The sequence below is a fragment of the Campylobacter helveticus genome, assembly GCF_002080395.1.
Taxonomy (GTDB): domain Bacteria; phylum Campylobacterota; class Campylobacteria; order Campylobacterales; family Campylobacteraceae; genus Campylobacter_D; species Campylobacter_D helveticus.
Window position 1 is genome coordinate 509,485 of the sequence record NZ_CP020478.1, and the last position, 56,580, is coordinate 566,064.

The window sequence follows — 56,580 nt, forward strand, 5'->3', positions numbered from 1 at the left end:
ATATTTCCCTACTATACTTCTTACGCGTATATTTTTGCTGTATTCTGTGTTAGGACGCAAACAGCAAATTCCACGCACGATTAAATCGATTTGCACCCCCTTACAAGATGCTTCGTATAAAGCACTAATCACATCAGAATCAACCAAAGAATTCATTTTAGCGATGATAACACCCTCATTTCCCTTTGTGCTTTCAAGTTTTATCATTTTCAAAATTCTTTCTTTGATTTGATTTGGACTCATTGCGAGGCTTTCTAAGCGGCGATTTTTACTAAAGCCTGAGAGGATATGAAAAAAGCTTGTCGTGTCTTTAGCAAATTCTGCCTTTGAGGTGAAATAGCTCACATCTGTATAAATTTTTGCACTGGAAGCATTGTAATTTCCTGTGCTAAGATGCATATAAAATTTGAGTTTATCCCCACTTTTTCTAATGACCTGAGAGACTTTTGCATGCACTTTAAAACCAGCGATTCCATAAATGACATGTGCGCCTGCATTTTCTAAGGCTTTAGCCCAGTGTAAATTATTCTCTTCATCAAACCTAGCCTTTAATTCCACCATTACGGTAACTTGCTTGCCCTCATTGGCAGCGTCGATGAGAGCTTGGACGATGTTGGAATTTTTTTCAACTCTATAAAGCGTGATTCTTATGGAAATCACCTCAGGGTCATCGCTGGCTTCTTTGATGAATTTATAAACAGGGTCAAAGCTCTCAAAAGGCTGTATGATTAAAATATCTTCTTTATCAATCGCCTCAAAAATAGATAAATTTTCATCAAAAGGCGGTAAAGTTTTTGGCGTATAAAGCGGACTTAAAAGATGTGTGAAAGCCTTATTTCCTACGATTTGCCAAAGTGAGGGGAGATTAAGTAAAGTGGAGTATTCATACACATCTTTATGGAAAATTTTTGTGTGGGCGTGAAGAAATTCTAAAATTTGCGCGTCGGCGTTTTCTTCGATTTGAAGACGCACAAAAGCACCTTTTCTACGCAATTTAAGCCCTTGTTCAAGGATTAGCATAAAATCATCTGCTTCTTCTTCCTCTATGACAATGTCAGCATTTCTTGTAACTCTAAATGCGGTTGAAGCTAATAGCTTAAAGCCCGGAAAAATTTCTTCTGCGTGTTGTTTAACTATGCTTTCTATGGGGACATAGGTGTTAGAATTAACCTCATAAAAGCGTGGCAAAATTCTAGGAATGCGTATCATACCAAATTTAGTAAGCTCAGGATTGAGACTATCGCAAATTTTAACCGCCAAAGAGAAAGAAAGATTATTAAGATGCGGAAAAGGGTGCGTTGCGTCTATGGCGATAGGCACGATGACGGGGAAAATATTGGAGAAAAAATACTCATCGCATTTTGCTTTAAGTTCCGCGCTTAATTCCTCGTAAGATTTGATAAATAAATTTTCATTTGAAAGCTCATTGATAATTTGATGAAAATATTTTTCCAAAAGCTTTTTTTCTTCGTGTAGGTATTTACGAATTTCTTTAAGCTGAGTAAGAGGAGGCATTTCATCACTGCTGCTCGCATTAACCCCAGCGCTAAAAAGCTGCTTAAGTCCTGCAACCCTTATCATATAAAACTCATCTAAATTAGTGCAATAAATCGCTATAAATTTCAATCTTTCAAGCACGGGCAGGTCCCTACTGCACTGGTCTAAAACGCGAGAATTAAAACGAAGCCAAGAAAGCTCTCTGTTTAAAAACATATTAGGTTGAGTTTGCATAGGCAGTCCTTTTTTCTTTGCATTTTAGCATTTTTCTTTAAATTTTTAACCCCTTAGCTTGACTTAAAATTTTCGCAGATTTTTTCAAATTCCTTATAATAATGCCAAGTTTCCACCAAATTTGGGTGGTGCTGTTTAAAATATCTTAATTCTTCATCAAAAATTTGCTTTAATTTTAAGCTAATGTCTTTGTGTTTTTTAAGATATTCTAAAACATCTTTTTCTTTTAAAATTTTTTCCTCAGCTTCTTTTGTAACTCTAACGATTTCAGTGATAAATTCGCTCAAATATGTCTTAATTTTTGCATAAAATTCTTTACTAATGCGTTTTAAATCCTCCTTTTTGATAAAAACTGCCAAATCATCACAAAGGCACTTGGTTAGTTCCTTGCTGATATTTTCATATTCTTCGTAGTGGTCTGCAAAGCGGTTGATGATGAAGATGAGGCTATTTTCTCTATCAAGCGGCGTTTCTTTCACGCTTTGTTTGAGGCTAAAAACAGGGTCATTTTCATTTGCGTAAAGCACTAAAGGCAAAAGATAGCGGATGTAGCCTTTAAATTCATAATTTTGAAAATATGCTTCATTTTTAGGTGGGTTAAAATGAAATTTCAAGGCTAAGTTTTGCATTGTTTTAAAGGCTTTATCTGGCAAAATTTCTGCACAATCTACCGGCGTGATATTTTTAAAAAAAGGCAAAATTTTTGCACTCGTAAAAGAGTTTTCAAGGTCGTTAAAATCGACCTTTGTTTCCATATCTTTATGCGTGATATAATCAATATAATCTCTAAAATCGTGGCTAAGATTAAATTCCCTATTAATAGGCATTTGGACTTTGTCCCAGTTGCGTCCTATGCAGTGTTTTAAAATCCCTATGCTATCTCTTGTGCCAATAATTACTGGCGTATCCTCGCCTAATAAATACAGAAATTTTTCCATATCCTTTACATTAAATTCGCTAATATTCACTCCATAATAGGGGTATTTTCCCTCACTTAAATATGTAAAATATCGTATATAGCGTTCTTTTGAATCAAGTGGCATATTCCAAGAGGGCGGACAAAAGACATCGCAAAAGAAAAGATAATTGATAAAAGCTGCTGCACCACAGCCGTGAGGCGAGATATAGATGAGCTTAAGGCGTCCCCCCCCCCCCCCCCGAAACATCAAGAGGCAAATTTAAATTCCACGCTAAATTTGCACAATATCTCGAAGAATCAAGTTCTAAAAATTTAGGATTTAAAAGCGGAGGAAAGGGCTTTCTAAGATGCTTTTTTTCGAATTCTTCGCTGTGAAGCCAAGCTTTAATAGCGTTGATATTGTTTAAAACGAAAGAGGAAAATTCCTCATCGTTAGCATTTTTAATGGCACTTAGTAGAATTTCGGCTTGTTTTGGCTTGAAATTTGAAAGTAAGCTTTGCATTTTAAGCCTTGAAATTTAACGCTTTGAGTATGGTATCTACCTTTTCATTGACGCCATTAAGCTCTGTATTGTCTATGATTAAATGTGCTTTTGGCTCGTCAAATTGTATATCCACGCCTACGACATTTTTGATTTGTCCGCTTAAAGCTCCGCTGTAAAGTCCTTTTTTATCGCGTCTTTTAAGCTCGTCAAAATCACACTTGATATAAATTTCAAAATAATTTTTTAAACTTTGGCGATTAAACTCATAAATTTCTTTCCACATCGAAATGGCACTAACCACAACTAGCATATTTTGAGAACTTAAAAAGTGAGCAAATTTAGAACGCTTAAAAGAAACTTCAAGGCGTGAAGCCTTATCGTAGCCAAAATGCCCCAAGAGTTCTCTTAGCTCATCTCCGTCTAGATAAATGACATTATTTAACCTTGTGCGTAGTTTTTCGCAAAGTGCTTCAGCGATGAAACTTTTGCCACTCCCCGCTAAACCACTAAACCAAATCACCCCACCTTTTTCTAAATCACACATTTTATTCCTTTAAATTTGTTATGCTTTTTTTAAAGCACTCTCCTCTTTCTAAATAGGAGCTAAACTGGTCTAAACTCGCACAAGCTGGGCTTAAAAGTGCAACTTCTCCAAGTTTAAGCTTTTTTGAAATTTCTTCTACGGCTTTTGGTAGAAATTCGCATTTTGTAGCGTTTAGTCCAAATTTTTTCGCATAAGCCATCATTTTTTCACTGCTTACGCCTATGGCATAAAGCTCAATGTCAAATTCTCTCATAAATGAAAATAAAGCACTCAAATCCACACCCTTATCATCTCCACCTACGATAAGATGAATTTTTTTATCTTTGTAGCGTTTGAGTGCCTCTATCACGGCAGATTCGTTTGTGGCTTTTGTGTCATTGACCCAAAGTCTATTTTGTGTATCAAAAAGCTCTTCAAGCTTATTTTTTTCCATTATAAAGCTATTTAAAAGCTCGTAGCTAAGGCTATCAAGTAGAATTTTTTCTATGCTTAAAGCCATTATGGCATCGAGTAAAAAGGGAGGGGTGAAAGAGATTTTGTTAGCGTCAATTTCCATTTTTTTTGCTAAGTCAAATTCATCTTCATAGCTTATAATATGAGCTTTTGTAGGAAAATTTTCGTAAGCTTTTGGTAGGATAGCGACATTATTTTCACCCATTCTTTCTAAAACGCTTAGTTTTGCATTTGTATAAGCTTTAAAACTTCCGTGCCAAGATAAGTGGTCAGCACTTATAGGCAAGAGTGCGTAAATTTCAGGCTTTGCCGTATGTGTGTGGTGCAAGGTAAAAGAAGAAGTTTCTAAAATCCAAAGTTTAGCAAAAGGCTCAAGCAGTGCTAGGGGTGTGCCGACATTACCACCTATTTGAGCGCCTATTTTAGCTAGAAGATGTCCTGTCATTTGCGTGGTGGTGGTTTTGCCATTAGTTCCGCTTATCCATACGCTTTTTGGCATTACATCGTAGAAAAAATCATACTCGCTTTGCAAATTTTTTGCTTGTTTGATGAGTTTATGTGTAGGGGGAAAACCCGGACTTGGGATTTCAAGCTCACTATTTTCAGGCTCAAATGCACTCACGGGTAAAAGCCAATTTCCAAATTCATCACAACTTTTTTCTTTAAATTTATCATCATAAATGGCAAAATTTCCCATTTTGTGAGCTAAAGTTTGGGCGATTGCCTTAGTTGTTTTTCCGTATCCAAAAAGCGATTTTTTCATCATCATATCTTTAATTTTATAAACTTAAAAACATAAATTTTAATCAAAATTTTTAAATCAATTATAAAAAGCCTTGAAATTTGCTAACTTTTTAAATACAATTTGAAAATTTGAATTTTGAAAAGGATAAGAGATGATGAAAAATTGCTTATTGGCTTTGTTTGCACTTTTGATATTTGCAGGTTGTTCGACAAAGCAAAATACTTTCGCTCAGGTCAATCAAGTCGCCAAAGACTCCAGATGCTACCCTTGTGATAGCGCTCAAGGATTTGAAGCTAAGATTAAAGGACTTTTGTATATTAGTGATGTGGGGATTAATTGCTGTGCCGATAAAAGGACACTTGACACAGGTGTGGCTTTAAAAAAGGTCTATTTGCATCGTTTTTATGACTTAAGAGAAGAGCAAAAAGTCATTTATATTAAGAATCAAAAATATTATATTGACTTAAATTTCAATGCGATTTTTTACACTTATCTTAAGAAAGAGCTTGAGGCAAGGGGTATTGTGGTGCTTGATAGCAATAGCAAAAATTCTCCCTATGTAACGAAAGTTAATTTGTCTTTCTTGCAATTTGCTTCTAAGCAAGATACCTTGGGGCTTCATTCAAAATTGGTTGGGGTGATGAGCTTAAGTGATATTAATCGTGATAAAAAATTTACACTAAGAACAAAGCAGGATGTGCAAGGCTTTGAAAATTTGGGAGATTTGTCATTTTATACACATTTGTTAATTAAGCAAATGGCAAATAAAGCAGCGAGTTTAATTTCTTCTCTGTGAGGTGCATTAACTGTCACTCTTTCACTCTCCTAGCTTTTTGTGATGCTTGTTTAGAGGAGTTAGGGGAGCAAAGTTGTGGCGTTAGAGAGCTTGAGGGCGGTTTCAAGGTCTATTATTTCTATAAATACAGCGATATTAAGCATTTACTTCATTCTAAACATAAATTTTATGGTTATTTTGTTTTTAAATTTCTTGCAAAATTAAGTTTCGCAAATTTTCATCAATTTTTTAATCCCCAAACAAAATTAAATGCCATTGCCCTCGATGATAGAGTGGAAAATGGACTTTACTCACACGCGGCTATTTTGGCAAAAGCTTTAAAGTCTCCATTTATTAAGCCTATCTTTGGCGCACTTCACGCACAAAATAAAGTGAGTTATAGTGGTAAAAGCTTAGAATTTAGACGCAAAAATAAAAGAAAATTTAAGCTTTTAAAAGAAATTAAATATCCTGTTATTTTGGTTGATGATATTGTTACCACAGGTTTAAGTTTGCTTGAAGCAAAAGAAATTTTAGAAAAAAATAAAATTTCTGTGCTTTTTGCTTTAGTTTTAGCCGATGCGAAAGATTAATTTGCTAAAATAAATTTTTTGTTACAAAAGGAAAAGTATGGAAAACCTCTTTAATAAAGACTCTGATACTCAAATTATCGACATTGAAGATTCGATTAAAAGTAGTTATTTAGACTATTCTATGAGTGTGATTATCGGGCGTGCTTTGCCTGATGCAAGAGACGGCTTGAAACCCGTGCATAGACGCATACTTTATGCGATGAATGATTTGGGTGTAGGAAGTCGTAGTGCCTATAAAAAATCTGCTCGTATTGTGGGTGATGTCATCGGTAAATACCACCCTCACGGCGATACAGCCGTTTATGATGCACTTGTGAGAATGGCGCAAGATTTTTCTATGCGTTATCCAAGTGTTGATGGGCAAGGAAATTTCGGCTCGATTGACGGAGATGGTGCTGCGGCAATGCGTTACACTGAAGCTAGAATGACAATTTTAGCCGAAGAACTTTTAAGGGATATTGATAAGGACACGGTAGATTTCGTTCCAAACTATGATGATTCTATGCAAGAACCCGATGTTTTGCCAAGTCGTGTGCCAAATTTATTGCTCAATGGTTCAAGCGGAATTGCTGTGGGTATGGCGACTAATATCCCTCCGCATAGTCTTAATGAACTCATTGATGGGCTTTTATATTTGCTTGATAATAAAAATGCAAGTTTAGAAGAAATTATGCAATTTATTAAGGGACCTGATTTTCCAACGGCTGGGATTATTTATGGTAAAAAGGGCATAATTGATGCGTATCGCACGGGGCGAGGTAGGGTTAAAATTCGTGCAAAAACGCATATAGAAAAACGAGCAAATAAAGACATTATCGTCATTGATGAGCTTCCTTATCAAACAAATAAAGCAAGATTAATCGAGCAAATTGCCGAGCTTGTGAAGGAAAAGCAGATTGAGGGTATTGCTGAAGTAAGAGATGAGAGCGATAGGGAGGGAATTCGCGTAGTCATTGAGCTTAAACGCGAGGCGATGAGCGAGATAGTGCTAAATAATCTTTTTAAATCCACCACTATGGAAAGCACTTTTGGTGTGATAATGCTTGCGATTCACAACAAAGAGCCAAAAATCTTTTCTTTAATTGAGCTTTTAAATTTATTTTTAACGCACAGAAAAACGGTTATCATACGCCGCACGATTTATGAGCTTCAAAAAGCAAGGGCAAAGGCGCATATTTTAGAGGGGCTTAAAATCGCCCTAGATAATATAGATGAGGTGATTGCTCTTATTAAAAATAGCCCTGATAATAGTAGCGCAAGAGATGGTTTGGTGGCTAAATTTGGTTTAAGCGAACTTCAAGCAAATGCCATTTTAGATATGAAACTTGGGCGTTTGACAGGGCTTGAAAGAGAAAAGATAGAAAATGAATTGGCTGAGTTATTAAAAGAAATCGCAAGGCTTGATGAAATTTTAAAAAGCGAGAAATTACTTGAGGACTTAATCCGTGAGGAATTAAAAGAGATAAGGGCTAAATTTGATGTGCCGCGTATCACTCAAATCGAGGATGATTATGATGATATTGATGAGGAGGATTTGATTCCAAATGAAAATATGGTCGTTACCATTACGCATAGGGGTTACATCAAAAGAGTGCCAAGTAAGCAATATGAAAAGCAAAAGCGTGGCGGTAAAGGAAAGCTTGCTGTTACGACTTACGATGATGATTTTATCGAAAGCTTTTTTACGGCAAACACTCACGATACGCTGATGTTTGTAACGGATAAGGGGCAGCTCTATTGGCTTAAGGTTTATAGAATTCCTGAAGGCTCACGCACGGCTAAGGGCAAGGCTGTGGTAAATCTTATTAAATTGCAAGCGGAAGAAAAGATTATGGCAATTATCCCTACGACTGATTTTGATGAGAGTAAATCTTTATGCTTCTTTACGAAAAATGGTATCGTTAAACGCACAAATTTAAGTGAGTATCAAAATATAAGAAGCGTAGGCGTTAGGGCGATTAATTTGGACGAAAATGATGAGCTTGTAACGGCTATCATCGTAGAAAGAGATGAAAATGAAATTTTCTCTAAAGATACTGAGGAAGATTTAGAAAACGAAACGCTTACAAATTTAGAAAGTGATGAGAGTGTAAAAGGCAAAATGCTCTTTGCGGTAACCAAAAAGGGGATGTGCATTAAATTCCCACTTGCTAAGGTGCGTGAGATTGGCCGTGTGAGTCGTGGTGTAACGGCGATTAAATTTAAAGAGAAAAATGACGAGTTAGTCGGTGCGGTTGTCATAGAAAATGATGAGCAAGAAATTTTAAGCGTGAGTGCCAAAGGTATAGGCAAACGCACAAATGCTGGGGAGTATAGACTTCAAAGCCGTGGTGGTAAGGGTGTGATTTGTATGAAGCTTACCGATAAAACAAAAGAGCTTATTAGCGTAGTGATTGTCGATGAAAGTATGGATTTAATGGCACTGACAAGTAGTGGCAAAATGATACGCGTAGATATGCATAGCATTAGAAAGGCGGGGCGTAACACGAGCGGCGTTATCGTTGTTAATGTAGAAAATGATGAGGTGGTTAGTATAGCAAAATGTCCTAAAGAAAGCGAAGAAGAGGGCGTTGAAGATGATACTAATCTAAATTTAGAATAATTTGGAACGCTTATTGCTTTCTTGGAGTTATATTACAATATTTTGAAGGTGTAAAATGAAAAATTTGTTTTTTATGCTACTTGTAGCGGCAATTTTTGGTGGCTGTGTCCCAAGTGCAACAAGCACTGCAAAGACTAATAATACTGCAAATGCAGTCGATGGTGGAAGCTCTGATGTGGTGGTGCAAAAAGTCGATAAGGACGATGTGCGTGATATCATTAGAGAAGAAAAAATGCTAGCACCTTATGATGCAAGCGAGAGCGAATTAAGCTTTACGGCGGTTGGTGAGGGGATAGCTCCTTTAAACACTGTTTCTTCTGCTCAAGCTTTAGCTTTAGCTAAAAGAGCGGCGATTACAGATGCTTATAGACAGCTTGCGAGTAAGCTTTATGGTGTGAAAGTCAATGGTAAAGACACAGTTAAAGACGCTATGTTAAGAAGTTCAACTATCACAGCACAGGTTAATGGACTTATCAAAAATGCTAGTATCATTGATGAGAATTTTAATCAAGGGCTTTACAGGGTTAATTTAGAACTTAAAATCGATGCGGACAAGTGGAAAGAATTGTTTGCTTATTAATCTTTTTTAGCTTGAAATGCTTTGCCCTAGAGGAATTTATCTTTTGGGCGGAGCTTTCGAGTAAAAACTTCGTTCTCTTTCATCAAAGTCAAAATATCTCTTTAGCAATGACAAAAAGCGAAAATAGGCTAAGTGAGTATGCTTGTGAAATTCCCTACACCGAAAAAGACTTAAAAACCTTGCCAAGAAATGCACTAGGACTTATAGAAGCACCAAAAATGGCACAACTTGCCTTTCTCAATGTGCATAAAGAAGAGTTGAGTGAGTGCTTTATAGGAGCGAAAATCAGCGTTAAAGATGTGGTAAAAGCGGATTTGCTCAAGGCAAAAAGCGAAACTTATGTGAAAATTTTGCCTTTGCGTTTTAGTGTGGATTTTAGTGAAAATGGCGTGATAATTTATTATCTTAGGAAAAAAGACTAGCAATAAGAATCAAATAAATCTTGCCATTTTTTAAGGATAATTTCCTTTGAAAAGCGTTTCTTTACGATTTGTTTGGCATTTTCTCCCATAGTTTTTCTTAAATTTTCATCACGCATTAAAATTTGAAGCTTATCAGCGTAATCTTTTAAATCATCATCTTCGATTAAAAAACCACTTTTTTCATTTTCTATAATGTCGCTTAATCCAGCAATGTCAAAGGCTACGCTAGGTAAGCCATAAGAGGCGCTTTCTATCAGCACCATACCAAAGCCCTCATTATAACTACTCATCGCATAAATGCTAGCACCCAAATACTCTTTTTCCACATCGTTAGTAAAGCCTTTGATGATGATAGTGTCGTTTAGATTTAGCTTATTGATTTTATCTTGCATCGCTTCTTTTAGCACCCCATCCCCTACAAAAACTAAATTCCACTCTCTAAATTTAGCTTCTTCTTGCACCTTTTTCCAAATATCAATGAGTCTTAAAACCCCTTTTTCCTTAGAAAAACGCCCTAAGTATAAAACGACTTTTTGTTGATGATTTGTTATTACATCCGGAATTTTAGGCAAAAAATTTGGGATATAAATTACATTTTTATGATGTTTTTCTAAAAGAGCTTTTTGCTTCAAATTAATGGCGATGAGTGCGTCATAATGCTTATATTTTGTTCTAAATTTTTTTTGCCTTTCGTGAAGTATATATAAATAATGCGTATTTTTATTTTTAAATAAGGGATAATGAGGGCAGTTATTATAAATGATAATATCTGCTTCTTTGCATTTTTGTTTTAAAAGATAGCTTTCGTAAAATTTATCGATGAGTTTATAAAAAAAGGTTCTTACTCTTTTTCGCTCTTTAAAATGTAAAAAGCTAAGTTTGATTCTATCATCAAGGGCAAAAGTGGGTGTTTCATTTGCTTTATAAATGCTCAAAAGCTCCACTTCGTAAAATTCGCAAAAAGCATTAGCCAGATGACTTACAACTCTCTCAGAACCCCCCCCGGTAGTGATATCGCCTATAAGCAGGACTATCTTTTTTCTTTCCAAGTTATCCTTCTTTCTTTGATAGTTTTTAGATAAAGCTGATGATTTTCATCTAAACAAGCCTTATCATTTTCTTTATGATAAAGATGATACGCTAAAGCCTTAAATTTCACTCTTCTAAATTCTCCGCCCTTAAATAAAAACCTTGCGACAAATTCGCTATCCTCCCTACCCCAGCCACTAAATTTTTCATTAAAGCCTTCAAGTGCTTCAAAATCACTCTTAAAAAAGCTCATATTACACCCACGAATACCCTTAATAAAGTCTTTTTTGTCAAAAAAATCAGCCCTAATCTTAGAAAAATGAAAATAAATTTTTGATAAAATGAAGCTTCTTTTAAGCCTATCATAATGCCCCCCCCTTAGTATGTTTTGACTCTTAGTTGCATCTAAAATCACTCTTGAGCCTTGTAAAAACACGCCTTTTTTCGCAAAATCTAAGTGGTCTTTGATGAAATTTTCTTCTAAAACCATATCCCCGTCTATGATGATGATGTATTCGCTCATCGCCTTTTTAGCGGCATTATTACGGCTTTTAGCAAGGCGGTAGCCCTTATCTTCTTGCCAAATGTGTTTTAGGGGTATGCTAAATTTGTTTTGAAATTCTTTAATTAAATTTGCCGTTTCCTCCGTGCTTCCATCATCGGCGATTAAAATTTCATTTGGCATAGTGTTTTGTTTCATCACGCTTTCAAGCACGACTTTTAGGTAGGTGGGGCTATTATAGGTCGTGATGATTAAAGCAATGCTAGGTTTTTTATTTTGAAACTCATAAAGTTTAGCATATTTAAAAAAGGCTCCAAGCCCATTACAAAGGCTAATGATAAAGCCCTTATAGCCATAAAAAATGCCTTTTTTGAAAAAATAATCCCTATGAAATTTCCACAATCCGTGCGTGAGTGCTTTAAATATAGAGCTTTTTTTGTGTAAGTTTTGCTCGGCGTAAAGTTGAGAGTAGCGTTGGCATTTTTCAAGTAAGTCATAAATTCCGCTAAAAGCATAATGCCTAAGGGCATTTTTAAGATAAATTTTTTCTGCATTTGGAGGCAAAATAAGGCTTTCATGGACTAAATTATCATTAAATTTTGTAAAGCTTTTATGAAATAAACGCAAAACAAAATCAGGATGCCAACCACAAGCCTTAATCCACTCCCCACGGTATAAATTTTTCCTAGCAAAGGCTACGATGTGATGCGTTTTTAAATCAAGCTTTTCAAGCTCTTTTAAGGCTTCATATTCTAGCACTTCATCAGCATCAATACTGAAAATCCACTCCTTTGTTACATAGCTAATCGCCTTATTTTTAAGCGCTCCAAAGCCTATAAATTCGCTTTGTTCTATGCGTATATTAGGGAAATCTTTTGCGAAGTCTTTTGCGATTTGAAGTGTATCATCATCACTTTGATTATCCAAAAGCACAATCTCACCAAATTCTTTTAGGGAATTTAAGCATTCTTTTAGCGTTTTGGTGGCATTTTTGACGATTAAAACCGCACTAATTTCTTTAAGATTCATTTTTATCCTTTGTAAATTTGAGCATCAAAGCTACGGAAGCGTTTGTGAAAGAAAAAATACTCATCAGGCTTAAATTTTATCATTTCTTCCACGCTTTTAGCTTGGTATTTTGTCAGCTCTTCTACGCTATGTGTCGCTGCGTCCATCGCTTTGAAATTTTTAATGTGAAAAAGTCCGTCTTTTTGGTAGATAAAGGAGGGGAGAATAAGGGCGTTTGTTTTTTTTGCTATGACACTTGCTCCCATTTGATAATTGACCTCCTTACCAAAAAACTCAAGCCTTAAGCTTTCATTTGTGGCACAATCTTGGTCTGTAAGTATGCCTAAAGTGCGGCGATTTTTGAGGGCTTTAAGCATTTTTTTAAGTCCGCCTTTTTTGTCGATAAGCTCGATGTCAAATTGCGTTCTATTTTGACTTAAAATAATATCCATAGCCTTGCTATCAAGCTCCCGTCCTACGATAGACATTTTTCCAAATTTCGCCGCATAAGCCAAAGAAGCGAGTTCCCAGTTACCATAATGTGCTGTTGTTAATATGAGCGGTCTTTGACTTTTAAGAGCGTTGATTAAAATTTCTTCATTGTCAAAATGCACTTTTTTGAGGATTTTTTCTTTTGTGGTGTTGCGATTTTTAATGCAGTCTATGCCAAATTTAGCAAAATTTTGATAAATCTTTAGGGAGATTTGATTTCTTTCCTCTTTAGTTTTTTGCGGAAAGCAAATTTGTAGGTTGATGTCGATGATTTTGCGGTGTTTTTTATTAAGATGAAAGGTGATTTTAGCGACTAGTAAGCCAAGTTTTTGCAAAAGAAATTCAGGTAAAAGTGCGGTTAAGAATTTAAGCAAATAATACAAAAAAAGATAAAGTTTATTTCTCACCCAAAAGCTCCTTGGCTAAAGAGAAAATGTCCTCCTCGTCAATGTTTCTAATGCAAAAATCGCTTTTGTCGATGTGCTTGACATTGGAAATTTTTTTATCCGTGCTGATGGTTTTGTTAATCTCTGTTGTAAAAGCATTGCGGTAATGCGGAGTTGCGCCAAAGATAGTAATGGAGGGCTTATTCATAGCAAAGGCTAGATGAGTAGGACCGCTGTCATTTCCTATTATGAGGCTTGAAAGCTGAGTGAGGGCGATGAGTTCTTTAAGGCTTAGTTTATCAAGTAAAATAAGGCTTTCTTTGTCGATTTTGCTGAGAGAAAGCACTCTTTTGGCTAGAATTTTTTCCTTTTCATTCCCCCAAGCAAGATAAATTTTAAGCTTGTCATCATAGTGAAATAAAAGTTTGCATAGTATGGCAAGTTTTGTCATTGGGTAGATTTTATTTTGCACACTTGAGCCAACATGGATTAAAATGTTTTTTTCGCTTAAATTAAACCTTTGCTTTAAAGAGTTTTTAAGCTCTTCATCGGCTTTAAAAATGGGCTGCTTAAAACGAATATCCTTTGGCTCAAAAGGTGCATTAAGCGCAAATGCAGCTAAAGCAAGGTAACGCACAAAAACATTTTCTGCATAGTCGATATTAAGTTTTTGGTTGTAAAAATTATGCGCAAAGCTTTCTTTTAGGCTGTTTTTGTCAAAGCCAAAATTATTATTGCTTAAAATGCGACTAACTAGAGCGGATTTCATCAAGCCTTGCAGGTCTAAAACAAAATCATAATGATTTTTCCTAGCTTCAAGGGCGATTTTAAGGCTAGAGAAAAATCTCTTATCCTTTAAGGGTAGGGCGTAAAGCTTATCGATGTGCGGGTGATTTTCTAAAATTTCTTTAAATCTTTCATCGACAAACCAGTGAATTTCAATATCTTGGCGAAATTGTTTGATAAATTGCAAAACAATGGCACTTTGTATGATGTCTCCTAGTGCGCTGAGCCGGACGATTGCTATTTTCATTTAGACCTAATTTTAAATTTTTTGTTATGATTTTAGCAGAGTTGTTTAAAAAAAGGTTAAATAAGATGAAAAATGAAGGTTATATTTGCATATTTGATTGTGAAAGTGTGCCAGATGTAGAGCTAATAAGAAAAAATTTAGGTTTTGAAGGAAGCGATGAGGAGGTAAGCTTACAGGCACTTGCGTGGCAAAAAGAGCAAAACGGAAGCGAGTTTTTACCCCTGCCTTTTCATAAGATAGTAAGCATTTGTGCGGTGATAGCGGATAATTTTGGTAAATTTATTAAGGTCAATAAAATCGAGGGTGAAAATGAAAAAGAGATGTTAAGAAATTTTTTCGCCTTTATCGATAAAAGTGAGCCTAAGCTTGTGAGTTTTAACGGGAAAAATTATGATTGTCCTTTGCTGGTTTTAAGAGCGTTAAAATATAATATCAAAGCAAGTGCTTATCTTGACACGCAAGATAAGTGGAATAATTACAGAACAAGGTTTGCCGAGCTTAAGCATTGTGATTTACTCGAAAGTTTGGGGGGCAGACTTAGGCTTGATAGTGTGTGTGCTATGGTCGGGCTACCCGGAAAGTATGATGTAAGTGGAGATGAGGTTATGAGCCTTTATTATCAAAACAAAATGGAAAAAATCCACGAATACTGCGAAAGCGATGTTTTAAACACCTATATGCTTTTTTTAAAATATGAGTTGATTAAGGGAAATTTGGCGGAAGAGGATTATAAATTTTATTTAGAATTAATGGCGGAGTATTTAAAAGAGAAAAAATCAAACCGCACTTATGTCCCACATTTTATAAAGGCTTGTGAGGAAGAATTTTTGAAATTAAACATTTAAAGAACTATTATAAAATACGATGAAGTTTAATAATAAAAAGGAAAAAAATGAAAATCTTAATTACCGGTGGTGCTGGATATATAGGCTCTCACACGCTTAGACAATTTTTAAATACAAACCATCAAATTTGTGTCCTAGATAATCTTAGCAAAGGCTCTAAAATCGCTCTTAATGATTTAAAAACTATAAGAGAATTTAGCTTTTTTGAACAGGATTTAAGTGATTTTGCTGGAGTTAAATCGCTCTTTAAAAAAGAGAAATTTGACGCTGTGGTGCATTTTGCGGCGAGTATTGAGGTTTTTGAAAGTATGCAAAATCCTTTAAAATATTATATGAACAATACTGCAAATACTTCAAATTTAATCCAAACCTGTTTAGAAAATGATGTGAATAAATTTATATTTTCTTCCACAGCTGCGACTTATGGTGAGCCACAAACTCCTGTGGTAAGTGAGTTAAGTCCCCTTGAGCCTATCAATCCTTATGGGCGTTCTAAGTTGATGAGTGAGGAAGTTTTGCGTGATGCAAGTCGGGCAAATCCAAATTTCAAGCATTGCATTTTGCGTTATTTTAATGTTGCTGGTGCTTGTATGGATTTTAAGCTAGGACAACGCTACCCTAAGGCGACTTTACTCATTAAAGTTGCGGCTGAGGTTGCTGCTGGTAAGAGAGAGAAGCTTTTCATTTTTGGAGATGATTACGATACAAAAGATGGCACTTGCATTAGGGATTTTATCCATGTTGATGATATTTCAAGTGCGCATTTAGCGGGGCTTGAATATTTAGAGACAAATGAGAGTAATGTCTTTAATGTGGGTTATGGACACGGCTTTTCTGTTAAAGAAGTCATTGAGGCAATGAAAAGGGTAAGCGGGGTGGATTTTAAGGTCGAACTTGCACCTAGAAGAGCGGGAGACCCCTCTGTTTTAATCTCAAATGCTGAAAAAATTCGCAAATTAACCTCTTGGAAACCTAAATACGATGATTTAGAACTTATTTGTAGGTCCTCGTATGATTGGGAACAGCAGTGTTAAAAAAACTTTTTTTTATCCTCTCCAAAGAGGATAAGCGTTTTTTGTTTTCTTTATTGGCTTTTTCTATACTCATTTCTTTTATAGAAACTTTTGCCATATCTTTAGTAATGCCTTTTATCACTTTGGCGAGCGATTTTTCTTATTTTGAAAGAAATGCGTTTTTAATAAACATTAAGCAAAGTTTAAATTTGCCCGCCTTTAAGATTATCATTTATCTAGGGCTTATAATGATAGCGTTTTATCTTTTAAGAGCTATTTTAAATGCGTGGTATTTTCATCTTTTGGCGCGTTTTTCTAAGGGGCGTTACCACGCTATCGCCTCTAAGATTTTTGCTAAATTTTTGCATATAAGTTATGAAAAATTTACTCAAAAAAATCAATCTGCGATTTTAAAGTCCATCACGGGAGAAGTTTATAATCTTAGCACTATGCTTTCATCTTTTTTGCTGATGATGAGCGAAATTTTTGTAGTGCTTTTACTTTACGCTTTAATGCTTTTGATTAACTATAAAATTACAATTTTTTTAAGTATTTTTATGCTTCTTAATGCTTTTATTTTGGTAAAAATTTTAAGTCCTTTCATCAAAAAAGCAGGGATTGAAAGAGAAAAGGCGATGAAAAGCTTTTTTGAAATTTTAAATACAAATTTAAATAATTTTAAATTCATTAAGTTAAAGACTAAAGAAGAGGGCGTTTTGAAACTTTTTAAAGCCCAAAGTGAAGCTTTTTCAAAAGCAAATATTACCAACGAAAGCATTAATGCTTTGCCTAGAATTTATTTAGAGGCGGTGGGTTTTTGTGTTTTAGTTTTTATCGTTGTTTTTTTGGTGTTTAAGTATGAAAGTGATATTTCAAATATTTTAGCGACAATTTCCATTTTTGTTTTGGCTCTTTATAGGCTTATGCCAAGTGCAAATCGCATTATAAGCTCTTATCACGATTTGCTTTATTATCACTCTTCTTTAGATATTCTTTTTGAAATTTTAAAAGAAAAAGAAGAGAAAAATGCGGAAGGGGAATTAAATTTCACTAAAGAATTACGCCTTGAAAATCTTAGCTTCCATTACGAAAATAAAGCTATGCTTTTTGAAAATATCAATTTTACGCTTAAAAAAGGTGAAAAAATCGCATTTATCGGTGAAAGTGGGAGTGGAAAAAGCACCTTTGTGGATATTTTAAGCTCACTTTTAAAGCCAACGAGTGGGCAAATTTTTGTCGATGACACGCCACTTTGTGAAAAAAACATCAAAACCTTTCGTAGAAAGATAGGCTATATCCCTCAGCAAATTTATCTTTTTAATGACAGCATTGCTAAAAATATTAGCTTTGGAGATGAGGTTGATGAAGCTTTACTAAAAGAAGTGATAAGACAGGCAAATTTGGAGGATTTTATCCAAAATTTAGAAGAAGGTGTGCAAACTAAAGTAGGCGATGGAGGAAGTAATTTAAGCGGAGGACAAAGACAAAGAATCGCCATAGCAAGAGCACTTTATACAAAGCCCGAAATTCTCATCCTAGATGAAGCGACTTCGGCACTAGATAATGAAAGTGAAGCAAAAATTATGGACGAAATTTATAAAATTTCTCAAGATAAGACCCTCATCATCATAGCACATAGGCTTTCTACGATAAAAAATTGCGATAAAATTTATAAGGTCGAAAAAGGTAAAATCAGCTTGGAGCAAACTTTATGAAAATCACTTTCATCATAGCGACTTTAAATTCTGGCGGAGCGGAGAGGGTTTTGGTAACCTTAGCAAATGCACTTTGTAAGGAACATGAGGTTTGTATTATTAAATTTCACCCAGAAGATTCTTTTTATAAGCTTGAAAAAGAGATAGTCTTAAAAACCCTGCCACAGTTTAGTTTTCATAATCTTTACCATAAAATCGCAAGTCGCATTAAGAAAATTTTTGCATTAAGAAAAGCTTTAAAAGAAAGTCCAAGCGATGTTTTTATCTCTTTTTTGGATACGACTAATATCGCTTGTATCGTTGCTAAAATAGGACTTAAAACCCCTTTAATCATCAGTGAGCATAGCAATGAGGCTTATTTAAAATCTAAATTTTGGCGACTTTTAAGAAGACTGAGCTATCCTTATGCGAGTGCTTTGAGTGTGCTTGGTGCGAGTGATAAGGCATTTTATGAAAAATTTGTTAAGAAGGTTTTGGTTTTAAATAATCCTTGTCATTTTTCTTCAAATCAGCTTTCTTTACCACAAAAAGAAAATTTGGTGCTTTTTGTTGGGCGTTTGGATTTTAATAAAAATGCTTCGATGTTTATTAAAGCGGTGGCACTTTTAAAGGGCGATTTGCTTTTAAATTATCGTTTTTGCATAGTGGGGGACGGAGAGCTTAAGAGCGCCTTAGAGCAAGAGGCTAGGGCTTTGGGTGCAAAAGTGGAGTTTTTAGGACGCATTGAGGATATGGCTTCGCTTTATGCTAGGGCTAGGGCACTTTGTCTTTGTTCTTTTGTCGAGGGTTTGCCAACCGTTTTAATAGAAAGCTTATATTTTGATGTGTGCCGAATTTCGAGTGAGTATTATAATGGCGCGAGGGATTTGATAGAAAATGAAAAAGACGGACTTATCGTGCCTTTAAATGATGAAAAAGCCCTTGCTTTAGCACTTGAAAGAATTTTAAATGATGAGAATTTAAGAAATGATTTAGTGGAAAATGCAAGGAAGAGGCAAAAAGATTATGAAATTTCACACATTAAGCAAAAATGGCTTGACTTGATAGGAGAAGTTTTATGAAGCTTTCCATCATCATAGCCACTTATAAAAGACAAGAACTTCTTAAAAAGGCTGTTGAAAGCGTTTTGAGGCAGGATTTTAAAGATTTTGAAATTATTATTAGCGATGATAATTCAAATGATGGCACCAAAGAGCTAGTTGAAGCTTTGCAAAAAAAGGATACGCGCATTAAATATGTGCTAAATTCGCGTTATAAGCAGGGTCCTAATGGAAACAAAAATAACGGGCTTGATTATGCAAGTGGCGAATTTATAGGCTTTTTAGATGATGATGATGAGATGCTTGAGGGGACCTTAAGCCTTTTAATGCAAAAAGCAAACGAGGGCTACTCGCATATTTTTGGCAATTGCGTGATAGAAAAAGATGGGGTGCTAAGTGAGGAGTTTAGCGGCAAGGGGTTAATGAGTGATTGTGAGGTGAGTAAGAAAGATTTTTTAATGCAGAAATTTCACGGAGAGTTTTTAAGCATTTTTAAGAAATCTTTGCTTAAAAATCAGCGTTTTAACGAGGATTTTTATGGGAACGAAGCCACGCTTTGGGTGAATTTATATGAGGAAAAAAGTTTTTATATCCATAAGGCTTTAAGGATTTACCGCATTAAAAGAGAAGATAGTGTAACCTTAGGCGCACAAAAACACGCTTTTAGAGTATATCTTGGGTATTTAGAGCTTGCGAAAATTTTAGAAAATGAGCTAAAAAATGATGAGGATTATAGGGGCGTGTGTGCAAATTATTATAAAATGGCGGCGTATTATGCAAAATTTGCAAATGAGTATAAAAAAATGTATGCGTGTTTGTTTAAAAGCTTAGGGGTTAAGCTTAATGCACCGGCGTTTATTTTGCTGCTATTAAGCGTAGTGCCTAGCAAAGCGGTGGCTTGTTTATCAAAATTAAGGGTGGCTTTATGCAAAAATTAGCGATTTTTATTTATTCTTTAGGTAGTGGGGGTGCTGAGAGGGTTGTAGCGACTTTAGTGCCACTTTTAAAGATGAAATTTGAAGTGCATATTATCTTAATGAATGAAAAAATTTCTTATGAGCTTGAAGATGTTAAAGTGCATTTTTTAGAAAAATCAAGCCCCAACGAAAATGCCTTAATGAAATTTATCAAGCTTCCATTTTTAGCCTTAAAATATAAAAAACTTTGTAAAAATTTAGATATAGATGTAGAATTTGTATTTTTAAATCGTCCTAATTATATCGCTTTAATGGCTAGAATTTTTGGTTCTAAAACGCGTCTAATTGTTAATGAATGTACAACGCCAAGCGTAATGTATGCGAAAAATAATTTTAATTCTTTGGCAAATAAGCTTTTAATTAAATTTTTATATCCTAAAGCAGATTTAATTTTGCCAAATTCTAAAGGTAATCAAAATGATTTAATCCAAAATTTTAACATTAAAGAGAGCAAATGCGAGTTGCTTTATAATGCTGTGGATTTAGAGGCAATTGAACTAAAATCAAAAGAAGCAATTAGCCTAAAAGAGCCTTTTATCTTAAGCGTTGGGCGTCTTGACAAGGGGAAAAATCACACTCTTTTAATTCGTGCTTTTTCCAAACTTAAGACAAATTTGAAACTTGTGATTTTAGGAGAGGGTGTTTTAAAAGAGGAGCTTGAAAGCCTGATTTTGGAGCTTGATTTAAAAGATAGGGTTTTGCTTTTAGGTTTTGATAATAATCCTTACAAATATATGGCAAAATGCGAATTTTTTGCTTTTGCTTCGGTTTTTGAGGGCTTTTCTAATGTTTTAATCGAAAGTCTTGCTTGTGGGTGTGCTGTGGTTTGCACCGAGCATCAAAGTGGTGCTTTGGAGCTTTTTGGGCGTAATGAATTTGGACTTTTGGTTGAAGTGGATAATGAAAATTCAATGCTTTGCGGACTAAAGACGATGATAGAAGATGAGGAATTAAGACGGGCTTATAAAAAGAAAGCTAAAATGAGGGCTTTAGAATTTGATAAGCTTAAAATCGCAAAAATAGCTTTAAAATATTTAATGGGGCAAAAATGAAAAATGAGGGTGTGAAAAATGCAAATTTAAGGTTGGTATTTTTTATTTTACTAGCTTTTGGTTTTAGTGTTTTGTGTCGGTTTTACTGGATTTATTGGGCGAGTGATTTTAATGAGTATTTTTTCAATAATGAATTAATGATAAGCTCAAATGACGGCTACACCTTTGCTGAGGGTGCTAGAGATAAGATAGCTGGTTTTCATCAAGAAAACGATTTGAGTTTTATCAATTCTTCGCTTTCTATTTTAACCTATGTGCTTTATAAAATCACACCATTTAGCTTTGAAAGCATTATTTTATATATGAGTGTGTTTTTTTCTTCTCTTATCGTTGTGCCGCTTCTTTTGATTTCAAATGAGCTTAAACGCCCTTTAATGGGGCTTTTTGCGGCATTTTTGGCAAGCATTGCAAAGAGTTATTATAACCGCACAATGGCAGGATATTATGATACGGATATGTTAGCTATCGTGCTTCCTATGTTTATCTTATATTTTTTTATGAGGCTTATTTTACGAAAAGATGCCTTTTCTTTACTTGCTTTGCCATTTTTTATGGGGCTTTATCTTTGGTGGTATCCCTCAAGCTACACTTTAAATATAGCTTTTATCGCTCTTTTTGTGCTTTTTGTCTTTGTTTTTCACAGGAAAGAAAAATCTTTTTATATCGCGGCACTTTTGTGCGCCATCACACTTTCTAATATCGCTTGGTTTTATCAAAGTGCTATTATTGTTTTGCTTTTTGCTCTTTTTATCCTTAAAAATTCATTTTTTAATTTTAAGATTATCTTGCTTTTAGCCTTAGCGGTTTTGGTATTTTTGGCTTTAAGTGGAGGGATAGACCCTATCCTTTATCAGCTTAAATTTTATCTTTTAAGAAGTGATGAAAGTGCTTCTTTGGCACAAGGTTTTGCATATTTTAATGTCAATTTAACCATACAAGAGGTTGAAAGTGTGGATTTGAGAACTTTTATGCAGAGGATTAGCGGAAGTGAGCTTGTTTTTTTACTTTCGATTTTTGGACTAATTTGGCTCATCAAAAAGCATAAGGTAATGCTCTTGGCTTTGCCGATGTTAGCACTTGGTTTTTTAGCACTTAGAGGGGGGCTTAGATTTACCATTTATGCTGTGCCTATTATGGCGCTTGGTTTTGGATTTTTAAGTGTGCAAATTTTAACTCTTGTGCAAAAAACACGCCCTTTAAAAGATACCAAATTTTTAAGAGTATTTTTTTATGGTGTATTTCCCCTTTTCGTGCTTGGACTTGGGACTTATTTTTACTTTAATCAAAGTGCATTGTATGAGAGTATGGGGGTGGAATTTGATAAAAGTTTTTGGGCGTATTTTTTAGAAGATAGTTTGCTTTTTTCTTTGCTGATTTTAGCGATTTTCACGCCTTTGATTTTCGAGCTTTTGTGGAGAAAAAGAGATATTCGTTTTGTGTGTAGTTTTTACATTGTGGGTGTTTTACTTTTTTCTTTGTGGGCGAATTTAAGCCATATTTATCAATACAGAGCGCATACGGTTTTTAGCTATAACGAAGCGGCGATTTTGGATAATCTTAAGCATAATGTTTCTAGGGAGGATTATATTGTCGCTTGGTGGGATTATGGCTATCCTATCCGCTATTATAGTGATGTAAAAACCTTAGCAGATGGGGGAAAGCATTTAGGAAAGGATAATTTTTTCCCTTCTTTTGTTTTAAGCAAAGAGCCTCGTGCGGCGGCAAATATGGCAAGACTAAGCGTAGAATACACTGAAAAAAGTTTTAAAACTCCATATAACGATATTTTAGAGGCTATGATGAAGGATTATAATTATAGTAATGTTAATGTATTTTTAGCGGCACTTTCCAAGAAAGATTTTGAACTTCAAACGCCTAAAACTAGAGATATTTACATTTATATGCCTTCTCGTATGGCGGCGATTTTTGGCACTGTGGCGAGTTTTTCTTATATGAGTTTAGAAACGGGTGAACTTGAAAATCCTTTTGTATATAGCGTGGCTTATTATTTGGGTAATGATGAAGATGGCAAACTTATTTTAAGCAACAATATGCTTTTGCATAGCGATTTTAGAAGTTTTGAGCTAAATGGTAAGCTTTATAATATCAATTCTTTGGTTGAATTCACCTCAGTGCAACAAAAATATTATAGTGTGGTGGAGATTGATAAAGATGCGAAATATTATCTCTTTCACATCAAGGACGCAAATATCCCTAATGTGCAGTTTATCTTGATGGATAAGGCGATGTTTGAAAGTGCTTTTGTGCAAATGTTTTTCTTTGGAAAATTTGATGAAAGCTTGTATGAATTAATTGTTGATAGCAAAGAAGCAAAGGTCTATAAATTAAAATTATGAGAGTAGGATTTTTAAGCCACGCAGGCTCAAGTGTGTATCATTTTAGAGCGCCCATTATCAAAGCCTTGAAAGCTAGGGGTGATGAGGTATTTATCCTAGTGCCAAAAGATGAGTATGCTAAGAGACTTGAAGAGCTTGATTGTCCCATTGTCTTTTATGATTTAAAGCGCTCAAGCCTTAATCCTTTCGTGGTGATAAAAAATTTCTTACACCTTAAAAAAGTGCTTCAAGGCTTAAAGTTAGACCTCTTGCAAACGAGTGCGCATAAAAGTAATACTTTTGGAATTTTAGCTGCACATTTTGCTAAGATTCCTTATAAATTTGCTCTTGTTGAGGGGCTTGGTTCTTTTTATATCGATGAAAGTTTTAAAAGCTTTTTAGTGCGTTTAAATATTAATTTTCTTTATAAACTTGCCTTTAAAATTGCGACAAAATTTATTTTTGTTAATGAAAGCAATGCCATTTTTATGAAAAATTTGGGCTTAAAAGAAGAAAAAATTTGTGTGATTAAATCTGTTGGGATTAATCTTAAAAAATTCTTCCCTCTTCCCGTGCCTAAAGAAGAAAAAGATTCTTTTTTAAAAGCAAATCAAATGGAAGATAAGCCCATAGTTTTGATGATAGCTAGGGCTTTGTGGCATAAGGGTGTGAGAGAATTTTACGAAGCGGCTGAAATCTTAAAGGAAAAGGCAAATTTTGTTTTTGTGGGTGGCACGGATGATAATATTTCAAGTGCGAGTTTAGAATTTCTTAAAAGTGGAGCCGTGTTTTATTTGGGTGCTAGGAGTGATGTGGTGGAGCTGATTAGGCTTTGTGATGTTTTTGTTTTGCCAAGTTATAAGGAGGGCTTTCCTGTAACGATTATGGAGGCTAAGGCTTGTGCTAAGGCTTGTGTGGTGAGTGATTGCGAGGGGTGTGTGGAGGCTATTTCTAATGCTTATGATGGGCTTTGGGCAAAAACAGGCGATGCGATAGATTTAAGCGAAAAAATTAGCCTGCTTTTAGATGATGAAAAATTAAGAGCGAATTTAGCACAAAATGCCTTTAAAGAGTCCTTAAAATACGACGAAGAAAAGATAGCAAAAAGGTATTTAAAACTTTATGATGAGAGTATGAAAGATGTATAAAAATTTTATAAAAAGGGCGTTTGATTTAAGTTTGGCTTTGGTGCTTTTGGTGCTTTTTTCGCCTGTGATTTTGCTGACTGCTTTAATGCTTAAAATTACACAAAAAAGCGTGATTTTCACGCAGCTTAGACCGGGAAAAGATGAAAAGCCCTTTGTGATTTATAAATTTAAAACGATGAGTGATGAAAGAGATGAAAGGGGCGAGCTTTTACCCGATGAATTACGCTTAAAGTCCTTTGGTAAGCTTGTAAGAAGCTTAAGCCTAGATGAGCTTTTGCAGCTTTTTAATGTCTTAAAAGGCGATATGAGCTTTGTGGGACCTAGACCTTTATTAATGGAGTATTTAAGCCTTTATAATGAAAGGCAAAAATTAAGGCATAAGGTAAGACCGGGCATTACTGGTTGGGCGCAGGTGAATGGGCGTAATAATATCTCTTGGGAGAAAAAATTCGAACTTGATGTGTATTATGTGGAAAATATCTCCTTTTTTTTGGATTTAAAAATTCTCTTTTTAACAGCGTTTAAGGTGCTAAAACGAAGCGGGGTTAATAAAGAAGGACAAGCGACTACGGAGAAATTTAATGGCACAAACTAAAAAAATTTATATTTATGGTTCGGGCGGACATGGGCTTGTGTGTGCTGATGTAGCTTTTGATATGGGCTATGAGGAAGTGATATTTTTAGATGATTATAAGGGTTTGAAATTTAGCGAAGAGCTTGAGAAATTTGACATTTTTATTGCCATAGGATCAAATACACTAAGGGAAAAAATAAGCCAAAAGGTTGAAAAGTGTGGCTTTAAAATTGTCAATTTAATCCACTCAAGCGCTATCATTAGCCCAAGTGCAAAAATTGCCAAGAGTGGAGTTTTAATAATGCCAAGAGTGGTGGTTAATGCTAAGGCTAACATAGGAAAAGGCGTAATTTTAAATACGGCTTGTGTGATTGAGCACGAGTGTGAGATAGGAGATTTTTCTCATATTAGCGTTGGGGCGCAATGTGCTGGGAATGTTAAGGTGGGAAGGCTTTGTTTTATGGGGATAAATTCAGCCATTTTGCCGAATTTAAGCTTGTATGAGGAAAGTGTTTTGGGAGGAGGAGCGCTTTTAGCCAAAGATGCGAAAGAAAAGGGCGTTTATGTGGGAGTGCCTGCAAGGATAAGGAGAGATTGATGCGTGTTTTTCTCTTGCTTGCTTTGGGTTTAAATTTGCTTTTTTCAGCAGATTTTATCACGCAAAAAGAATACGCAAAAATGCTATATGAAAATCCAAGAGGCATTAGCTGTAAAAAATGCCACGGAGCTAAGGGAGAGGGGCAAATTTTGGGCTATTATATGCACAAAGATAAAAAAAAGGCTTATGAAATTCCTAGCATACAGGATTTGAGTTTTGAGCGTTTTAAGGAGGCTTTAATGAAAGAGCAAGATGTCAAGTCTATAATGCCAAATTATTCATTAACTAATGATGAGATAATAACTTTATATAATTATATCAAACAAGTTAGCAAGGAGAAATGATGACAAATAAGGTAGCATTTAAAGAGGCTTTTAATGTAATAGCTGGTGGGGTGAATTCGCCTGTGAGAGCTTTTGCTAGTGTGGGTGGAGAGCCTTGCTTTATCGCACAGGGCAAGGGTGCTTACATCAAGGATATAGAAGGAAATAAATATATCGATTTTGTGCAAAGCTGGGGACCTTTACTTTTTGGACATTGTGATAAGGACATCGTGAAAGCTTGTAAAAAGGCTTTAAAAAAAGGCACGAGTTTTGGAGCGCCAACTTTAAGTGAAAGTAAATTAGCCAAGCTTGTGTTAGAAAATTTCCCACACTTAGACAAAATTCGTTTTGTTAGCAGTGGCACGGAGGCGACTATGAGTGCGATTCGTCTTGCGAGAGGTTTTACAAAGAGGGAGAAAATTCTCAAATTTGAGGGTTGCTATCACGGACATAGTGATTCTTTGCTTGTAAGTGCTGGAAGTGGGGCTGCGACCTTTAACACGCCTAGTTCTTTGGGCGTTTTAAATGAAGTGGCAAAGCAAACCTTAGTCGCAAGGTATAATGACATCCAAAGCGTGAAAGAGCTTTTTGAAAAGCACGGCGAAGAAATTGCTTGTGTGATTGTCGAGCCTATCGCTGGAAATATGGGACTTGTTTTAGGTGAGCAAGAATTCTTAGAAGAGCTTACTAGAATTTGTAAGCAAAATAAAGCATTGCTCATTTTTGATGAGGTGATGAGCGGATTTAGGGCTTCATTTTTAGGCTCTTTTGGTATTAATAAAATAGAGGCTGACATCGTTACTTTTGGTAAGGTTATTGGTGGAGGCTTACCTGCTGCGGCTTTTGCAGCAAGAGCTGAGATAATGGACATTTTAAGCCCTTTAGGAGGGGTTTATCAAGCAGGAACGCTCAGTGGAAATCCTTTGGCTATGGCGGCGGGGATTGTGAGTATTTCTAAAGCGAAAAAAGATAAGGAGCTTTATAAAAGATTAGCAAGACTTGCTAAGATGCTAACGCAAGGTTTAAGTGAGCTAGCAGAAGAAAGGGGAGTGCCTTTTACTTCCACTTTTGTAGGGTCGATGTTTGGCTATTTTTTCACAGAAAATCCTGTCAAAAATTATCAAGACGCCTTAAAATCCGACCTAAAGCTTTTTGCCAAATTTCATCAAAATATGTTAAAGCAAGGCATTTATCTCGCTCCATCGCAATTTGAAACAGGATTTATTTGCGATAAAATGGACGAAAAAATGATAATAAAAACTTTAGAAGCGGCTAGAAAGAGTTTTAAGACTTTATGAGTAAGAGAAAAGTTTTTATTCGCAAAGGTTTAGAGGCAGCTGATGGATTGAGTCTTGGCATTTCTATGGTTGTAGCTGTTTTGCTTGGTGTGGGGCTTGGCTTTTTGCTTAAAAATATCACGCCTTGGCTTTTTTGGGTGGGTGTTTTTATAGGCGTTGCGGCGGCGATTTTAAATGTCTATAAGGCTTATAAGGCACAAATGAAAAGTTATGAGGAATTTGAAAAACGCGATACTCTTGTAAAAGAAAGTCTTAAAAAGGACGATAATGGATAAAAAAAAAGCTCTTTTTTTCATACTTTGCGTGATTAATGGGCTTTTTTTACTATTGTTTTTCATTTTTAAAGGATTAAGTTTTGGGCTGGTTTTGAGCTTTGAGGTGGCTTTTTTTAGCACTTTGTTGATAATTTTAAGCTCTTATTTAAATTATAAAAAAAAGATTTTAGTGCGAAGTTCAAATTTGCATTTTGAGCCAAAACCTTTAGCCATTTTTATCAAAAAAACTCCAAAAAATTCAAAAATTATAAATTTTAAACACTACAATGACGATTTAGTTATAAAATTTAAAGATAAGATGAGGAATTTTTCTTTATTTTTTTCTTTATTTAAGCTTTTGGCTTATTTGATTTTGGTTGGCGGTTTCTTGTTTTTGCAGCGTCAAAATTTACTTTTTGTGGCTGGATATTTGTGTGGAATTTCTGCTTTTTTGGCGGGGATATTTGTTTTTATTTTATGTGTGAAAAATGAGTAGTGCAAAAAGAATTATTAAATCAATGACGGCTTTATTTGTCGGTATGGCATTTTTGTTTGCTGGAAACGCCTTAATCATAAGTTCCATAGGGGTTATTTTAAAAGATAATGGCGTAAGTTCTTTTGCTGTCGGCGTAGTAAGTTCGTGTTTTTTTATAGGGGCGATGTGCGGGACGATTTTTTCACAAAAAATTATTTCTCGTATAGGACATATCCGCTCTTTTGGGCTTTTTGGGGCTATTTTTGGAATTTCTGCTATGCTTCATAGCTTGAGTGATAATTTGATATTTTGGGCTTTTTTGCGTTTTTTGATAGGAATTTGTTATTATAGTTTGTTGATGATTATAGAATCATGGCTAAATGAAAAGGCTAAAAATGCCGTTCGCTCACGCATTTTAGCCTTTTATGAGCTTGTTTTTTATCTTTCTTTTGGAGTGGGGATTTTAATCATCGCGTTTGATTTAGACCCTCACGCTGTTTTTATTGTTTCGGCGGCGTTAATTTTATTTTCTTCTTTACCACTTAATTTAATTAGAATCAAAGAGCCACTTTTACCAAAAGTCAGTGAAATTTCTATCCCTAAGGTTTTTGACATTGCGCCTTTAGCTATTATGACGAGTTTTATCGCTGGGCTTTTAATCAACGGCTTTTTTTCTATGGCTTCTTTATTTATACTTTTGCAAGATTACGGTGCTAAGGCTGTTTCTTATTTTATGTTTTGTGCGATAATGGGTGGTTTTATCGCACAAATGTTTATCGGTGTGGTGAGTGATAAAATGGGGCGTAAAATCGCTATTATGTTTTGTGCTAGTGTGGGTTTTATAACGATGCTTTGTTATGCGTTTTTTAAACCACATCTTTATTTACAATACATTCTTGCACTTTTTTTAGGAATGGGAATTTTTTGTCTTTATGCTTTAGCCTTAGCGAGAGCGAACGATATGTTAGAGGATAAAAGTAGGGCGGTGGAGCTTGGTAGGGGTGTGCTTTTTTGCTATTCCTTAGGCTCATTGCTTTCTCCCCTTGCTTTGGGCGTTTTGATGGAGTATTATGGAGCTGGGGGTTTTGTGTGGTTTTATATTATTTTGCTTGGTTTGTTAATTCTTTTTGCGATTAATAAGCCAAATATTTTAAATAAAAAATTTAAGAAAAATCTTGGAAATGCGGTGATTTTTAATGATTAATACAAAATTAAGCTCACAAATATCGACACAAAGAACGGATATAAAAAGTGATTTAAATGTTCCTAAAGATAAAGAGAAATTAAGCCCTAATGAGCTTTTAACGCAAAATTTAAGGCAAAAACTAGGACTGAGTAATCAAGTCGCCACGCCTAATGAAGCCTTGCAAAAATTCGCTCAAAATGAAATCAATCAAAAATTACAAGAGATTATTAATAAATTACTTAGTCAAATTAATGCTAATAAAAACCCAAATTCGCCTATTTTAAAGCAGGCAAATTTGCTCAATTTTGCTCCAAATTTTGTCAATGAACTCAAACTTTTAAGCAAAGAGCTTAGTAAAAGCGAAACTTTTGCCCCTTTGCTTAGTAAAATCGAAATTCTTTTAAAACCAGCAAGTGAAATCACGGCTAAGGATTTTGCCCCTTTGCTTAAAAATTCGGGTGTTTTTTTTGAAGCTAAACTTAAAAATGCTTTAAATGAGGAACTTTTACCAAAGAGTTTTCATAGTCTTATTAATTCTATAAAATCTTTAAGTAGCGATAAGATAGCCACACAAATCGCCTCTTTGGCAGATAAAAATTTAAGCCCCAAAGACTCGCTTAAAGAGTTGGCTAGTATTATTATGCAAAATAAAAGTGAAAATAAAATAATTCTTAACAATAGTGCTTTTAAGCCTTTGCTTGAGCTTTCACAAAAATTAGAAAATTTTAAAAATTACATTAATAAAAATCCTCAACTTGCAGAAAGTAAAATCACCGCCTTAGCACAAAATTTCGCAAAAGAATTGACTAAAATAAAGGACGATTTCATTAAAACTTTAGCCAAGCCCGAAAATTTGCTTATAAAAGATTCGATACTTTTAAAACAAGCGATGCAAAGTTTTGAGAAATTGCAAAATCACCTAGATAAAATCATTCAAAATCACGCCACAAATGAGGGACAAAATGCAAATTTGGATGCTAAGGATTTACTAAAAGATTTATTTGAAAATCAAAATGAAAGTCCAAAAGTAGAACCAAACGAAGAAAAGCAAAAGCCACTTTCGCAGGAAAAAATAGAGGATACTAAGGGAGATAAAGAGGAATTTGAAGAAATCAAAAAACAAGAAGCCGATAAAAATGAAAAATTAGACAATATGGAAGAAAAACAAAATAAAGAAATAGAGGATACTAAGGGAGATAAAGAGGAATTTGAAGAAATCAAAAAACAAGAAGCCGATAAAAATGAAAAATTAGACAATATGGAAGAAAAACCAAATAAAGAAATAAGGGAAAATTTAGACAAAGAAGCACCTAAGGATAAGCCTCACGCTAAGGAAAATCCTAAAGAAATTCAAAAAGAAAATGTTAAAGAATACCCAAAAGAAGTGCTAAAAGAAGGAAAGCCTCACGAGGAAAAAACTTTAATGGGGCAGACAAAAATCCCGGATAGTATCTTTAAAAATCAAGAGGTAAATAAAGAAGTGTTTAAAAATTTAGCTTTTAAAGTGCCTCAAGGACAAAATTTAGAAGAGTTAGAAAGTCTTAGTAAGGATATTTCGGCTCTTAATAGAAAAATTAACGAAAATTTAAGGCAGCTTGACCCTTTGGCACAAAATGCAAAACTCAATTTAAACGAGCTTAAAAATTTGGAAAATAAGCTTGTGAGCTCTATTAAGGATTTGCAAAATATCAAACTCAAAAGCACTCAAGATGTGAGTTATGAAATTCAAAATGATGTTAAATCAACTTTACTTCAAGTTGCAAGTCAGGCTAAAAATGAGGGAAATGATGCGGTTTATAATCAAGCAAATCGTCTTTTAGCACAGATTGAAATGAATCAATTAATGTCTTTGGCAAATGATTCGATTAACACTTACCTACCTTTTTCTTGGGACGATTTAAATGAGTCTAAGATTATTTTTAGACGCGGTAAAAAAGATAAATTTTTCGCCCAAATTAAGCTTGAATTTGCCAAGCTTGGGGATTTAGAAATTTTGGTTTCTTTAAATAATGAAAAATACATTGACATTAACATTATGGCGGAAAATAAGGAATTTAGAAAGCTCATTTACGAAAACGCTCACGAGCTCAAAAGAAATATTAATAAAGCGGGACTTTTAAGCTCTAATTTTTTTGTGGGCGATATTATCCGCTCGAAATTTGACCCAAGAGATTTGAAAAATTACGATTTGCAAATGGGTATGGATAAAAGAGTATGAGTAAGATTAAAAAATCCATCAAAAAAGCCGTAGCACTAGGATACCAAAGAGAAAGGAAAGATTCGGCACCTAAAGTTTTGGCAAGTGGTAAAGGCGAAAATGCTTCTAAAATCATTTCTTTAGCCAAAGAACACGGAGTGCCGATTAAAGAAGATGAGGATTTGATAGAAATTTTAAGTAAGCTTGACCTTGGCGATGAGATACCGCCTAATATGTATAAGGCTGTTGCGGAGGTTTTTGCTTTTATCTATCAAATGGCAAATAAAAGTTTGCCAAAAAATTAAATTTAGCAAAGATATTTTTTGTAGAAAATATGCCAGTAAATTCCTGCAAGGATAAAGGTGATACCAAGCAAAGCCGTTATCATCATCAAGCTAACTCCAGCTTCAAACAAAAAGCCCATAAACTGCGAGATAAAAGCTGAAAAGGCTAAAAACACCATATCCGTATAGGCTAAAACGCGTCCATAGAATTTTTTATCGCAGCTTTTTTGTATGGCTGTGTAGGTATAAGCCCAAAGCGATGAGGTGAAAAATCCAGCCGCGATAAGTCCTAAAAAGCTGATGTAAAAATTAAATTGTGTGAAAGCCCAAAGCAAAATTCCAAGTCCTTGTCCTAAGTATAAAAATCTTATAACGCTGTCTTTTAAAAAGCGACTGAGGATAATTGGTCCTATGATTAAAGAAAGGGCGCGGATGGAATTTAAAAAGCCAATCACTAGTCCAGCTGATAGAATTTCTTTATATTTGTGCTGGGCTAGAAGTGTTACTAAGGTCTCATAGGCTGTAAGCCCTATAAACGCGTGAAGTATGATGAGGTGAAAAATGGTTTTGTTGTTTAAAACATACCAAAACCCCTCTTTCATCATCGTTAAAAAATGCCCTTCGACCTTTTGGACAAAGTCAGGCAGTGAAAGCCTAAATAAAAAGCACATTCCTACAAATAGTAAAAAGCAGTCAAACAAAAAGGCAGTCTTAACGCCAAAAAAATGGATAAAAATCCCCGCACACGCCATACCGCTCGTATAAGAAACAGACCAAATGATACTATATATTTCATTAGCGAGTTTTAACTCTTCTGGGTTTAAAAGCTTAGCCATAAGGCTCATTTCTGCTTGTCCACAAATCAAAGCGACACAAAGCCGTGCAAAAATTAAGATAAATAAAAGCCAAATATCATCTAGGCTTGTTACAAAAATAAGCAGAAAAATCGAAACCAGCTCCACGCTCATCATACTAATGAGCAAGGTTTTGGGCTTGTTTTTTTCTACAATGACACCATTTAAAGGTGCGAAAAGCACACCAGGTAAAAAGGCTAGCATCGCACTAGTAGCAGTCGCCCAAGTAGGAGCGTCAAGCTGGACTAAAAGGGTGAAAACGCCTATTTGTGAAAACCACGCTCCAAAATAGGCTATAAATTGAGTAGTGCTTAAAATGCGAAGATTGCGATTATTTTTTAATAAAGTTATGTAATTCATTGCGAAATTGTAGCAAATTTTTATATATGTGTTTCATTAAATTTAGGGCTAAAAGTTTTAAATTTACCCATTTTGTAAGCGACAATTTACGATAAATTTTTGCAAAATGGGGAGTTGATAATTTTATTTATTTTTAATTTGATAATTGATATTTTACATAATCATTTAACTAAAAAAAGGATTAAAATGAATTACGAAAGTATTATTTCTCATATGAACGCACACCATAAGTCAAATTTGATTGATTTGTGTAAAAAATTTGGTGGCGTAGAAGATGTGAAAGAGGTTTTTTTAAAAAGCGTGGATTTTAATGGGCTAGACATTGTTTATAATGGGGACGAAAATTTACGCGTAGAATTTCCTAAAAAAACCGATGAAAGCACCCTTAAAGACACTATCATCGCCCTTTGTATGGGGGCAAAAAGCACGGGGGATACCAGCGGCGTGGAAAAAGAGCTAAAGGAATTTATGCTAAGTTTTAATTCCGTTTGTTTAGCGACCTTAAATAAAAATGGCGAGGTCGTATGCTCCTATGCGCCTTTTGTTAGCATGCAGTGGGGGAATTTCATTTATATTAGCGAGGTGAGTGAGCATTTTGCAAATATTAAAGCAAATCCTGATAATATAGAAATAATGTTTTTAGAAGATGAGAGCAAAGCCGCTTCTGTGATACTTAGAAAAAGGCTTCGTTATAGAGTGAGGGCGAGTTTTTTAGAAAGGGGCGAGGATTTTGATAGGGTTTATGATGAATTTGAAAGGCAAACGGGCGGCGAGGGTGGCATTAAAACCATCCGCAAAATGCTTGACTTTCACTTAGTAAAGCTTGAATTTGAAAAGGGGCGTTTTGTGAAAGGCTTTGGTGCGGCTTATGATATAGAAAATGGCATTATCAAGCAAGTAGGCACTAATTCTAACCCTCACAAATTCCCACATAAACACTAATGAGCGTTATAAACGCTCATTCTAGTAAAAATTCATATTCATAGACTTTTACTTCTATCTTTTTGGCTAAGTTTTTTAGGGCGTAGTTGAGTGTGCTTAATCTTTCTTTATAGGCTTCATCTTGGGCTTTTTGGGGTGGGTTCATTCTATCTTTCCCTTTGCCTTTATCATTAAAGCCTTGAAAATGGGCTTTGATGTCATAGAGTGCGGCGTTTGGATTGTAGTCTTTAGAATCTCGTGTTTGTTCGTGGTAATGCTTGAAAATCTCTTTTCCTGCTTGTAGCACTTCTTTTGCTTCATCGCTAAAAATTAGCGGCTTTGTGGGGGTAAAAGTGTCTTCTAGCTCATCGCTTTGAAAGTCAAATTCTTGCTGTCCTTTTTTCTTTTTATTTGAAATTTTGATTTTACCTTGTATAAATTCAAGCATAAAGTGGCTTTCAAAGGTTTCGGCTGCGCCAAGCTCCTTTTCGCTAAAGGGGATAAAGTGGTTTATACCAACTTTACTTGTGATTCTATTTTGTCCGTGAAATAGCATAAAGGCAAGGCAGTCGCTATGAAACTCTGTGTCCTTTTCCCATTTTGTATTTGGGGCTAGAAACTGGTCTCTATCATTTATCCAAGTGGCTTTAATACAATGGCGCACGGAGAAATATACTGCTCCAACGATAAGATTATTTTTAAAGAGTTTGAAAAAATTAAAATGTTCAATTCCTTTCTTTTGTGAAATATAGAGTTGGCTATTATGCTGAAAATCAGGAGATGGATTACACATATATGATATTTCTGTAATTGCCTTATCATCATATCGCTTAATCCACTTGTTAATGCTTTCTTTATTATCTAGCGTTGTATAGAATCGCTTTTTCCCTAAACTCGCCCCATTTTCATCAAAAATATCTAAACTTATGCTTTTTTTCATTGAACGCCTTTCAGCATAGTATTTAGAATCTGCCCCAACTCATCTTTGCTTATCTCATCACTTGCTACGCTCACAATAACATCTTCTAGCTTTTGGTAAAAGTCCCTTGGTGTGGCTTTGTGGTTGAGCATTATAAAGGCATCGCCGATAAGCAATGCGGTGCGTTTATTCCCGTCTGCAAAGGGGTGAAACTTCACACAGGCAAACATTAAATGCGTAAGTTTGTCTATAAAGCTTGGGTAATAGTCATCATTTTGGATTTGTGTCAGGGCAGAATCTAAAAGAGCGATTTGCTTAGGATTTGCTCCCTTTAGTCCGCCTATTTCATCTAGCATATCATCGTGGATTTTTTGCACTTCTTGCAAATTTAGATATCTCATTTATCTTTTAGCCTTTCAAATACTGAGCGAATCTCTGGGTCTTGTAACTTGTTTTTTAACTGCTCTCTTACACTTTCAAAATCGCTTTTAGATTCTGGCTCTTTTGTAATCTTTAAATCACTTTTTAAGCCCTTTAAGCTTTCAATCACTTGCAAAAGTTTAGAATCTACATTTTCTAATATCAAAGTCATTTTCTACTCCTTTTTTGCTTGAATTTTAGCAAAAATTCTTATGTTTTATTCCTTTTGGCTTAAATCCCATATCAAAAAGCCTATGGGAAAATTCCCCTTGACATTATCAAAGGTGTAAGCTGGAGCGATAAAGCCTTTTAGAAATTTTGCCTTAAAAGTCTTTCTAAATTTTATGAAATTGCTAGAATTGACATATTTAAGCGTTGAAAAGGCAGCTAGGTGGCAGTGTGGAATCTCTTTATAGATTCTAAAGAAAAATTGCGCGAAAAGCTCATTACTTGCTTTTCCCATAGAATCTTTGTAGCGTTTATAAGTGGCATTGCCTAAGGCTACGCCATCTTTATTTTTCCCTGTGCCTGCTGGTGTCGTGCCTGAAGTGGCTTCCGCATAGGGCGGATTGATGAAAATAATAAGCTTTTTGCGTTTTGCCTCATCTTTTAGAATTTCTTGTAAGGATTTTGGGACTTTGGATTTTTGACATTTTTCACACTTTTCGTCTGCGAAATTTAAGCCCTCTTTTTGATGTTTTTCACAAATTGTGTCAAAAAACTCATCGTTTAAAAAGTCAAATTGAAAAATATGCTTTGGCAGTAGGTGCAGGGCATTTTTACTTGAAAGCTCTTGTATAATCTCTACATCAGCTTTATCTAAGGTAGAGGCATAGAGCCTGTGAGATTCTGTAAGGTTTGTGAGTAGATTGCCCGTCCCAGCGGCAAGGTCCCATATATAATACTCACTTTGATAGTTTTCACCTAGGGCTTTTTCTAGGTAACTCCTCGCTTTGCCTACCCAAATTTGCGGGGTGAAAAACGCCCCCTTTCGCTCTCTAATATCACTAGGCACAAGCAAATCTCGCCTATCTATAATGTAGCTCCAATACTCTTCTTTTGGTGGGCGTTCATAGAGATTCCAAAAGGCTGTGTGGGCTTTTTGATTATCATTAAAACTTGCGGTATCTTTTTGCTGTGTCCCCATAAATGTGGTGGTTTTATTAAACTCATAATGCGTTTGTTTTAGCACAACAAAGAGTTTATCTAGTAGGCTTTGATTTTCAGCGCTTAGTAAATCTGCTAGATAGAAATCTGCGTCTAAAATCCCTGCGTTTTTAGCGAGATTCCAATCAATGCCAATGCTAGGAGCTACGCTTGCAAGCCACTTTTGATAAATGGTGGTGAAGTTGTTTTTGGTTATGGGGATTTTGGTGATTTTATCATTTGCTAGGGTGAAATTTGCTTGTATGAAAGATTGTAATTCTTTAGTGTCGCTTTTGAAGCTAAATTGCAATTTTTTAGATTCTAAAAGCTCTTTTGCTAGGGCGTGGAGCTGCTTGAACTCTTTGCTCTCGTGGTTGCTTGGCGGGACATTCCAATTAAAGTCATTTTGTGTGAAGATAGAATCTAGCTCGTGGTAGGGGATAAAGGCGATTCTCTCACAATCAAAAGCTCCTAAGAAAATGGGCGGGAGATTGTTTTCATAGGTTTTTTCCTTGCCTATGGTTAGGATTAGCTGGATAAAAGATTCTATAATATCTGCCTTATTGCCCCTTTTGGCTTCTGCCCACAAAAAGTTTATAGGCTGAAAAAGTGTCTTTGCGTTGTAGCTTATACAAAAATCAATCCGCCCTAGAATCTGCGTGGAATCTAGAGTTTTTAAAAGGGCTTTTTGCTCTTTGTCTAGCTTTACAATTTCACTTTGTGGATTTGGGCTGAAAAAATCCGCCGCGACTTTGCTTTTAAGCTCTTCTTCAGGGAGGTTTAGGGGATACATTAAAAGTCCTTATTTGAAATGCGAAAGTTTAGCATTTTAGTTTAAATAGGCGTTTTTGCTTGATAGGCTTAAAATTATTTTTAATTTTGTTAAGATTTTTCATTATAATTACAAATAACTTATTTTAAGGCTTACAAAGTGAAAAGAATAGACAAAAAAGAAGCGCTTGATTTGCTTCAAAACGCTACTTTAGTGGAGCTTGGTGCTATGGCTTATGAGAGAAAATTAGAGCTTCACCCTGAAAAAATCACCACCTTTGTCGTGGATAGAAATATCAATTATACCAATGTTTGCTGCATCGATTGCGATTTTTGTGCGTTTTACAGGCACGCAAAAGAAAAAGACGCTTATATCTTAAGCTATGAAGAAATAGGCAAAAAGATAGAGGAATTAGAAGCTATCGGCGGGACGCAAATACTCTTTCAAGGCGGAGTGCATCCTAAGCTTAAAATCGAATGGTATGAAGATTTAGTCGAGTGGATTAGTAAGCATTACCCAAATATCACGGTTCACGGCTTTTCGGCGGTAGAAATTGCCTATATTGCTAAAATTTCTAAGATAAGTATAAAAGAGGTTTTAAAAAGACTTCAAGCAAAAGGGCTTTTCTCCATACCCGGAGCGGGGGCTGAGGTGCTAAGCGATAGGGTGCGAGATGAGATAGCCCCGCATAAATGCGACACTAAAACTTGGCTAGAAGTGCATAGAAACGCCCATCAAATCGGTATGAAAAGCACGGCCACAATGATGTTTGGCACGGTGGAAAATGATGAGGAGTTAATCGAGCATTTTGAGCATTTAAGAAAATTGCAGGATGAAACGGGGGGCTTTAGGGCGTTTATTTTATGGAGTTTTCAAAGTGAAAACACTAAGCTAAAGCAAAAGCACCCTGAAATTTTAAAGCAAAGCTCAAATAAATACTTAAGATTACTCGCACTTGCTAGGCTTTATTTGGACAATTTTAAAAATTTACAAAGCTCTTGGGTAACGCAAGGCTCACTCATTGGGCAGCTCGCTTTGAAATTTGGCGCCAATGACTTAGGCTCTACGATGATGGAGGAAAATGTCGTTTCAGCCGCAGGGGCAAGTTATAAAATGAATCAAGATGAGATGATAAGGCTTATTAGAAGTCTTGGGGAAAAGCCGGCTAAACGCAATACAGCTTATGAAATTTTGGAGAGATTTTAATGCAGTATTTAGAGAGCAAGGGTGTAAAAGTCCCTTTCATTTTTGAGAAAAATAGCGATTTTCCTATTATATTTTTTCGTCTTGTTTTTAGAAATTGTGGGCGCAGTTTTGACGAGGTGGCTGGGGTGGCAAGCATGTTTGCTAGGCTTTTAAATGAGGGCGTTAATGATCGTTTTTTTAAGGATTTGGAATTTAGAGCGATAAATTTGGAAGCAAGTAGTGCTTTTGAGAATTTAGAGCTCAGTTTTTCTTGTTTGAAAGAGCATAAAAACTATGCCTTTAAAGCTCTTGCAAATTTACTTCAAAATCCTCGTTTTGAGGAAAAAACTCTGCAAAGACTTAAAATTAACGCGCTTGGAGAGCTTGCGAGTCGGCAAAGTGATTATGATGATGTGGCTAAAAAATTGCTTAATCAAACAATCTTTAAAGAAAAAGCATTTCAAAGTCCAAATGAGGGCGATGAAACAAGCATTAAAGCCATAAATTTAGAGCATTTAAAAGCTTTTTATAAGCATTTTTTTCATCTTAATAATGCGGCGATAGTTTTGGGGGGAGATTTAGAAGAAAAAGAGGCTAAAAATTTAAGTTTAAATTTACTTGAAAGCTTAGAAAAGGGTAAGGAAAGTAGAGGAAAAAGCTACCACCTTAATGAAAAAACTCAAGATGTGATTTTGCAAAAACCAAGCGAACAAGCCTATATTTACTTTGCTGCGCCTTTTAATGCGTGTTTTAAAGATGAGGATTTGCATTTGGCTAAAATCGCTCTTTTTATTTTAGGGCAGGGGGGATTTGGCTCTAGGGTTATGGAAGAAATTCGTGTGAAAAGAGGACTTGCCTACTCTGCTTATGTAAGTTTGGATATGCGTAATTCTTATAGCCGTGTTTTTGGTTATTTGCAAACTAAAAATGAAAACGCGAAAGAAGCAAAAGGGGCGATTAGGCAAATTTTTGATGATTTTGTCAAAAATGGGGTGTGTGAAGAAGAATTAACACAGGCTAAAAATTTCATACTAGGAAGCACACCTTTGCGTTATGAAAGTCTTAGTAAAAGGCTAGGAATCGCCTTTATGGAATTTTATCAAGGATTAAAAATCGGCAGTTTTAAAGAAGAGCTTATAAAGATTAAAAACACAAATTTAAAAGAGCTTAATGCCTATATCAAAAAGCATAGTGAAATTTTAAATTTGAGTTTTGTAAGCGTTCAAAATGAAAATTAAGGAAAGCGATTTAGAGCTTTTTAAAAAATTAAAAATTAAAAGTGCGATTGATTTGGCGCTTATCTTGCCTAAGAAAATTGAAAATTTAAATTTAAGTAAAGAGCCTTTGGAAAATGAAAATTGCGTGCAAGAGCTACGCATTATATCGCAATCTTTTAGGACAAATACGCTTTTTGTAAGGGCGTATTGTGAGGCTTGGGGGGCAGATGTTTCTTTAGTTTTTTTCCACCCCAGTAAATGGCATATGGGGGTTTTTAAGGTGGGGGCGTGTTTGCTTTTGAGTGGGAAATTAGGCTTTTTTAATCATTCTTGGCAATTTTATAATCCTAAAATCATCAAAAAAGCAGGAATTTTTGAGCCAAAATACCAAATTGCAGGGATTAAGGATAGTAAAATTCAAAATCTTATCAACACTTATGTAAGTTATGAAAATTTAAAAGAAAGTGGCATAGAGGATAAATTTATCTTTTTACTTTTAAACCTGCACGCTTATGATGAAAAGAGTTTTGAGCTTTTTAAAAATTTAACGCATTTTGAAGAGGATTTAAAATACATTGAAATTTATAATTTTTTAAAAAGGCTTAAAAATAAGAAAAATCATTTTAACGCTTATGAAATCAAACTTTTTGATATTAAAGAGTGGCTTTTAACTTTGCCTTTTAATCCCACAAAAGACCAACTTCAAGCTATTTGTGATATTAGGGAGGATTTACGCTCAAATTTAGCTAAAAGGCGTGTGATAATGGGCGATGTGGGCTGTGGCAAAACTTTAGTTTTACTCGCTGCGGCTTTAAGCGTGTATCCTAAACAAGCCTTATTAATGGCACCTACTAGTATTTTAGCCCAGCAGCTTTTTGAGGAGGCTAAAAAGCTTTTGCCTGATTTTTTGCAAATTTGCTTTGTCAAAGGCGGTAAAAAAGAGAAAGATTTAAAAGAAAAAATGAGGGTGGCAAATTTGATTATAGGCACACACGCCCTTATTTATGAAGAGGGCTTTGAGGCGGTTTTGGTAATGATAGATGAGCAGCATCGCTTTGGCTCAAATCAAAGGCAAAAAATCAGCACCCTTTCAAGCAAAGATAGTTTAAGTCCTCATTTTATACAATTTTCCGCTACGCCCATACCACGCACCCTAAGTATGATACAATCCGAGCTTTTAAATTTTAGTTTTATCAAACAAATGCCCTTTAAAAAGGACATTAAGACTTATTGCGTTCAAAATGAGGATTTTATTAAGATAAAAAGAAAGATAGAGGAAGAAATAGCTAAGAAACATCAAATAATTATCATCTATCCTCTTGTAAGTGAAAGCGAAAAAATTCCTTATCTTTCGCTTGATAAAGCAAGAATTTATTGGCAAAAGCATTATAAAAATGTCTTTGTAACGCACGGAAAAGATAAGCAAAAAGATGCTATCTTGCAAGAATTTAGAGAAAAGGGCGATATTTTACTTAGCACGACTGTGGTTGAGGTGGGGATTTCTTTACCACGCCTTAGCACCATTATCATCGTGGGAGCAGAGAGGCTTGGACTTGCAACTTTACATCAATTAAGAGGACGCGTGGGACGCGTGGGACTTGAAAGCTTTTGTTATCTTTATACTAAGCTTAAAGAAATTCCTGCAAGGTTATTAGAATTTTCTAAGACTTTGGACGGATTTGAAATTGCCGAGCTTGATTTAAAAAATCGCTTGAGTGGAGATTTGCTAGATGGTTATATGCAGCACGGAAATGAGTTTAAATTTTTTGATTTTGCGAGTGATGAGGTAATTTTGGCTAGAGTGAAAAAGGATTTAGGTTAAATAATTTGCGTTATAATTTTGCATTAAAGGCAATTAAAAGGATGATAAATGAGATTTTTTCTTTCCCCTCCGCATATGGGTGGTAATGAATTAAAATATATTGAAGAGGTTTTTAAGAGTAATTACATCGCACCTTTGGGTGAATTTGTGAATCGTTTTGAAGAAAGCATTAAGAACTACACGAAAGCACCAAACGCCCTTGCTTTAAATTCTGGCTCCGCGGCTTTGCATTTGGCTTTAAGGGTGGCTGGTGTGGAGCAAGGAGATGTCGTTTTGGCTTCTTCTTTTACTTTCATTGCGAGTGTTGCACCGATTTATTATCTTAAGGCAAAGCCTGTTTTTATTGATTGCGATGAGACTTTTAATCTTGATGTTGATTTACTAAAACTTGCGATAAAAGAAAGCAAAACCAAGCCAAAAGCCCTTGTTTTAACACATCTTTATGGTAATGCGGCAAAAATCAGGCAAATCGCGCAAATTTGTAAGGAAAATAATATTATTTTAATCGAAGACGCGGCGGAGGCTTTGGGAAGTTTTTATGAGGGACAGGCTTTGGGAACTTTTGGTGATTTTGGAGTATATTCTTTTAATGGCAATAAAATCATCACAACTTCAGGTGGTGGTATGCTTGTGGGTAAAGATAAGGCACTAATGGAAAAAGCGAGGTTTTACAGCACACAGGCGAGGGAAAATTGTTTGCATTATGAGCATTTAGACTATGGCTATAATTATAGATTAAGCAATGTTTTGGGTGCTATCGGCGTGGCACAAATGGAAATTTTAGAGCAAAGAGTGCTTAAGAAACGCGAAATTTATGAGTGGTATAAAGAATTTTTGGGTGAAAAATTTAGTTTTTTAGATGAGCTTGAAAACTCAAGGGGTAATAGGTGGCTTAGCACGGCTTTAATTGATTTTGATAAAAATGAGCTTTTTAAAGAAAATCGTTGCGTTGAAAGTGGAGCGAAAGAATTAGCTTTGCATCCTAAAATTGCAAAACTCATTAAGGATTTGCAAACCGCACAAATCGAAACGCGTCCTTTGTGGAAGGCGATGCATATGCAAGGAGTTTTCAAGGGAGAAAAGGCTTATTTAAACGGAAATGCTGAACTATTTTTCAAAAAAGGAATTTGCCTTCCAAGTGGCACAGCTATGAGTAAAGATGAGGTGCGTGAGGTGGCAGAGCTTATTTTAGAGAGTGTGCGATGAATTTGGCTAAAAATAAACGCCTTGTTTTCTTTTTGGGTTGTGATATTGTTTTATTAATTTTAAGCATTTTTTTAGCTTTTGAATTGAGATTTAGCGGTGAAATCCCTGAAAGATTTTATATGGGAATGGTAAAGGCAGGAATTTTGCTTTTGGGGCTTAAGATAGCTTTTTTATTTGCTTTTAGAATTTACAAGGTGGCTTGGAGATTTTTTTCTTTGGGTGAAGCGCGAAAGATATTTTTTGCTCTTGCTTTAGCTGAGCTTGTTTTTTTAATCATTTTTTATTTTTACCCGGACTTTTTTAATCCTTTTCCAAGAAGTGTGGTAGGGATTGATTTTGTGCTTTCTTATATGTTTATAGGCACTTTAAGAATTTCAAAAAGAATGCTGATTGACTTTAAGCCCTCACGCCTTAGAGATGAGCTAAGTCCCTGCATAGTCGTAGGCGCGACATCTAAAGCACTTCATCTTTTAAAGGGGGCTAAAGAGGGAAGTTTGGGACTTTTTCCTGTGGCGGTTGTCGATGGTAGAAAAGAGCTTATAGGCACATACTGCGACAAATTTATCGTAAAAGAAAAACGCGAAATTAAAAAATTTGTCAATGAGGGCGTAAAAACGGCTATTATTGCTTTAAAGCTTGAAAGAGAAGAGCTTAAAGAGCTTTTTGAAGAGCTTGTGGGTTATGGCATTAGCGATGTGAAAATTTTTTCTTTTACAAATAATGAAGCAAGGGACATTAGTATCGAGGATTTACTTGCGAGAAAGCCTAAAGACTTGGATAATTTTGCTGTGGGAGCGTTTTTAAAAGATAAAGTTGTTTTGGTAAGCGGTGCGGGTGGGACGATAGGTAGTGAGCTTTGTAGGCAGTGTATTAAATTTGGAGCGAAGCATTTGATTATGCTTGACCATAGTGAATATAATTTATATCAAATCAATGATAATTTAAGCAAACATAAAGAAAAAATTACACCGATTCTATTAAGTATTTTGGATAAAAAAGCGCTCGATGAGCTTTTAGCACAAATGAAGCCAGAGCTTATTTTACACGCTGCAGCATATAAACATGTGCCACTTTGTGAGCAAAATCCTCACTCTGCTGTGATAAATAATGTCTTAGGGACACAAATTTTGGTTGATTGTGCTAAAAAAAATGGTGTGAAAAAATTTGTGATGATAAGCACAGATAAGGCTGTAAGACCTACTAGCATTATGGGTTGCACTAAGAGGGTTTGTGAGCTTTATACTTTGGGTTTATCGAGTGAGGAATTTGAAGTGGCTTGTGTGCGTTTTGGCAATGTTTTAGGCTCAAGTGGAAGCGTGATACCTAAATTTAAAGCACAAATTGCCGCAAATGAACCGCTTAGTTTAACGCATCCTGATATTGTTCGGTATTTTATGCTTGTCGATGAGGCAGTGCAGCTTGTTTTACAAGCTGGAGCTATCGCAAAGGGGGGAGAGCTTTTTGTTTTAGATATGGGTGAACCTGTGAAGATTATGGATTTGGCTAAAAAGATGCTTTTGCTTTCTAATCGCACGGATTTAGAGATTAAAATTACAGGGCTTAGAAAGGGCGAAAAGCTTTTCGAAGAGTTATTAATAGACGAAAATGATGCTAAAACGCAGTATGAGAGTATTTTTGTAACAAAAAATGAGAGCGTTGATTTAGAAATTTTAAAAGAGCAAATGTCTAAGCTTGTTAAAAGTGAAGATGAGGAAGAAGTCGCTATGCTTTTACAAGAAATCGTGCCTGAATTTAAGCATAATAAAGGAGGAAATTAATGCTAATTAAAGATATACAAAAATTTGAGGATAACCGCTATAAAGCCAGAGCTTATATGAGTTATATTTTAATAAGAAATTTGCCCGATAGACTTCCAAATATTCATTTAGAAAGCGTTAGAGAGGCACTGGATAAAATCGCACACGATGTTTCTGTGTTTGACGCCTTATATATACTAGATGATTCGGGAACGCAGATAGAAAATGCCATCACTTTGGAAAAAAAGTATGAGCGAGGAGAGGGTGAGGATAGAAGCTCTAAGGCTTATTTTTATAGAGCCGTTAAACTTAAGCGTTGTATTTTGAGCGACCCTTATCCTTCTATCTTAAATAATGAGCTTTGCGTTACTGCTTCTATGCCTATTTACGATAATAAGGAAAATTTGCTTTTTGTCGTTTGTATTGATATTAAATTAAGGGATATTTTAAAGCTTATTCAAGCGAGTAATTTTGAATTTGGCTTTTTGCAATTTAGTCGTCTTGTGTATTTTTGCTTTGCGAGTGTGCTTTTTGTCATCACTTGCTTTTTGTTTCAAAAGGGCTTTTTAAGTCTTTTTTATTATCACAGTGTCGATATACAAAAAATCTTTGAAAGCACGATAGCCATTACCCTAGCTTTGGCTATTTTTGATTTGGCTAAGACCATTATAGAAGAAGAGGTTCTTGGTAAAAGTCGCAAAGAAAAAACAGGCATTCAAAAAACTATGGTGCGGTTTTTAGGAAGCATTATCATTGCTTTAGCTATTGAAGCTTTGATGTTGGTATTTAAACTTGCGGTTGGGGATTTATCGCAAATGGTTTATGTGATTTATCTTATTTGTGGGGTTACTTTGCTCTTAGCTGGGCTTAGTGTGTATATTTTTGCTGTAAAATATAAAAATAATAATGTTTTAGAGACAGATTAAATAAAAATATAAGCAAATAATGGTATAATTTCGCTTTACATTTTTGGTTTATAAATATGAGAACTTTGAAAGGAAGAAGCCGTGAAATTACTTGTTGTCGATGATAGCTCTACTATGAGAAGGATTATTAAAAACACCTTGACAAGATTGGGGCATAATGATGTTCTTGAAGCTGAACACGGAGTTGAAGCTTGGGACTTACTTGAGAAAAATGACGATGTTAAGGTCCTAATTACGGATTGGAATATGCCAGAGATGAATGGACTTGACCTTGTTAAAAAAGTAAGAGCTGAGAAAAAATATGAAGATATGCCTATTATTATGGTAACGACTGAAGGTGGCAAGGCTGAAGTTATCACAGCTTTAAAGGCTGGGGTAAATAACTACATCGTTAAGCCTTTTACACCTCAAGTTTTAAAAGAAAAGCTTGAGGATGTTTTGGGTGTAGGAAGTGATACTGCGACTGAGTAAATTTCATTTTTTTGAAGATGGAAAAATTTTACTACGAGTTGTTTTTTAAGATAGATGAGCCTTATAAGGATTTAGTGCTTGACTTTGTTTTTGATTTGGGAGTTGAGGCGGTAGAAGAAAAAGATAAAGGCTTTTATATACGCTCAAGCGAAGAGTTAGACGAGATAGCTTGGGCTTTAGAATTTTTTTGCGAAAAGCTTTCGCATTTAAAAAATCATTCTTTGAATTTTGATTTTACTCTTGAAAAAAGAGAAAATAAAGACTGGATAGAAGAATATAAAAAGGGCATTGAGCCTATTTTGATTGATCAAATTTATATCCATACTACTTGGCAAAAGGCTAAAAAAGGTTTTTTAAATATACAAATTAATCCTGCTCTAGCCTTTGGTTCTGGACATCACGAAAGCACCCATTCTTGCATAGAACTTTTGCAAAAATTTGTTAAAAAAGATATGAAGGCTTTAGATGTTGGTTGTGGGAGTGGAATTTTAGCCATTATCTTAGCTAAATTTGGTGCTAAGGTTGATATTTGCGATACAGATGAGTTGGCTTTGAAGAGTGCTTTAGACAATGCTAAACTAAATGAAGTAAGCTTTTGTAAGGCTTGGCAGGGTTCATTAGATAAGGCGGAAGGAAAATATGATTTTATCGTGGCAAATATCATAGCTGATGTAATTTTGATTTTGGAAAAGGATATGAAAAATTGTTTAAAGGAAAATGCTATACTTATTTTATCTGGGATTTTAGATAAATATGAAGCTAGAATTAAAGATAAGTTTAAGGACTTAAGCCTTGTTTGTGAGCTTAGAAAAAATGAATGGCTAAGTTTAGTTTATAAAAAGGAAAAAAATGAACGAAAATAATAAAAATAACAACGCACCGCAAAATAATAATTTTTTTAATAAAAATCCTATTTTCATCTTTGCTATTTTTGCGATAGTGATGGTTGTCGTATTTAAAGGTTTTTTTGATGGTGGGACAACTGGTTCTTTTGGTGGAAATTTAAGTGGTAGTGAGGTCAATAAAAATGTTCCATATTCTGAGCTTAAAAAGCTTATCGAAAGTGGGCAGATTAATCAAGTTAGCATAGGGCAAAGCACCATTAAGGCTGTTTCTAGTGCAAATAATACTATCTACAACGCTAAAAAGGTGAATGATACCGAGTTGGTTAAATTGCTTGATAGCAAAAATATCGCTTATGGGGCATATTCTGAAACAAATTGGTTTACAGATATGATTTTTTCTTGGGTTTTGCCTGTTTTTATCTTTTTTGCGATTTGGATGTTTTTAGCTTCTAGAATGCAAAAAAGTATGGGAAGTTCGATTCTAGGCATTGGGAGTTCTAAGAAGCTTGTAAATTCTGAAAAGCCTAAGGTTAAATTTGGAGATGTGGCTGGGGTTGAGGAAGCTAAAGAGGAGGTTAAGGAAATAGTAGATTTTCTCAAATATCCTGAGCGTTATATTAAGCTTGGAGCAAAAATTCCAAAAGGACTTTTATTAGTTGGTCCTCCTGGCACAGGTAAGACACTTTTAGCTAAGGCTGTAGCAGGTGAGGCTGATGTGCCGTTTTTTAGCGTTTCTGGCTCTTCTTTTATAGAGATGTTTGTGGGTGTGGGTGCTTCTAGGGTAAGAGATTTGTTTGAAAATGCAAAAAAAGAAGCACCTGCCATAGTTTTCATCGATGAAATTGATGCCATAGGAAAAAGTCGTGCGGCAAATGGTTTAATGGGTGGAAATGATGAGAGGGAGCAAACGCTAAATCAGCTTTTAGCCGAAATGGACGGCTTTGGCACAGAAAGCTCTCCTGTTATTGTCCTAGCAGCGACTAATCGCCCTGAAGTTTTAGATGCGGCTTTACTTAGACCGGGTCGTTTTGATAGACAAGTTTTAGTAGATAAGCCTGATTTTAAAGGGCGTTGCGAAATTTTAAAAGTGCATATGAAAGATGTAAAAATTTCACCTAAGGTTAAGGTTGAAGATGTGGGTCGACTAACGGCTGGTTTGGCTGGGGCTGATTTGGCAAATATTATTAACGAAGCTGCACTTTTAGCCGGACGCGATGGGAAAAAATATGTTGAGCAAGATGACCTTGTGGAAGCTGTTGAAAGGGCTATTGCAGGACTTGAGAAAAAATCGCGTCGTATTAACGATAAGGAAAAAAAGATTGTTACTTATCACGAGTGCGGACACGCTTTGATAGCTGAAACTACTAAGGGAGCGAAGAGGGTTAGTAAGGTTTCTGTTATCCCTAGAGGTTTGGCAGCACTTGGTTATACGCTTAATACCCCTGAGGAAAATAAATTTCTTATGCAAAAGCACGAGCTTATCGCTGAAGTGGATGTGCTTTTGGGAGGGCGTGCGGCTGAGGAGGTTTTTATTGGCGAAATTTCAACGGGTGCGAGCAATGATTTAGAAAGAGCGACAGATATCATTAAGGCGATGATTTCTATGTATGGTATGAGTGAAATTGCTGGGCTTATGGTGCTTGAAAAACAAAGAAATACTTTTTTAACTGGCGGACAAAGCATTAAGGATTATTCGGAAAAAATGGCGGAGTCGCTAGATGATTATGTGAAAAAAACCTTAGATGAGCGTTATAAAGATGTAAAAGAGACTTTAAGCACTTATAAGGGGGCTATTGAAACTATGGTCGCGGCTCTTTACGAGGAAGAGACGATAGAGGGTTCTAAGGTGCGTGAGATTATTAAAGAATTTGAAGAGCAAAATGCTTTACCAACGCGTTTGCAAGTAGAAGAGAAAAAAGAACAGCAATGAGTCGTTTCATCGCAAAAGAGGGCTGGGCGGTTATTTTTATCACTCTAGTTTTATTATTATTGATTTGGATATTTGGGCATTTTTCTTTTGTTTTATTTTTGGTGCTTTTGGCACTTTTATTTTTATTTAGAGCTTCGAAACCAAATTTAGTGTGCGATGATAAAAAAGCTATTTTATCCCCGATTGATGGAAAGATTACGCGTATTGAAAATGCTTATTATGAGGATTTTGGAGAGTGTTTGGAATTGAATATCAAAAACGCTTTTTATGATTGTGGGAGTTTGAGTTCGCCTATAAAAATGCAACTTGAGAAATTGACCTTAAGGCACGGGCTTTTCTTGTGTAGTGAACTTGAGGTGGCTAAAAAAATGAATGAGAGAATGGTAATACACGCTCTTTCTAGTGGAAAAAAAATAATTATGCGAATTTATGCAGGCTCTTTAGATAGAAAATTAAAACTCTGTAATAATCCCCATAACTTAGATTCTGGAGATAGAATGGGTTTTTTGCTCAATGGTTCTGTTAGTTTGCTTTTGCCAAAAGACACGAGGGTGCATGTGGGTTTAAATGATGAGATTAAATCAGGCTCACTGCTTGCTTATCTTTCTTAAGGGAAAACGATGAATCATAAGCTCCAGCTCATTTATATCTTGCCTAATCTTTTTACAGCAGCTTCAGCTTTTTTAGGTGTGATTTCTATTATTTCTTCGATAAATGGCGATTTTTATAAGGCTTTGATTTATATCATCTTATCTTTGCTTTTTGACGGATTAGACGGACGCATCGCAAGACTTACAAATACAACTTCCAAATTTGGTGTTGAATTTGATTCATTGGCTGATTTAATAGCTTTTGGAGTTGCTCCTGCTGTTCTTTTTTACACAAGTGTAGGAATTTATTATGGGAAATTTGGCTCTTTAGTTGCGGCATTTTTTGTTGTTTTTGGAGCGATACGCCTTGCGCGTTTTAATGTTACCACAGGCACTTATGAACCTTCTGTTTTTATAGGGCTTCCTATACCAACGGCAGCGGTGGTAAGTGCGATTTATACTTATGCTTATTTAAATTATGATTTTTTAAAATCTTACGGACTTTTTATCGTTATTTTACAAGCTCTTTTGGGAATTTTGATGGTAAGCAACATACGCTATCCAAGTTTCAAAAAGCTTAATCTTAACCGCTCCAGTGTTTTAAAAGTGCTTATTTGCTTAATGTTACTTTTTTCTTTTTTATATCTTTATCCTTTGGAAAGTTTAGTAATTTTAGCTAGTTTGTATGTTTTGTATGGGATTGCGCGATTTTTTCTCACATTTCTTCGGGTAGGGAAAAAGTCTAAAATTTAGAGTAAAATTTTTCCAACTCTTCAAGTTCTTTTACTTCAAAACCAGCCTTTAGTCTAGCTTCATAGTTTAGCTTCTTCCCAGTCAAACTAAATTCTTTAAATCGTTCGCATAAGCTTAAATAGTTTTCATTCTCATCTTTGGCAAATTTCCACCAGAAATCTCCCTTTTTTACATGATTAACCTCTTCTTTTAAGATGAGATGTAGAATCTCTTCTAAAAAAGATTTGATGGGGTGGTTAGAGCTTTGAAGTTTGTTAAGCACGAAAGGATTTGCGTCCAAACCTTTGGCTTCTAGACCCCTATGCACAACACCCATTCTATATTTTAAAGAATCTTTTGTAGCTTTTAGTGCGGCTTCTAAATTATCGTGTGCGTTAAATGAGCCATATTTAAAGCCAAGCTCTTCTAAGGCTTTGTTGAGAAGTTTGAAGTGTTTAATTTCATCATTTGCCACCTCAAGCCAGTCTTCATAAAATTTAAAGGGTAAGTTTTTAAAGCGGTAGCTAGCATCAAGAGCTAGATTAATCGCACTAAATTCAATATGAGCTATAGAGTGAATGAGTTTAGCTAACGCCTGTGTGCTGTTGGCAAATTTTGGGCGACGGATGCGGGTTGGGTGCAAAAGCTTAATTTCTTCATAGGCGTTTTCTTTAAAAATGGCAAAATGCTCGTGATTAAAGATAAATTGCTCTTTTTTAAAATTTTCATAAAAATCATCAAAAAGCTCAAATTTTAATTTTAAATTTTTTTCATATAAAATTTTCTCTAGTTGCGTAAAAAATTCTTTTTTCATAAAAACTCCGTTTTTAAAATTATAGGAAAAAAATTTTAAATGAAAGTCGTGTTTTAAATTCTCTTTTCATAAATAAGCGTTGCTTGTGGTGCGTTAAAAAATTCCTTTGGAAAGAGATATTTGCCACTTAGCGGAGGTAAATTGACTTCTTTATAATTAAGTCGTAATGTGATGTGTGGAGTTAGCAAAGATTCTATAAGAGTCGTGCAGTAAAAGGCATTGCTTTCATTGCTTAGAATAAATTCCCTTCCAAGCTGTGATTTTGCTGCTAAAACAATGGCTTCTTTTTGTGCTTTTGTGAGTAAAAAGCGTTTGATGGCAAGAGAATTTGCGTGTGAGATAAACTCATTAAGTGGGCTTAAAATGACTTGATTTTGCCTATTTATATTATCATCTGTTGTGGCGTGAATGATAATTATAGGGTCAGTTGAGATGATAAGTCCTAAATGTGTGTAGTGATGATTTGAAATTTGAGAGATGATAAGACTTTCAAGGCTATCGCCACGCCGAAAGATGAGGTCTCCTACTTCAAGCGGAGGTAAATTTAAAGCTTCTATTTTAAGAGTTTTATTTTGCTTTTTCTCTTGCTCTTGTGAAAAATAAAAAAGAGCAAAGCACACGCCTAAAAACAACAATAGAAAAAGAAATTTTTTATAGTTTTTCATAAAGGCAGAGGAATTTGGCATAAGATTTTATGCCAAATTTTTATTTTAAACTCATCTTCCACTCATTATCGATTTTTTTAAGCGGACCGCCGTCTTCTTTGCTACTATCATCGTTAAAAGTGATTTTAAGCCTAACTTTTGCATTATCACCTTCGATTTTTTCATCGATGATTTCAATAGATTTTACTCCACCTCTTGCATCTGCTTGCTCTTTTGCTTTTGCAGCACCAGCCTTTAATTTGCCATTAACTAATTCTTTGTCGCTATCTTTTATGGTATCTGGCATATAAATGTATTTGACTAATGCCTCCCCATCACCCTCATACATATCATTTGTAAAATCCTTTGCCACTTCGCCAGGTGTTGTGCTACTTCCACATCCTGCAAATAATGCTGCAAAAACTAAGCTTAAAAACAAGGTTTTTATAATCCTCATTTTGTTCTCCTTTAATGTAAAATAAGGCTCATTATAGGCAAAAAAGATTAATAATAACGCTAGATTTACTATAAAAAATTATAATTGTGAGAAAGGATTAAAATGCTAAATGAAGAAGAAAAAAGGATAATTTTACATAAAGGAACGGAAGCTCCTTTTAGCGGAGAGTATAATGATTTTTACGAAGAGGGCGTATATCTTTGTAGGCAATGCCAAACGCCACTTTATTATTCTAAAGATAAATTTAAGTCAAATTGCGGTTGGCCTAGCTTTGATGATGAGATTAAGGGGGCGGTTAAAAGAATGCCCGATAGAGACGGCATTAGAACCGAAATTGTCTGTGCGAATTGCGATGGGCATTTAGGACATATCTTTGAAAATGAAGGTTTTACGCCTAAAAATGTAAGGCATTGTGTCAATTCCTTGTCTTTGAAATTTGTGAGAAAATAAGTGTTTGCAGATATAGAAAATGAATTTTATCTTATGTTTTTTGCGGCGATTACCATACTTGCCGTGTTAAATCCTTTTGGAAATTTAACGCAATTTTTAGCGATGAGCGATGGTTTGCCCCTAAGACTTAGGAAAAAACTTTTTGCGACGATACTTTACACGGCTTTTATTATTGTTTTGGTATTTTTGTTTTCAGGCTCTTTTTTTATGAGCTATGTTTTTCGTGTGGATTTGAACGATTTGCGAATTGCTGGGGGTTTGATACTTATTATAATGGCAGTTAAAAATTTACTTTTTTCGACTAAATTGGCAACGCAGGATTTCTCACATTATCAAGAATTTGACGAAAAAGAGCTTTTAAGACGCAGTCTTATCCCTATGGCTTTTCCTATGCTAGTGGGTCCGGGGACTTTGGCTAGTGTAGTTGTAATCGCTGAAGATGGCGGAATTAAAGTTGCTTTGGGTGCTGTTTTGATGGCTTTTTTATTTATGGCGATTTTATTTTATTATGCCGCAACGATTGAAAAGATTGTGGGAAAGCTTATTTTACACGTATTTTCTCGTATCGCGCAAGTGTTCATCGTGGCGATGGGTGTGAAGATGATGATAGTGGGGATTAAAGGAATTTTTGGCTTAAGTTAAGGCGTTTTAAATCTTCATACTCGCTTGGTGTTCCGCAAAACAAAATTTCATCTAAATTTATAAGCTCATACCTTATGTCGGCGTTTTTAAGGATAAGTGCGTTATACATAGGCGCGATGTAAAATTCGCCCTTTTGCAAATCTTTCTTTTCTTGCATTGTTTCAAAAATGGCTAAAAACTCCTCGCTTTTTTTAAAATAATAAATCCCACTACTACAATAAGAAGAAATGCGTTCTTTTTCTGCTGTTTTGGCAACTTTACAGAGCTTTTCATCACTTGGCATTATAAAGCTCCACTGCTCTCCCTCGCCCCTAAAAACCTCTAAATATCCGTCAATTTTTGTCAAATCAAGCGTTTTTGGCAGATGAAAGTGAGGGCGAAAAGTGTCTATGTTAAAAATCAAAATGCTATCTTTAATCTTAGCCTTTTCAAGTCCAAGTGCGACTGTGTGAGCTTGTCCAAGAGTTGGTTTGTCAAGCTCTATGCTTTGATAGTTATTTAAGCTAAGTTTGTTACACTCTTGTTTAATAAATTCCTTGGTGTGGTTTATATCTCTATAAATAAATAAAAAATTGCACTCAAAATAAGCCCTAAAGCCCTCCAAAACCCAACTAAAAACGCTTTTTTCATTTAAATTTAGCATATATTTTGGCACTTTATAACCCATTTTACTAAAGCGTGAGCTAAGTCCTGCCATAGGGAAAATAAAAGTCATTGCTCTTCCTTTAATAAGGTGTAAATTCTATAAGTATTTGCCAAAAGGGCGTTTTGCCTTTTTTCATCATCATAATGCAAGGGTAGCATCGATAAAAAAAGATGTAGGCAAAGAGCCAATAGGCTTTTATCGACTTTAAAAATTCCCCTAAAAGTTTCTTGGATTTTGAAGATATTATCACTTAGTTCAAGTTTGAAATTTAGCTCATATCCTTTTAATTTGCACTCGTAAAATCCCGCGATAATAAAATCATAAAGCCCCAAAACAGAATGAATAAGCTTTGCAAAATCATAATTTGCGTCCCCAAAAATGCTAATTTTAGAGTTAAAATCCATCCCTCTTGGGTCGTAAGTTTTAATCAAATCGCTTCTAAAATCATACATTATATTTGAAAAGCAAAAATCCCCGTGTATTAGGCCAAATTCTTTCACATAGGGTAAAAACTCATCTGTAAATTCTACAAGCTCGTTTAAGGACGGACAAATATTGTGGTTAAAGATGAAGGGCTTATCAAGTTTTATTTTTCTTTGCCTAGAGAATTCCTTTAACCTTGAAAGAGTCTTTTCTTTGTAATTAAAATTAAGCTTTTCTTCGCTTTTGTAAGAATGGCAAATTTTTAAAAAATCCTTAATAGAAAGGAAAATTTTTTCCCAAACAAAGCTTGGTAAATTCCCAAAAACAAAAAGCTCACTTAAAGTATTTTGACAAAGATATTCTAAAGCATAGCCCTTTTTTTGACTAAAATATCTTGGCGTATAGATTAAAAGCTCAGGCGGCAAGTTTTCAAACCATTCTTTTTCGGCTTTTATTTTTTCACTCCAAGATGAGTTTTTGATGATATAGTTTTTTGCAATTTGGATTTGATTAAAGCTTCTTTGTGTGGATATGACTTTTTTAGAATGAAAATAATTTGTGATTAAACCAAAGTCAAGCCAAGTTGTATTTTGTATCGCCCACATCTTTTTTTCTTTAGAATAGCTTTTGATACTTTTTACAAAATCATAGCGGTTTTTAAGTAGGTGTTTGGCTAGAATTTTTGCCCCACTAAAGCAAAAAGCACCTGTGAGGATTTTACCCCCCCCCCCCTACATCATTTGCAAAATTAAATTCCTCATCTAAATAAGCCCACTCATAATTTTCTCTTACATCGCCTATGCATAAACTATCTTCTTTCAAATTTAGCTTTTTAAAAAATGTATCCCCGTGAAGTATGCTTAATTTATTATTAATATTTAGGGCGTTAATGCAATAAAATATCGACTCTCCAAGGCTTAAATTTTCATCGACAAAGATAAGTTTGATGTTTAATTTTTCAAGTTTTTCTAAGTCATAATGGCTTGGTTTAAAGCTTTTTGGCAGAGAGAGGACTACCTCTGCATTTTTGGATAAATTTGCTTGATACTCGTAAAGTCTTTTATTTCCAAGTGGTAAAAATGACGGAACAATCTTGCCAAATTCTAAGGTAAAATCCGAAGAAGAATATTTGGCGGAAGTGATTAAAAGCATAATTTGTCTTTATCTAAAAGCTTTTGAATTTCTTCATAGCTTAGGTTGATAAATTCGCTAGGTCTAATGGCTCTGTCATCGACATAAAAGCCTTCTTCCCCACACCAAGCCTTACCAACTACAAGTTCATCAAATGGCACTTTATGTTGATTGAGCCATTGCAAAATTTGTGGGTAAGTGTGCTGCTTGATTTTATCAACATCGCCTTTAAAAGAACGCATAGAGCGGCTGGTGAAAATAGTGATTTTAAAGCCCATTTTTTGATACTCTTTTAATTGTTTTATGAGGGCTAAATTTGGCTTCTTCTTTTCATAGGGGACATTTTCCTCTTCTATGGTGAGTGTGCCATCAAGATCTATGATGAGATTTTTCACAATTTTCCTTGAAATTTAATGAAATGAATTATATTTTAATCTTGTAAATTAAAGCTTAAGTAAGAATTTATTAATATTAAAACCTTAAAGGAGTGAATATGCGTTTTAATGCAATTTTAAATCATCTTAATACTTACGAGCCGGGTAAAGATATAGAAATTATCGCTAAAGAATATGGTGTTAAAGAAGTGATAAAACTTGCCTCTAATGAAAACCCTCTAGGCACTTCACAAAAAGCCGTAGAGGCTATTATAAATAATGCTTCAAAAGCACATTTATACCCAGATGATAGTATGAGCGAGTTAAGAGCTAAATTAGCGACAAAATTTGGTGTAAGAATCCAAAATATCATCATAGGGGCAGGGAGCGACCAAGTGATAGAACTTGCCACGCACGCTAAGTTAAATTCTCAAAATGCTTTTTTGCAATGCGGCGTAAGCTTTGCGATGTATGAAATTTATGCAAAACAAGTTGGAGCTAAAGCTTATAAAACTAAGAGCATTATGCACGATTTAGCGGAGCTTAAAAGTCTTTATGATAAACACAAAGATACAATAAAAATTCTTTATCTTTGTTTGCCAAATAATCCTTTGGGCGAGTGTTTAAATGAAAGCGATGTGGAAGAGTTTTTAGGTGGGATTGATGAGGATTGTTTGGTTGTTATTGACGCTGCTTATAATGAATTTGCAAGTTTTAAAGATATGAAAAAGCACATCGACCCTGCGAAATTAATTAAAAATTTCACAAACACTCTTTATCTTGGCACTTTTTCAAAGCTTTATGGACTTGGGGGTTTGCGTGTGGGTTATGGTATCGCAGACGAGAAGGTGATAAATGCTTTGTATAAATTAAGAGCGCCTTTTAATGTCAGTAATTTGGCTCTAAAAGCTGCCGTAGCTGCACTTGAAGACAAGGAATTTGCTAAAAATAGCTTGGAAAATAATTTTTCTCAAATGCAAAGATATGAAGAATTTGCTAGATTGAATGCCCTTGATTTTATCCCTTCTTATACAAATTTCATAACTTATTTTTTTGAAGAGAAAAATAGTAGTGATTTGAGTGAAAAATTACTTAAAAAAGGTATAATTGTGAGGAATTTAAGAAGTTATAGATTAAATGCTATGCGTATTACCATAGGTAAGCCTTATGAAAATACACGCTTCTTTGAAGAATTTGAGCGTATTCTAAGGGGTAATTAGGCTTTTTAAATATTTATTAAAAAATAATTAATTTTTTGCTTATAAAATAACAAGTAAATAAGGTATGAGAGAGTCTATGGATTTTAAAAATA

General features: G+C 35.0%; 59 protein-coding genes (2 of these 59 cut by a window edge). 38 read left to right on the forward strand and 21 right to left on the reverse strand.

Features of this window, described 5'->3' with window-relative positions; translation table 11 throughout:
* The 5 genes in view from CHELV3228_RS02695 to murD are tightly spaced (at most 53 nt apart) and all read right to left on the reverse strand, a layout consistent with a single transcriptional unit that may run on beyond the window.
* Positions 1–1,731: the 5' portion of an RNA degradosome polyphosphate kinase gene (locus CHELV3228_RS02695; RefSeq protein ID WP_082199424.1), read on the reverse strand. Its footprint begins 360 nt before the window's first position; the window shows 1,731 of its 2,091 coding nt (coding positions 1–1,731); it begins with the start codon at positions 1,729–1,731; the stop codon falls past the left edge of the window.
* Between the two features lie 53 nt (positions 1,732–1,784).
* Positions 1,785–2,897, reverse strand: coding sequence for a DUF2972 domain-containing protein (locus CHELV3228_RS02700; protein ID WP_167562785.1), 1,113 nt, complete (start codon positions 2,895–2,897; stop codon positions 1,785–1,787).
* Positions 2,866–3,153, reverse strand: coding sequence for a hypothetical protein (locus CHELV3228_RS10210; RefSeq protein ID WP_167562786.1), 288 nt, complete (start codon positions 3,151–3,153; stop codon positions 2,866–2,868). The genes CHELV3228_RS02700 and CHELV3228_RS10210 overlap by 32 nt, the downstream gene beginning before the upstream one ends.
* Position 3,154: 1 nt before the next feature.
* Positions 3,155–3,679 carry an adenylyl-sulfate kinase gene (locus tag CHELV3228_RS02705; protein ID WP_082199425.1) on the reverse strand — a complete coding sequence of 175 codons (525 nt, stop codon included), beginning with the start codon at positions 3,677–3,679 and terminating at the stop codon, positions 3,155–3,157.
* 1 nt (position 3,680) lies between these two features.
* On the reverse strand, positions 3,681–4,895 hold the full coding sequence (murD, locus tag CHELV3228_RS02710; protein WP_082199426.1) for a UDP-N-acetylmuramoyl-L-alanine--D-glutamate ligase: 1,215 nt from the start codon (positions 4,893–4,895) through the stop codon (positions 3,681–3,683).
* 133 nt (positions 4,896–5,028) lie between these two features.
* On the opposite strand from murD, the gene mapA reads away from it, so the two are divergent.
* From mapA to CHELV3228_RS02735, 5 genes are read left to right on the forward strand one after another with little or no spacing between them, the layout of a single operon-like run.
* Positions 5,029–5,673 (forward strand): outer membrane lipoprotein MapA, encoded by a 645-nt coding sequence (gene mapA / locus CHELV3228_RS02715; protein WP_082199427.1) that lies wholly within the window; start codon positions 5,029–5,031, stop codon positions 5,671–5,673.
* The gene (locus CHELV3228_RS02720) at positions 5,670–6,245 is read left to right on the forward strand and encodes a ComF family protein (RefSeq protein ID WP_082199428.1); all 576 of its coding nucleotides are present in this window, start codon (positions 5,670–5,672) and stop codon (positions 6,243–6,245) included. Before mapA ends, CHELV3228_RS02720 begins: the two co-directional genes overlap by 4 nt.
* 37 nt (positions 6,246–6,282) lie before the next feature.
* Complete coding sequence (gene gyrA, locus CHELV3228_RS02725; protein WP_082199429.1) at positions 6,283–8,847, forward strand: DNA gyrase subunit A; 2,565 nt, start codon at positions 6,283–6,285, stop codon at positions 8,845–8,847.
* 55 nt (positions 8,848–8,902) lie between these two features.
* Complete coding sequence (gene flgP / locus CHELV3228_RS02730; protein WP_082199430.1) at positions 8,903–9,427, forward strand: flagellar assembly lipoprotein FlgP; 525 nt, start codon at positions 8,903–8,905, stop codon at positions 9,425–9,427.
* A complete protein-coding gene (locus tag CHELV3228_RS02735; protein WP_082199431.1) occupies positions 9,403–9,849 on the forward strand; it encodes a hypothetical protein in 447 nt (148 codons plus the stop codon). Before flgP ends, CHELV3228_RS02735 begins: the two co-directional genes overlap by 25 nt.
* On the opposite strand, the gene CHELV3228_RS02740 is transcribed toward CHELV3228_RS02735, so the two are convergent.
* From CHELV3228_RS02740 to waaC, 4 genes are read right to left on the reverse strand one after another with little or no spacing between them, the layout of a single operon-like run.
* Entirely contained in the window at positions 9,846–10,898 is a 1,053-nt protein-coding gene (locus CHELV3228_RS02740; RefSeq protein ID WP_082199432.1) for a glycosyltransferase family 4 protein, read from the reverse strand. The two genes, CHELV3228_RS02735 and CHELV3228_RS02740, sit on opposite strands and share 4 nt — an antisense overlap.
* Complete coding sequence (locus CHELV3228_RS02745) at positions 10,880–12,409, reverse strand: glycosyltransferase family 2 protein (RefSeq protein WP_082199433.1); 1,530 nt, start codon at positions 12,407–12,409, stop codon at positions 10,880–10,882. The genes CHELV3228_RS02740 and CHELV3228_RS02745 overlap by 19 nt, the downstream gene beginning before the upstream one ends.
* 2 nt (positions 12,410–12,411) lie before the next feature.
* Complete coding sequence (locus CHELV3228_RS02750) at positions 12,412–13,287, reverse strand: lipid A biosynthesis lauroyl acyltransferase (RefSeq protein WP_082199434.1); 876 nt, start codon at positions 13,285–13,287, stop codon at positions 12,412–12,414.
* Complete coding sequence (waaC, locus tag CHELV3228_RS02755) at positions 13,277–14,299, reverse strand: lipopolysaccharide heptosyltransferase I (protein ID WP_082199435.1); 1,023 nt, start codon at positions 14,297–14,299, stop codon at positions 13,277–13,279. Before waaC ends, CHELV3228_RS02750 begins: the two co-directional genes overlap by 11 nt.
* 65 nt (positions 14,300–14,364) lie before the next feature.
* Here waaC and CHELV3228_RS02760 point away from each other — a divergent pair, with 65 nt between their 5' ends.
* From CHELV3228_RS02760 to CHELV3228_RS02840, 17 genes are read left to right on the forward strand one after another with little or no spacing between them, the layout of a single operon-like run.
* Positions 14,365–15,144, forward strand: a complete 780-nt coding sequence (locus tag CHELV3228_RS02760) for a 3'-5' exonuclease (protein ID WP_082199436.1) — start codon at positions 14,365–14,367, stop codon at positions 15,142–15,144.
* A 47-nt stretch (positions 15,145–15,191) separates the two neighbouring features.
* Entirely contained in the window at positions 15,192–16,178 is a 987-nt protein-coding gene (galE, locus tag CHELV3228_RS02765) for a UDP-glucose 4-epimerase GalE (protein WP_082199437.1), read from the forward strand.
* Complete coding sequence (gene pglK, locus CHELV3228_RS02770) at positions 16,172–17,872, forward strand: BC-type lipopolysaccharide transporter PglK (protein WP_082199438.1); 1,701 nt, start codon at positions 16,172–16,174, stop codon at positions 17,870–17,872. The genes galE and pglK overlap by 7 nt, the downstream gene beginning before the upstream one ends.
* Entirely contained in the window at positions 17,869–18,933 is a 1,065-nt protein-coding gene (pglH, locus tag CHELV3228_RS02775; RefSeq protein WP_082199439.1) for a GalNAc-alpha-(1->4)-GalNAc-alpha-(1->3)-diNAcBac-PP-undecaprenol alpha-1,4-N-acetyl-D-galactosaminyltransferase, read from the forward strand. The genes pglK and pglH overlap by 4 nt, the downstream gene beginning before the upstream one ends.
* A complete protein-coding gene (gene pglI, locus CHELV3228_RS02780) occupies positions 18,930–19,850 on the forward strand; it encodes a GalNAc(5)-diNAcBac-PP-undecaprenol beta-1,3-glucosyltransferase (RefSeq protein WP_082199440.1) in 921 nt (306 codons plus the stop codon). Before pglH ends, pglI begins: the two co-directional genes overlap by 4 nt.
* Entirely contained in the window at positions 19,838–20,941 is a 1,104-nt protein-coding gene (pglJ, locus tag CHELV3228_RS02785) for an N-acetylgalactosamine-N,N'-diacetylbacillosaminyl-diphospho-undecaprenol 4-alpha-N-acetylgalactosaminyltransferase (protein ID WP_082200733.1), read from the forward strand. The genes pglI and pglJ overlap by 13 nt, the downstream gene beginning before the upstream one ends.
* On the forward strand, positions 20,938–23,298 hold the full coding sequence (locus tag CHELV3228_RS02790; protein ID WP_082199441.1) for an STT3 domain-containing protein: 2,361 nt from the start codon (positions 20,938–20,940) through the stop codon (positions 23,296–23,298). The genes pglJ and CHELV3228_RS02790 overlap by 4 nt, the downstream gene beginning before the upstream one ends.
* Positions 23,295–24,425 (forward strand): N,N'-diacetylbacillosaminyl-diphospho-undecaprenol alpha-1,3-N-acetylgalactosaminyltransferase, encoded by a 1,131-nt coding sequence (gene pglA, locus CHELV3228_RS02795; RefSeq protein ID WP_082199442.1) that lies wholly within the window; start codon positions 23,295–23,297, stop codon positions 24,423–24,425. The genes CHELV3228_RS02790 and pglA overlap by 4 nt, the downstream gene beginning before the upstream one ends.
* Positions 24,418–25,020 (forward strand): undecaprenyl phosphate N,N'-diacetylbacillosamine 1-phosphate transferase, encoded by a 603-nt coding sequence (gene pglC, locus CHELV3228_RS02800; protein ID WP_082199443.1) that lies wholly within the window; start codon positions 24,418–24,420, stop codon positions 25,018–25,020. The genes pglA and pglC overlap by 8 nt, the downstream gene beginning before the upstream one ends.
* Positions 25,007–25,597 carry a UDP-N-acetylbacillosamine N-acetyltransferase gene (gene pglD / locus CHELV3228_RS02805; RefSeq protein ID WP_082199444.1) on the forward strand — a complete coding sequence of 197 codons (591 nt, stop codon included), beginning with the start codon at positions 25,007–25,009 and terminating at the stop codon, positions 25,595–25,597. Before pglC ends, pglD begins: the two co-directional genes overlap by 14 nt.
* Positions 25,597–25,941 carry a c-type cytochrome gene (locus CHELV3228_RS02810; protein WP_082199445.1) on the forward strand — a complete coding sequence of 115 codons (345 nt, stop codon included), beginning with the start codon at positions 25,597–25,599 and terminating at the stop codon, positions 25,939–25,941. Before pglD ends, CHELV3228_RS02810 begins: the two co-directional genes overlap by 1 nt.
* Positions 25,941–27,218, forward strand: a complete 1,278-nt coding sequence (hemL, locus tag CHELV3228_RS02815) for a glutamate-1-semialdehyde 2,1-aminomutase (RefSeq protein WP_082199446.1) — start codon at positions 25,941–25,943, stop codon at positions 27,216–27,218. The genes CHELV3228_RS02810 and hemL overlap by 1 nt, the downstream gene beginning before the upstream one ends.
* Positions 27,215–27,493, forward strand: coding sequence for an AtpZ/AtpI family protein (locus tag CHELV3228_RS02820; RefSeq protein ID WP_082199447.1), 279 nt, complete (start codon positions 27,215–27,217; stop codon positions 27,491–27,493). The genes hemL and CHELV3228_RS02820 overlap by 4 nt, the downstream gene beginning before the upstream one ends.
* Positions 27,486–27,968: a hypothetical protein gene (locus tag CHELV3228_RS02825; protein WP_082199448.1), complete on the forward strand. Its 483-nt coding sequence runs from the start codon at positions 27,486–27,488 to the stop codon at positions 27,966–27,968. The genes CHELV3228_RS02820 and CHELV3228_RS02825 overlap by 8 nt, the downstream gene beginning before the upstream one ends.
* On the forward strand, positions 27,961–29,151 hold the full coding sequence (locus tag CHELV3228_RS02830) for an MFS transporter (protein WP_082199449.1): 1,191 nt from the start codon (positions 27,961–27,963) through the stop codon (positions 29,149–29,151). Before CHELV3228_RS02825 ends, CHELV3228_RS02830 begins: the two co-directional genes overlap by 8 nt.
* Positions 29,144–31,351 carry a flagellar hook-length control protein FliK gene (fliK, locus tag CHELV3228_RS02835; RefSeq protein ID WP_082199450.1) on the forward strand — a complete coding sequence of 736 codons (2,208 nt, stop codon included), beginning with the start codon at positions 29,144–29,146 and terminating at the stop codon, positions 31,349–31,351. The genes CHELV3228_RS02830 and fliK overlap by 8 nt, the downstream gene beginning before the upstream one ends.
* Positions 31,348–31,635 carry a FlhB-like flagellar biosynthesis protein gene (locus CHELV3228_RS02840; RefSeq protein WP_082199451.1) on the forward strand — a complete coding sequence of 96 codons (288 nt, stop codon included), beginning with the start codon at positions 31,348–31,350 and terminating at the stop codon, positions 31,633–31,635. Before fliK ends, CHELV3228_RS02840 begins: the two co-directional genes overlap by 4 nt.
* A 2-nt stretch (positions 31,636–31,637) precedes the next feature.
* On the opposite strand, the gene CHELV3228_RS02845 is transcribed toward CHELV3228_RS02840, so the two are convergent.
* Positions 31,638–32,828, reverse strand: a complete 1,191-nt coding sequence (locus CHELV3228_RS02845) for an MFS transporter (protein ID WP_082199452.1) — start codon at positions 32,826–32,828, stop codon at positions 31,638–31,640.
* A 186-nt stretch (positions 32,829–33,014) separates the two neighbouring features.
* Between CHELV3228_RS02845 and CHELV3228_RS02850 the strand changes: the two genes are divergently transcribed.
* Positions 33,015–33,770, forward strand: coding sequence for a HugZ family heme oxygenase (locus tag CHELV3228_RS02850; protein ID WP_082199453.1), 756 nt, complete (start codon positions 33,015–33,017; stop codon positions 33,768–33,770).
* 16 nt (positions 33,771–33,786) lie between these two features.
* Here CHELV3228_RS02850 and CHELV3228_RS02855 read toward each other — a convergent pair whose 3' ends face one another.
* The 4 genes from CHELV3228_RS02855 to CHELV3228_RS02870 are packed head-to-tail and all read right to left on the reverse strand — an operon-like array spanning position 33,787 to position 37,027.
* Entirely contained in the window at positions 33,787–34,689 is a 903-nt protein-coding gene (locus tag CHELV3228_RS02855) for a hypothetical protein (RefSeq protein WP_082199454.1), read from the reverse strand.
* The gene (locus CHELV3228_RS02860) at positions 34,686–35,069 is read right to left on the reverse strand and encodes a type II toxin-antitoxin system death-on-curing family toxin (RefSeq protein WP_082199455.1); all 384 of its coding nucleotides are present in this window, start codon (positions 35,067–35,069) and stop codon (positions 34,686–34,688) included. The genes CHELV3228_RS02855 and CHELV3228_RS02860 overlap by 4 nt, the downstream gene beginning before the upstream one ends.
* The gene (locus CHELV3228_RS02865; RefSeq protein WP_082199456.1) at positions 35,066–35,260 is read right to left on the reverse strand and encodes a hypothetical protein; all 195 of its coding nucleotides are present in this window, start codon (positions 35,258–35,260) and stop codon (positions 35,066–35,068) included. The genes CHELV3228_RS02860 and CHELV3228_RS02865 overlap by 4 nt, the downstream gene beginning before the upstream one ends.
* Before the next feature lie 45 nt (positions 35,261–35,305).
* Positions 35,306–37,027 carry a hypothetical protein gene (locus CHELV3228_RS02870; RefSeq protein ID WP_082199457.1) on the reverse strand — a complete coding sequence of 574 codons (1,722 nt, stop codon included), beginning with the start codon at positions 37,025–37,027 and terminating at the stop codon, positions 35,306–35,308.
* A gap of 138 nt (positions 37,028–37,165) precedes the next feature.
* Here CHELV3228_RS02870 and CHELV3228_RS02875 point away from each other — a divergent pair, with 138 nt between their 5' ends.
* The 11 genes from CHELV3228_RS02875 (at position 37,166) to pssA (ending at position 49,708) form a co-directional block, all read left to right on the forward strand.
* On the forward strand, positions 37,166–38,212 hold the full coding sequence (locus tag CHELV3228_RS02875) for a dehypoxanthine futalosine cyclase (RefSeq protein ID WP_082199458.1): 1,047 nt from the start codon (positions 37,166–37,168) through the stop codon (positions 38,210–38,212).
* Positions 38,212–39,429 (forward strand): M16 family metallopeptidase, encoded by a 1,218-nt coding sequence (locus CHELV3228_RS02880; protein WP_082199459.1) that lies wholly within the window; start codon positions 38,212–38,214, stop codon positions 39,427–39,429. Before CHELV3228_RS02875 ends, CHELV3228_RS02880 begins: the two co-directional genes overlap by 1 nt.
* Positions 39,419–41,230: an ATP-dependent DNA helicase RecG gene (recG, locus tag CHELV3228_RS02885; protein ID WP_082199460.1), complete on the forward strand. Its 1,812-nt coding sequence runs from the start codon at positions 39,419–39,421 to the stop codon at positions 41,228–41,230. The genes CHELV3228_RS02880 and recG overlap by 11 nt, the downstream gene beginning before the upstream one ends.
* Before the next feature lie 48 nt (positions 41,231–41,278).
* Positions 41,279–42,436 (forward strand): UDP-N-acetylbacillosamine transaminase, encoded by a 1,158-nt coding sequence (gene pglE, locus CHELV3228_RS02890; protein ID WP_082199461.1) that lies wholly within the window; start codon positions 41,279–41,281, stop codon positions 42,434–42,436.
* A complete protein-coding gene (gene pglF / locus CHELV3228_RS02895; protein WP_082199462.1) occupies positions 42,433–44,214 on the forward strand; it encodes a UDP-N-acetylglucosamine 4,6-dehydratase (configuration-retaining) in 1,782 nt (593 codons plus the stop codon). The genes pglE and pglF overlap by 4 nt, the downstream gene beginning before the upstream one ends.
* Positions 44,214–45,119 (forward strand): PDC sensor domain-containing protein, encoded by a 906-nt coding sequence (locus CHELV3228_RS02900; protein WP_082199463.1) that lies wholly within the window; start codon positions 44,214–44,216, stop codon positions 45,117–45,119. The genes pglF and CHELV3228_RS02900 overlap by 1 nt, the downstream gene beginning before the upstream one ends.
* An 81-nt stretch (positions 45,120–45,200) precedes the next feature.
* The gene (locus tag CHELV3228_RS02905) at positions 45,201–45,590 is read left to right on the forward strand and encodes a chemotaxis response regulator CheY (protein WP_082199464.1); all 390 of its coding nucleotides are present in this window, start codon (positions 45,201–45,203) and stop codon (positions 45,588–45,590) included.
* 17 nt (positions 45,591–45,607) lie between these two features.
* On the forward strand, positions 45,608–46,453 hold the full coding sequence (locus CHELV3228_RS02910) for a 50S ribosomal protein L11 methyltransferase (RefSeq protein WP_082200734.1): 846 nt from the start codon (positions 45,608–45,610) through the stop codon (positions 46,451–46,453).
* Entirely contained in the window at positions 46,440–48,365 is a 1,926-nt protein-coding gene (gene ftsH / locus CHELV3228_RS02915; protein WP_082199465.1) for an ATP-dependent zinc metalloprotease FtsH, read from the forward strand. The genes CHELV3228_RS02910 and ftsH overlap by 14 nt, the downstream gene beginning before the upstream one ends.
* Entirely contained in the window at positions 48,362–48,976 is a 615-nt protein-coding gene (locus CHELV3228_RS02920; protein ID WP_082199466.1) for a phosphatidylserine decarboxylase, read from the forward strand. The genes ftsH and CHELV3228_RS02920 overlap by 4 nt, the downstream gene beginning before the upstream one ends.
* Positions 48,977–48,985: 9 nt before the next feature.
* The gene (gene pssA, locus CHELV3228_RS02925) at positions 48,986–49,708 is read left to right on the forward strand and encodes a CDP-diacylglycerol--serine O-phosphatidyltransferase (RefSeq protein ID WP_082199467.1); all 723 of its coding nucleotides are present in this window, start codon (positions 48,986–48,988) and stop codon (positions 49,706–49,708) included.
* On the opposite strand, the gene CHELV3228_RS02930 is transcribed toward pssA, so the two are convergent.
* From CHELV3228_RS02930 to CHELV3228_RS02940, 3 genes are read right to left on the reverse strand one after another with little or no spacing between them, the layout of a single operon-like run.
* Entirely contained in the window at positions 49,698–50,501 is an 804-nt protein-coding gene (locus CHELV3228_RS02930; RefSeq protein WP_082199468.1) for a ferritin-like domain-containing protein, read from the reverse strand. The genes pssA and CHELV3228_RS02930 overlap by 11 nt on opposite strands.
* Positions 50,502–50,554: 53 nt before the next feature.
* Entirely contained in the window at positions 50,555–51,187 is a 633-nt protein-coding gene (locus CHELV3228_RS02935; RefSeq protein ID WP_082199469.1) for a YiiX/YebB-like N1pC/P60 family cysteine hydrolase, read from the reverse strand.
* Between the two features lie 19 nt (positions 51,188–51,206).
* Positions 51,207–51,602 (reverse strand): DUF4878 domain-containing protein, encoded by a 396-nt coding sequence (locus CHELV3228_RS02940; RefSeq protein WP_082199470.1) that lies wholly within the window; start codon positions 51,600–51,602, stop codon positions 51,207–51,209.
* A gap of 96 nt (positions 51,603–51,698) precedes the next feature.
* Between CHELV3228_RS02940 and CHELV3228_RS02945 the strand changes: the two genes are divergently transcribed.
* Together CHELV3228_RS02945 and CHELV3228_RS02950 are read left to right on the forward strand one after the other, a co-directional pair.
* Positions 51,699–52,052 carry a methionine-R-sulfoxide reductase gene (locus CHELV3228_RS02945; RefSeq protein WP_082199471.1) on the forward strand — a complete coding sequence of 118 codons (354 nt, stop codon included), beginning with the start codon at positions 51,699–51,701 and terminating at the stop codon, positions 52,050–52,052.
* A 12-nt stretch (positions 52,053–52,064) separates the two neighbouring features.
* A complete protein-coding gene (locus CHELV3228_RS02950; RefSeq protein WP_115588785.1) occupies positions 52,065–52,694 on the forward strand; it encodes a MarC family protein in 630 nt (209 codons plus the stop codon).
* Here CHELV3228_RS02950 and CHELV3228_RS02955 read toward each other — a convergent pair.
* The 4 genes from CHELV3228_RS02955 to CHELV3228_RS02965 all read right to left on the reverse strand — a co-directional run bounded on the left by CHELV3228_RS02955 (position 52,669) and on the right by CHELV3228_RS02965 (position 55,289).
* Positions 52,669–53,409, reverse strand: coding sequence for a glycosyltransferase family 2 protein (locus CHELV3228_RS02955; RefSeq protein WP_082199473.1), 741 nt, complete (start codon positions 53,407–53,409; stop codon positions 52,669–52,671). The two genes, CHELV3228_RS02950 and CHELV3228_RS02955, sit on opposite strands and share 26 nt — an antisense overlap.
* Positions 53,406–54,368 (reverse strand): hypothetical protein, encoded by a 963-nt coding sequence (locus CHELV3228_RS10460; protein ID WP_234980992.1) that lies wholly within the window; start codon positions 54,366–54,368, stop codon positions 53,406–53,408. The genes CHELV3228_RS02955 and CHELV3228_RS10460 overlap by 4 nt, the downstream gene beginning before the upstream one ends.
* A 112-nt stretch (positions 54,369–54,480) precedes the next feature.
* Positions 54,481–54,915, reverse strand: a complete 435-nt coding sequence (locus CHELV3228_RS10465; protein WP_234980993.1) for a hypothetical protein — start codon at positions 54,913–54,915, stop codon at positions 54,481–54,483.
* Complete coding sequence (locus CHELV3228_RS02965) at positions 54,906–55,289, reverse strand: HAD-IIIC family phosphatase (protein ID WP_082199474.1); 384 nt, start codon at positions 55,287–55,289, stop codon at positions 54,906–54,908. Before CHELV3228_RS02965 ends, CHELV3228_RS10465 begins: the two co-directional genes overlap by 10 nt.
* Positions 55,290–55,387: 98 nt before the next feature.
* On the opposite strand from CHELV3228_RS02965, the gene hisC reads away from it, so the two are divergent.
* Together hisC and fliF are read left to right on the forward strand one after the other, a co-directional pair.
* Positions 55,388–56,488, forward strand: coding sequence for a histidinol-phosphate transaminase (gene hisC / locus CHELV3228_RS02970; RefSeq protein WP_082199475.1), 1,101 nt, complete (start codon positions 55,388–55,390; stop codon positions 56,486–56,488).
* 76 nt (positions 56,489–56,564) lie between these two features.
* Positions 56,565–56,580, forward strand: the beginning of a protein-coding gene (gene fliF / locus CHELV3228_RS02975) for a flagellar basal-body MS-ring/collar protein FliF (RefSeq protein WP_082199476.1). Its footprint extends 1,667 nt past the window's final position; the window shows 16 of its 1,683 coding nt (coding positions 1–16); it begins with the start codon at positions 56,565–56,567; its stop codon lies beyond the right edge, outside the window.

Bases quoted from the DNA above. Each gene is read 5' to 3' on its own strand.
- pglE (WP_082199461.1), top strand. From the start codon at position 41,279: ATGAGATTTTTTCTTTCCCCTCCGCATATGGGTGGTAATGAATTAAAA.
- pglI (WP_082199440.1), top strand. From the start codon at position 18,930: ATGAAGCTTTCCATCATCATAGCCACTTATAAAAGACAAGAACTTCTT.
- CHELV3228_RS02745 (WP_082199433.1), bottom strand. From the start codon at position 12,409: ATGAATCTTAAAGAAATTAGTGCGGTTTTAATCGTCAAAAATGCCACC.
- pssA (WP_082199467.1), top strand. From the start codon at position 48,986: ATGAATCATAAGCTCCAGCTCATTTATATCTTGCCTAATCTTTTTACA.
- CHELV3228_RS02935 (WP_082199469.1), bottom strand. From the start codon at position 51,187: ATGCCAAATTCCTCTGCCTTTATGAAAAACTATAAAAAATTTCTTTTT.
- CHELV3228_RS02940 (WP_082199470.1), bottom strand. From the start codon at position 51,602: ATGAGGATTATAAAAACCTTGTTTTTAAGCTTAGTTTTTGCAGCATTA.
- CHELV3228_RS02760 (WP_082199436.1), top strand. From the start codon at position 14,365: ATGAAAAATGAAGGTTATATTTGCATATTTGATTGTGAAAGTGTGCCA.
- pglH (WP_082199439.1), top strand. From the start codon at position 17,869: ATGAAAATCACTTTCATCATAGCGACTTTAAATTCTGGCGGAGCGGAG.
- waaC (WP_082199435.1), bottom strand. From the start codon at position 14,299: ATGAAAATAGCAATCGTCCGGCTCAGCGCACTAGGAGACATCATACAA.
- CHELV3228_RS02825 (WP_082199448.1), top strand. From the start codon at position 27,486: ATGGATAAAAAAAAAGCTCTTTTTTTCATACTTTGCGTGATTAATGGG.
- hisC (WP_082199475.1), top strand. From the start codon at position 55,388: ATGCGTTTTAATGCAATTTTAAATCATCTTAATACTTACGAGCCGGGT.
- recG (WP_082199460.1), top strand. From the start codon at position 39,419: ATGAAAATTAAGGAAAGCGATTTAGAGCTTTTTAAAAAATTAAAAATT.
- CHELV3228_RS02845 (WP_082199452.1), bottom strand. From the start codon at position 32,828: ATGAATTACATAACTTTATTAAAAAATAATCGCAATCTTCGCATTTTA.
- CHELV3228_RS02810 (WP_082199445.1), top strand. From the start codon at position 25,597: ATGCGTGTTTTTCTCTTGCTTGCTTTGGGTTTAAATTTGCTTTTTTCA.
- CHELV3228_RS02865 (WP_082199456.1), bottom strand. From the start codon at position 35,260: ATGACTTTGATATTAGAAAATGTAGATTCTAAACTTTTGCAAGTGATT.
- CHELV3228_RS02920 (WP_082199466.1), top strand. From the start codon at position 48,362: ATGAGTCGTTTCATCGCAAAAGAGGGCTGGGCGGTTATTTTTATCACT.
- flgP (WP_082199430.1), top strand. From the start codon at position 8,903: ATGAAAAATTTGTTTTTTATGCTACTTGTAGCGGCAATTTTTGGTGGC.
- CHELV3228_RS02900 (WP_082199463.1), top strand. From the start codon at position 44,214: ATGCTAATTAAAGATATACAAAAATTTGAGGATAACCGCTATAAAGCC.
- fliK (WP_082199450.1), top strand. From the start codon at position 29,144: ATGATTAATACAAAATTAAGCTCACAAATATCGACACAAAGAACGGAT.
- CHELV3228_RS10460 (WP_234980992.1), bottom strand. From the start codon at position 54,368: ATGTGGGCGATACAAAATACAACTTGGCTTGACTTTGGTTTAATCACA.
- CHELV3228_RS10465 (WP_234980993.1), bottom strand. From the start codon at position 54,915: ATGCTTTTAATCACTTCCGCCAAATATTCTTCTTCGGATTTTACCTTA.
- galE (WP_082199437.1), top strand. From the start codon at position 15,192: ATGAAAATCTTAATTACCGGTGGTGCTGGATATATAGGCTCTCACACG.
- CHELV3228_RS02850 (WP_082199453.1), top strand. From the start codon at position 33,015: ATGAATTACGAAAGTATTATTTCTCATATGAACGCACACCATAAGTCA.
- CHELV3228_RS02855 (WP_082199454.1), bottom strand. From the start codon at position 34,689: ATGAAAAAAAGCATAAGTTTAGATATTTTTGATGAAAATGGGGCGAGT.
- CHELV3228_RS02700 (WP_167562785.1), bottom strand. From the start codon at position 2,897: ATGTTTCGGGGGGGGGGGGGGGGACGCCTTAAGCTCATCTATATCTCG.
- CHELV3228_RS02790 (WP_082199441.1), top strand. From the start codon at position 20,938: ATGAAAAATGAGGGTGTGAAAAATGCAAATTTAAGGTTGGTATTTTTT.
- CHELV3228_RS02820 (WP_082199447.1), top strand. From the start codon at position 27,215: ATGAGTAAGAGAAAAGTTTTTATTCGCAAAGGTTTAGAGGCAGCTGAT.
- ftsH (WP_082199465.1), top strand. From the start codon at position 46,440: ATGAACGAAAATAATAAAAATAACAACGCACCGCAAAATAATAATTTT.
- CHELV3228_RS02910 (WP_082200734.1), top strand. From the start codon at position 45,608: ATGGAAAAATTTTACTACGAGTTGTTTTTTAAGATAGATGAGCCTTAT.
- CHELV3228_RS02860 (WP_082199455.1), bottom strand. From the start codon at position 35,069: ATGAGATATCTAAATTTGCAAGAAGTGCAAAAAATCCACGATGATATG.
- CHELV3228_RS02830 (WP_082199449.1), top strand. From the start codon at position 27,961: ATGAGTAGTGCAAAAAGAATTATTAAATCAATGACGGCTTTATTTGTC.
- CHELV3228_RS02930 (WP_082199468.1), bottom strand. From the start codon at position 50,501: ATGAAAAAAGAATTTTTTACGCAACTAGAGAAAATTTTATATGAAAAA.
- CHELV3228_RS02870 (WP_082199457.1), bottom strand. From the start codon at position 37,027: ATGTATCCCCTAAACCTCCCTGAAGAAGAGCTTAAAAGCAAAGTCGCG.
- CHELV3228_RS02880 (WP_082199459.1), top strand. From the start codon at position 38,212: ATGCAGTATTTAGAGAGCAAGGGTGTAAAAGTCCCTTTCATTTTTGAG.
- CHELV3228_RS02840 (WP_082199451.1), top strand. From the start codon at position 31,348: ATGAGTAAGATTAAAAAATCCATCAAAAAAGCCGTAGCACTAGGATAC.
- gyrA (WP_082199429.1), top strand. From the start codon at position 6,283: ATGGAAAACCTCTTTAATAAAGACTCTGATACTCAAATTATCGACATT.
- pglF (WP_082199462.1), top strand. From the start codon at position 42,433: ATGAATTTGGCTAAAAATAAACGCCTTGTTTTCTTTTTGGGTTGTGAT.
- pglC (WP_082199443.1), top strand. From the start codon at position 24,418: ATGTATAAAAATTTTATAAAAAGGGCGTTTGATTTAAGTTTGGCTTTG.
- pglD (WP_082199444.1), top strand. From the start codon at position 25,007: ATGGCACAAACTAAAAAAATTTATATTTATGGTTCGGGCGGACATGGG.
- murD (WP_082199426.1), bottom strand. From the start codon at position 4,895: ATGAAAAAATCGCTTTTTGGATACGGAAAAACAACTAAGGCAATCGCC.
- mapA (WP_082199427.1), top strand. From the start codon at position 5,029: ATGATGAAAAATTGCTTATTGGCTTTGTTTGCACTTTTGATATTTGCA.
- pglJ (WP_082200733.1), top strand. From the start codon at position 19,838: ATGCAAAAATTAGCGATTTTTATTTATTCTTTAGGTAGTGGGGGTGCT.
- CHELV3228_RS10210 (WP_167562786.1), bottom strand. From the start codon at position 3,153: ATGCAAAGCTTACTTTCAAATTTCAAGCCAAAACAAGCCGAAATTCTA.
- CHELV3228_RS02705 (WP_082199425.1), bottom strand. From the start codon at position 3,679: ATGTGTGATTTAGAAAAAGGTGGGGTGATTTGGTTTAGTGGTTTAGCG.
- CHELV3228_RS02955 (WP_082199473.1), bottom strand. From the start codon at position 53,409: ATGACTTTTATTTTCCCTATGGCAGGACTTAGCTCACGCTTTAGTAAA.
- hemL (WP_082199446.1), top strand. From the start codon at position 25,941: ATGACAAATAAGGTAGCATTTAAAGAGGCTTTTAATGTAATAGCTGGT.
- pglA (WP_082199442.1), top strand. From the start codon at position 23,295: ATGAGAGTAGGATTTTTAAGCCACGCAGGCTCAAGTGTGTATCATTTT.